The 57671-nt window shown below is 35.7% G+C and carries 40 protein-coding genes, 1 tRNA gene and 3 pseudogenes; 22 read left to right on the top strand and 22 right to left on the bottom strand.

All coding sequences use genetic code 11. The annotated features are described in order from the left end of the window. Positions 1-230: 230 nt before the first annotated feature. The 4 genes from recG to CXF67_RS06215 form a co-directional block, all read right to left on the bottom strand. On the bottom strand, positions 231-2333 hold the full coding sequence (recG, locus tag CXF67_RS06200; protein WP_102087961.1) for an ATP-dependent DNA helicase RecG: 2103 nt from the start codon (positions 2331-2333) through the stop codon (positions 231-233). A 467-nt stretch (positions 2334-2800) separates the two neighbouring features. Beyond that, positions 2801-4093: an amidohydrolase family protein gene (locus tag CXF67_RS06205; protein ID WP_102088002.1), complete on the bottom strand. Its 1293-nt coding sequence runs from the start codon at positions 4091-4093 to the stop codon at positions 2801-2803. Between the two features lies 1 nt (position 4094). Continuing rightward, positions 4095-7100, bottom strand: a complete 3006-nt coding sequence (locus CXF67_RS06210; protein WP_102087962.1) for an amidohydrolase family protein — start codon at positions 7098-7100, stop codon at positions 4095-4097. 18 nt (positions 7101-7118) lie between these two features. Further along, positions 7119-8186: a DUF3810 domain-containing protein gene (locus CXF67_RS06215; RefSeq protein ID WP_102088003.1), complete on the bottom strand. Its 1068-nt coding sequence runs from the start codon at positions 8184-8186 to the stop codon at positions 7119-7121. Positions 8187-8327: 141 nt separating this feature from the next. Between CXF67_RS06215 and purL the strand changes: the two genes are divergently transcribed. The 13 genes and pseudogenes from purL to CXF67_RS06280 all read left to right on the top strand — a co-directional run bounded on the left by purL (position 8328) and on the right by CXF67_RS06280 (position 25139). After that, positions 8328-11981 carry a phosphoribosylformylglycinamidine synthase gene (purL, locus tag CXF67_RS06220; protein WP_102087963.1) on the top strand — a complete coding sequence of 1218 codons (3654 nt, stop codon included), beginning with the start codon at positions 8328-8330 and terminating at the stop codon, positions 11979-11981. A gap of 3 nt (positions 11982-11984) precedes the next feature. Further along, positions 11985-12485 (top strand): cupin domain-containing protein, encoded by a 501-nt coding sequence (locus CXF67_RS06225; protein WP_102087964.1) that lies wholly within the window; start codon positions 11985-11987, stop codon positions 12483-12485. Positions 12486-12980: 495 nt separating this feature from the next. Further along, positions 12981-14114, top strand: a complete 1134-nt coding sequence (locus tag CXF67_RS06230; RefSeq protein WP_102087965.1) for a hypothetical protein — start codon at positions 12981-12983, stop codon at positions 14112-14114. A gap of 120 nt (positions 14115-14234) precedes the next feature. After that, on the top strand, positions 14235-15851 hold the full coding sequence (locus tag CXF67_RS06235) for a BCCT family transporter (RefSeq protein WP_102087966.1): 1617 nt from the start codon (positions 14235-14237) through the stop codon (positions 15849-15851). After that, complete coding sequence (locus CXF67_RS06240; protein WP_102087967.1) at positions 15848-16720, top strand: universal stress protein; 873 nt, start codon at positions 15848-15850, stop codon at positions 16718-16720. Before CXF67_RS06235 ends, CXF67_RS06240 begins: the two co-directional genes overlap by 4 nt. Positions 16721-17326: 606 nt before the next feature. Next, positions 17327-17743, top strand: a complete 417-nt coding sequence (locus tag CXF67_RS06245) for an HYC_CC_PP family protein (protein WP_102087968.1) — start codon at positions 17327-17329, stop codon at positions 17741-17743. A 72-nt stretch (positions 17744-17815) separates the two neighbouring features. Further along, positions 17816-20053 (top strand): TonB-dependent receptor, encoded by a 2238-nt coding sequence (locus tag CXF67_RS06250; RefSeq protein WP_102087969.1) that lies wholly within the window; start codon positions 17816-17818, stop codon positions 20051-20053. Positions 20054-20222: 169 nt separating this feature from the next. Continuing rightward, positions 20223-20591 carry a heavy-metal-associated domain-containing protein gene (locus CXF67_RS06255; RefSeq protein ID WP_102087970.1) on the top strand — a complete coding sequence of 123 codons (369 nt, stop codon included), beginning with the start codon at positions 20223-20225 and terminating at the stop codon, positions 20589-20591. 268 nt (positions 20592-20859) lie between these two features. Then, positions 20860-21318: pseudogene (locus tag CXF67_RS06260) on the top strand (IS66-like element ISPto7 family transposase); the annotation flags it as partial. Continuing rightward, positions 21317-21640, top strand: a pseudogene (locus CXF67_RS18720) (IS3 family transposase); the annotation flags it as partial. The pseudogenes CXF67_RS06260 and CXF67_RS18720, both read left to right, overlap by 2 nt. A 79-nt stretch (positions 21641-21719) precedes the next feature. Beyond that, positions 21720-21917 carry a hypothetical protein gene (locus CXF67_RS06270; protein ID WP_102087971.1) on the top strand — a complete coding sequence of 66 codons (198 nt, stop codon included), beginning with the start codon at positions 21720-21722 and terminating at the stop codon, positions 21915-21917. A 155-nt stretch (positions 21918-22072) separates the two neighbouring features. Beyond that, positions 22073-23848: an AMP-dependent synthetase/ligase gene (locus CXF67_RS06275; protein ID WP_102087972.1), complete on the top strand. Its 1776-nt coding sequence runs from the start codon at positions 22073-22075 to the stop codon at positions 23846-23848. A gap of 100 nt (positions 23849-23948) precedes the next feature. Continuing rightward, positions 23949-25139: an LETM1-related biofilm-associated protein gene (locus tag CXF67_RS06280; RefSeq protein WP_102087973.1), complete on the top strand. Its 1191-nt coding sequence runs from the start codon at positions 23949-23951 to the stop codon at positions 25137-25139. A gap of 80 nt (positions 25140-25219) precedes the next feature. Here the strand turns inward: CXF67_RS06280 and CXF67_RS06285 are convergent, their stop codons facing one another. Genes CXF67_RS06285 through CXF67_RS06295 form a run of 3 tightly spaced genes read right to left on the bottom strand, consistent with a single transcriptional unit; the run spans position 25220 to position 27986 of the window. Further along, positions 25220-26068 (bottom strand): GIN domain-containing protein, encoded by an 849-nt coding sequence (locus tag CXF67_RS06285; protein WP_102087974.1) that lies wholly within the window; start codon positions 26066-26068, stop codon positions 25220-25222. A gap of 6 nt (positions 26069-26074) precedes the next feature. Continuing rightward, the gene (locus CXF67_RS06290) at positions 26075-27649 is read right to left on the bottom strand and encodes a PspC domain-containing protein (protein ID WP_102087975.1); all 1575 of its coding nucleotides are present in this window, start codon (positions 27647-27649) and stop codon (positions 26075-26077) included. After that, positions 27642-27986 carry a PadR family transcriptional regulator gene (locus CXF67_RS06295; protein ID WP_015025562.1) on the bottom strand — a complete coding sequence of 115 codons (345 nt, stop codon included), beginning with the start codon at positions 27984-27986 and terminating at the stop codon, positions 27642-27644. Before CXF67_RS06295 ends, CXF67_RS06290 begins: the two co-directional genes overlap by 8 nt. Before the next feature lie 260 nt (positions 27987-28246). Here CXF67_RS06295 and CXF67_RS06300 point away from each other — a divergent pair, with 260 nt between their 5' ends. The 6 genes from CXF67_RS06300 (at position 28247) to CXF67_RS06325 (ending at position 34304) form a co-directional block, all read left to right on the top strand. Further along, positions 28247-28699: a DUF4442 domain-containing protein gene (locus tag CXF67_RS06300; protein ID WP_102087976.1), complete on the top strand. Its 453-nt coding sequence runs from the start codon at positions 28247-28249 to the stop codon at positions 28697-28699. 120 nt (positions 28700-28819) lie between these two features. Then, the gene (locus tag CXF67_RS06305) at positions 28820-29014 is read left to right on the top strand and encodes a hypothetical protein (protein ID WP_102087977.1); all 195 of its coding nucleotides are present in this window, start codon (positions 28820-28822) and stop codon (positions 29012-29014) included. Positions 29015-29101: 87 nt separating this feature from the next. Next, positions 29102-29638, top strand: a complete 537-nt coding sequence (locus tag CXF67_RS06310; protein ID WP_102087978.1) for an NADPH-dependent FMN reductase — start codon at positions 29102-29104, stop codon at positions 29636-29638. Beyond that, positions 29635-30957, top strand: a complete 1323-nt coding sequence (locus tag CXF67_RS06315; RefSeq protein WP_257984613.1) for an anthranilate synthase component I family protein — start codon at positions 29635-29637, stop codon at positions 30955-30957. The genes CXF67_RS06310 and CXF67_RS06315 overlap by 4 nt, the downstream gene beginning before the upstream one ends. An 18-nt stretch (positions 30958-30975) precedes the next feature. Beyond that, complete coding sequence (tilS, locus tag CXF67_RS06320) at positions 30976-32289, top strand: tRNA lysidine(34) synthetase TilS (protein ID WP_102087979.1); 1314 nt, start codon at positions 30976-30978, stop codon at positions 32287-32289. Then, the gene (locus tag CXF67_RS06325; protein WP_102087980.1) at positions 32286-34304 is read left to right on the top strand and encodes a protein-disulfide reductase DsbD family protein; all 2019 of its coding nucleotides are present in this window, start codon (positions 32286-32288) and stop codon (positions 34302-34304) included. Before tilS ends, CXF67_RS06325 begins: the two co-directional genes overlap by 4 nt. A 48-nt stretch (positions 34305-34352) precedes the next feature. On the opposite strand, the gene lysA is transcribed toward CXF67_RS06325, so the two are convergent. The 3 genes from lysA to pheT all read right to left on the bottom strand — a co-directional run bounded on the left by lysA (position 34353) and on the right by pheT (position 39365). Then, positions 34353-35558, bottom strand: coding sequence for a diaminopimelate decarboxylase (gene lysA, locus CXF67_RS06330; protein WP_102087981.1), 1206 nt, complete (start codon positions 35556-35558; stop codon positions 34353-34355). Between the two features lie 265 nt (positions 35559-35823). After that, positions 35824-36546 carry a hypothetical protein gene (locus tag CXF67_RS06335; protein ID WP_102087982.1) on the bottom strand — a complete coding sequence of 241 codons (723 nt, stop codon included), beginning with the start codon at positions 36544-36546 and terminating at the stop codon, positions 35824-35826. Positions 36547-36938: 392 nt separating this feature from the next. Next, positions 36939-39365 (bottom strand): phenylalanine--tRNA ligase subunit beta, encoded by a 2427-nt coding sequence (pheT, locus tag CXF67_RS06340; protein WP_102087983.1) that lies wholly within the window; start codon positions 39363-39365, stop codon positions 36939-36941. A gap of 99 nt (positions 39366-39464) precedes the next feature. Here pheT and CXF67_RS06345 point away from each other — a divergent pair, with 99 nt between their 5' ends. After that, the gene (locus tag CXF67_RS06345) at positions 39465-40802 is read left to right on the top strand and encodes a M28 family metallopeptidase (RefSeq protein WP_102087984.1); all 1338 of its coding nucleotides are present in this window, start codon (positions 39465-39467) and stop codon (positions 40800-40802) included. A 46-nt stretch (positions 40803-40848) separates the two neighbouring features. Here the strand turns inward: CXF67_RS06345 and CXF67_RS06350 are convergent. The 11 genes and pseudogenes from CXF67_RS06350 to nhaC all read right to left on the bottom strand — a co-directional run bounded on the left by CXF67_RS06350 (position 40849) and on the right by nhaC (position 54440). Beyond that, positions 40849-40924, bottom strand: a tRNA-His gene (locus tag CXF67_RS06350). Positions 40925-41090: 166 nt separating this feature from the next. Then, positions 41091-44951, bottom strand: coding sequence for an acetate--CoA ligase (acs, locus tag CXF67_RS06355; protein ID WP_102087985.1), 3861 nt, complete (start codon positions 44949-44951; stop codon positions 41091-41093). A gap of 11 nt (positions 44952-44962) precedes the next feature. Then, positions 44963-45337, bottom strand: coding sequence for a response regulator transcription factor (locus CXF67_RS06360; RefSeq protein ID WP_102087986.1), 375 nt, complete (start codon positions 45335-45337; stop codon positions 44963-44965). Further along, entirely contained in the window at positions 45334-48030 is a 2697-nt protein-coding gene (locus tag CXF67_RS06365) for a sensor histidine kinase (RefSeq protein ID WP_102087987.1), read from the bottom strand. Before CXF67_RS06365 ends, CXF67_RS06360 begins: the two co-directional genes overlap by 4 nt. A gap of 278 nt (positions 48031-48308) precedes the next feature. Continuing rightward, the gene (locus CXF67_RS06375) at positions 48309-50096 is read right to left on the bottom strand and encodes a sodium:solute symporter family protein (RefSeq protein WP_102087989.1); all 1788 of its coding nucleotides are present in this window, start codon (positions 50094-50096) and stop codon (positions 48309-48311) included. Positions 50097-50103: 7 nt separating this feature from the next. Next, complete coding sequence (locus tag CXF67_RS06380) at positions 50104-50376, bottom strand: DUF4212 domain-containing protein (protein WP_102087990.1); 273 nt, start codon at positions 50374-50376, stop codon at positions 50104-50106. Positions 50377-50378: 2 nt separating this feature from the next. Continuing rightward, positions 50379-51596 (bottom strand): hypothetical protein, encoded by a 1218-nt coding sequence (locus CXF67_RS06385; protein ID WP_102087991.1) that lies wholly within the window; start codon positions 51594-51596, stop codon positions 50379-50381. A gap of 113 nt (positions 51597-51709) precedes the next feature. Next, positions 51710-52012 (bottom strand): terminase gpP N-terminus-related DNA-binding protein, encoded by a 303-nt coding sequence (locus CXF67_RS06390; protein ID WP_180957910.1) that lies wholly within the window; start codon positions 52010-52012, stop codon positions 51710-51712. A 21-nt stretch (positions 52013-52033) separates the two neighbouring features. Continuing rightward, a pseudogene (locus CXF67_RS19295) lies at positions 52034-52123 on the bottom strand (transposase-like zinc-binding domain-containing protein); the annotation flags it as partial. 124 nt (positions 52124-52247) lie between these two features. Then, complete coding sequence (gene bshB1, locus CXF67_RS06395) at positions 52248-52964, bottom strand: bacillithiol biosynthesis deacetylase BshB1 (RefSeq protein ID WP_102087993.1); 717 nt, start codon at positions 52962-52964, stop codon at positions 52248-52250. 3 nt (positions 52965-52967) lie between these two features. Next, entirely contained in the window at positions 52968-54440 is a 1473-nt protein-coding gene (nhaC, locus tag CXF67_RS06400) for a Na+/H+ antiporter NhaC (protein ID WP_102087994.1), read from the bottom strand. A 275-nt stretch (positions 54441-54715) separates the two neighbouring features. Between nhaC and lpdA the strand changes: the two genes are divergently transcribed. Continuing rightward, positions 54716-56122, top strand: a complete 1407-nt coding sequence (lpdA, locus tag CXF67_RS06405) for a dihydrolipoyl dehydrogenase (protein WP_102087995.1) — start codon at positions 54716-54718, stop codon at positions 56120-56122. Between the two features lie 196 nt (positions 56123-56318). Continuing rightward, a complete protein-coding gene (locus CXF67_RS06410) occupies positions 56319-57020 on the top strand; it encodes a DUF429 domain-containing protein (protein ID WP_102087996.1) in 702 nt (233 codons plus the stop codon). Position 57021: 1 nt separating this feature from the next. Here the strand turns inward: CXF67_RS06410 and CXF67_RS06415 are convergent, their stop codons facing one another. Beyond that, positions 57022-57660 (bottom strand): MarC family protein, encoded by a 639-nt coding sequence (locus CXF67_RS06415; protein ID WP_015025538.1) that lies wholly within the window; start codon positions 57658-57660, stop codon positions 57022-57024. Between the last annotated feature and the right edge of the window lie 11 nt (positions 57661-57671).

Here is a 57671-nt window from a genome sequence, read left to right on the forward strand (position 1 = left end):
GGCAGCGTCAGATGTGTTAAGAGACAGGATATATACCGAAAATCATCAATCAAAAGCTTGTTTTAATCACAGTTCATTCTGAAGAAGGCATCTCAGGCTACTCCCTGTCATTCTGAAGAAGCCGATAGGCGACTGGAGAATCTTACCTGTCGAAAGCACATAGATTCCTCGGCGAAGCCAAAAAGTTTCTCTGTCGGAATGACGCAAAGATTACGTGTCGAGAACACACTCTAACTTATATAATTCCAAATCGTCTTATCATTAAATAGGGCTCTGAAGGCTACGTTGATCATATGGTACTCTTCCAATTTAAAATTAGGATCGGCATTGATGACATGGTGAGCATAGCTCCGCGCGATTTTTAAAATCTGATTGTCCTTAACCAAGTCTGCAATTTTTAATTCGAGGACTCCGCTTTGCTGGGTTCCCATCAGATTACCAGGACCTCTCAATTTTAAATCGACCTCAGCGATTTCAAATCCGTCGTTGGTGCCCGTTAGGGTTTCCATCCGGGTTTTCCCATCGGCACTTAATTTTTTCCCTGTGATGAGAACACAATAACTTTGCTCTGCCCCTCGTCCTACTCGACCTCTCAATTGGTGTAACTGTGATAAGCCAAAACGCTCAGCACTTTCTATAATCATCAAACTGGCATTGGGCACGTTAACGCCAACTTCAATAACAGTGGTGGCGACCATGATCTGTGTTTTTCCTTTAACAAAGCGTTCCATTTCGTAAGCCTTATCTTGGGGCTTCATCTTGCCATGAACAATCGAAATTTGATACTTGGGTTTTGGAAACTCTCGCTCTATACTGGCATAGCCATCCATTAGATCTTTATAGTCAAAGTTGGCGGATTCTTCAATCAGTGGATAAACGATATACACTTGGCGACCTTTCTGGATTTCATCTTTTATAAATTTAAAAACCTTTAGGCGATTGCTATCGAAGCGATGTACAGTTTTGATGGGTTTCCTTCCTGGTGGCAATTCATCGATCACAGATATGTCTAAATCACCATACAGACTCATGGCCAAAGTTCTAGGAATAGGTGTCGCTGTCATCACTAGCACGTGAGGAGGCAACGTATTCTTCTTCCATAGTTTAGCACGCTGTGCAACTCCAAACCTGTGCTGCTCATCGATAACGGCTAGACCGATATTTTTGAATTTTACGGTATCTTCAATAAGCGCATGGGTGCCGATTAAAATATGTAATTCACCATTTTGAAGGCGTTCATGTAATACTTTTCTATCCTTTTTCTTGGTGGAACCCGTCAAGATCTCCACTTGAACTCCTATAGGTTCACATAATTCTGAAATGCCCTCATAATGTTGTGAAGCCAGAATTTCTGTCGGCGCCATCAAACAGGCCTGAAATCCGTTATCTATAGCTATCAACATGCTCATAAGAGCCACTATGGTTTTTCCTGAGCCTACATCGCCCTGTAATAGGCGATTCATCTGAGCATTACTTCCTAGGTCTTTGCGTATTTCTTTCAGCACTCGCTTTTGAGCACCAGTAAGTTCAAATGGAAGAACAGTGTTATAAAACGCATTGAAATACTCGCCCACTTGCTTAAACCTAAAGCCTTTGATTTTTGATTTATGAACCGCATTTTTTCTAAGCAGCTGCAATTGGATGTAGAAAAACTCTTCAAACTTGAGTCGAAATTGCGCTTTTGCCAAAAGCTCTGAAGATTGAGGGAAATGGACATTTCTCATGGCTTCTGTCTTCGATATTAACTTTAGATCCGCTATGATGGAAGCGGGTAAGGTTTCGCTAAAATTCCCTGATTGTTCAAGCAACCCAAACATCAAGGTGCTTATCATACGGTTTGAAACCCCTCTCTTGCTTAATTTTTCAGTAGAAGGATATACCGGATACATTTTAACGTTAGACTTTGTTTTGGCTTTTTCCAACTCTTCAATCTCCGGATGTGGCATCGAAAAGCTACCATTGAAATTATTCAATTTACCAAAAATTACATAAGGCGCATTCGTATTCACGTTTTCCAAAATCCATTTGTGACCTCGAAACCAAACCAACTCTATGCTTCCTGTATCATCTTCAAAGTCGGCCACCACACGCTTACCCTTTTTCATGGGAAGGGTCCGCACCTTGGTTATCTTTCCGATAATTTGGACTTCAGCAGAACTATCCTGCAACTCAGATATTTTGTAAAAGCGAGACTTATCGATATATCTAAATGGGAAAAACTCAAGTAAATTTTGAAAACTATGGATATGCAGTTCGGTTTTCAATAAATCTGCTCTATTGGGACCAACACCTTTTAAGTATTCGATAGGTGTTTGAAGGGTTTTTGCGTCCATAGTACGAATGTAATATATTTTGCTAAAATTTGAATTTCATACATAAAAAAAGCCTCTCTCTTGAAAAGATATTTCGAAAGAGTCATTCTGAAGGAGCTTTTTCGACGACTGAAGAATCTTACCTGCCGAAAAGCTGAAAGATTCCTCGGCGAAGCAAAAGAGCTTCTCTGTCGGAATGACAAAACGCCACTGTCATTCTGAAGGAGTTTTTTGCGTCTGAAGAATCTTACCTGTCGGAATGACACTGGGATTCCTCGTCGAAGCAAAAAAGCTTCTCTGTCGGAAAGCTGAAAGATTCCTCGTCGAAGCAAGAAAGCTTCTCTGTCGGAATGACACTGAGATTCCTCGTCGAAGCAAAAGAGCTTCTCTGTCGGAATGACACTGGGATTCTTCGTCGAAGTAAAAAGTTTATCATAAAAAAAAGCTGCCTTCAACAGGCAGCTTTTTGATTGAATTCTTTTAAAAAACTAGTCTTCGTATTTTTTTGAATACCTTTTGTACAATTCCGTTTGATGAGTCTCTAAACTTATAGCCCTTCCTTGTATAAAAGCTTTGGTCAAAATATTTCCTCGCATATCGAGGGCATCGCCTTCACTGATAAAAAGGGTAGCGTCTTTTCCCACTTCAAGAGAACCAATTTGGTCTTCCATGCCAAGAATTTTTGCTGTATTAAGGGTGATCATCTGTAATGCTAATTCCCTATCCACTCCAAATGCAGCAGCAGTTCCTGCATAAAATGGTAGGTTTCGGGAATTCATACGTTCCATACGCCCACTCCCTTCCAAGGCTACTAAGACGCCTGCATCACTTAGTAATTTCGGCAATTTATAGGGTAAATCATAATCATCATCTTCAAAATTTGGATTGAGATGTGTCCGTTGTATCAAGACAGAAATACCATTAGCTTTTAAATCGGCAGCTACTTTATAAGCGTGATATCCACCAACAATAGTCACTCTGTCTAGATCCATTTTTCTTTTAAAGCTAATAGCATCTTTGATTTCCTTTTCGCCATCCACATGGATAAATAAACCTTTTGAACCGTCAAACAGTCCATCCATGGCCTCAAATTCCAAGTCTTTTTCTTTAGAACCAGGAACATAGGCTTCAGCATTTTTAAAGTAAGCCACCAATTCATCTATTTCTTGGGTGTACTCTTTATTTTTCTCCCAAACTCTATCCGTATCATACCAACTTCCACTTCTGCTAAACCCATTAGGCCAATTTAAGTGAATGGCATCATTTTCCTTAATAACCGCATCTTCCCAATTCCAAGCGTCAAATTGAACAATAGAAGAAGTTCCTGAAATACGCCCCCCTTGAGGTGTAATCTGGCCCATCAACACACCGTTGGGACGCATACTTTCAACAACTTGACTTTCTGCGTTGTAGGCGATTAAACTTCTAACGTGAGGTAACATTTTACCCATTTCATCTTTATCGTCCGTAGCGGCAACAGCATCAATCTCTACAAGGCCTAAAGTGGCATTGGGAGCTATAAAGCCAGGATAAACATGTTTTCCATTAGCATCGATGGTTTTCCCTTTTGCCTGTGAGGTATCTGTGCCCACATAAGTTATTTTTCCATCTTCAAAAACCACAACAGAATTTTCAACGACATCCATATTACCAATATGAGCGGTCGCTCCCACTATCGAAATAGCTTTAGTTTGCTGTGGGGCTGGGGTTTGTTGAGCATTTATAAATTGTGTAGAGGCCAGTGCAACGACACAGCTTAATAGAATATGTATATATTTCATCTTATTCGTGTATATGGTTAATATCATCTAAACTATCGCAGTGTAAAAAGGCTTTCTCTTTCTTTTGAATAGGCTGAGTTTTTAAACCTTTGTTTTTAGCCTTCATCATTTTATGGATTAAGAATTGTCTTTCCTTCTGAATTTGATCGCGCATCACTTTATCTTTTTCGATATCAAAATACACAACCCCTTCTATAATCGTTTTTTCAGGTTTCGCGTAAATGGAAAGAGGCTCTGCATTCCAAAGGACAACGTCTGCATCTTTTCCTTCTTTTATACTTCCTACTCTATGGTCTAGATGAAGAAGTTTTGCAGGATTAAGCGTGACAAATTTCCAGGCGTCTTCTGCTGAAACTCCACCATATTTCATGCTTTTAGCCGCCTCTTGATTTAAGCGTCTTATCATTTCGCCATCATCACTATTTATGGCTACAGTAACTCCTTGGTTGTGCATGATAGAGGCATTGAAAGGGATCGCATCTTTCACTTCGTATTTGTAAGCCCACCAATCGCTGAAGGTAGAAGCCCCTGCTCCATGTTCTCTCATGATATCGGCCACCTTATAACCTTCCAAAATATGGGTAAATGTATTGACTTTAAAATCAAATTCTTCGGCGACTTTCATCAGCATATTGATTTCACTTTGAACATAAGAATGGCAACTGATAAATCGCTCTCCATTGATAATTTCAAGTAGAGTTTCCATTTCATCATCGTATCGGTAAGGCTCACCTGTGGCTTTTTTCTCGCCATAAGCTTTAGCTCTAGAGAAGTAATCTCTAAACACTTGCTCTACCCCCATTCTAGATTGTGGAAATCTTGAGTTACCACCCCAGTTGGATTGTTTTACATTTTCCCCAAGGGCAAATTTTATATATTTTGGTGAATTGTCATAAATAAGGTCTTCTGCGTTCTCTCCCCATTTCAATTTTAAAATAGCAGAACGACCACCAATTGGATTTGCAGATCCATGTAGCAATTGTATACTGGTAACTCCACCTGCAATTGCTCTATAAATACTTATATCATCAGGATCTACGGCATCTTCCATAGTGACTTCTGCAGAGGAATTGTGCCCTCCTTCATTTATGGAAGTTCCCGCGATATGAGAGTGTTCATCTATAATTCCTGCCGTTAAAAACTTACCCGTTCCATCAATAACTTTTGCACCTCTGTCGCTTAAGTCTTTACCAATTTTATCGATTTTTCCGTCCTTAAGTAAAACATCTGTATTTTCTAGCGTTCCTTGAGATTCTCCAGTGATCACTGTGGCGTTTTTAATCAGTAAACGCTGTGGTTCCGTAGAGACTTCATCTCTTCCATAAGCCAAATTAGGATAAGACATCGACAGCATTTCCATGCTTTCTTCTTCTTCTTCTTCTTCCTCTTCTTCTTCTTCTTCCTCTTTTTCTTCTTCTGACGATTCCTCTGTTTTTTGCGTTGCTTTAAAGCCGGTTGTATCTCCATTAGCTAAAATAGCTTTACCACTGAAACTAGATTGAAAAGGCTCTATTTTTGAAGATAAAATAGCATACTCTTCTTTCGATTTGTCAGTATCATTTAAAATTAGAGTTATCCAGTCCTCTTCATAATTGAGTTTAGTTCCTAATTTTAAAGTATCCTTTTTAATTTCAACAGAGAATTTTCCAGATTTGTTTGTGATGGCCATATCAAAAGTATTACCATTAAAAACCAGATCATAGTTGCCTGAAATATCCACAACATCCAAGGGCTCGTAACTATGACGGTGACCCTGAACCCAGTTTTCATGAATTTTAAATTCATCTTCAAATAATTCATGAGACGTGATAATAAAGTTGGCAATTTTACCCTTCTCCAAAGTTCCTAAAAGCTCTGAAGCACCGATAACTTTTGCAGGTTGAGTGGTTAAAGCTGCAAAAGCTATGGTTTTATCCAAGCCCAAGTCTACAGACTTTTTAAGATTTTTGAGTAAATCTTCTGGTGATTTTAGACCCTTAGTTGTGAATGATATGTCTATACCATTTTCTGAAAGAATTTTAGCATTTACTGGAGCATACTGCCAGTGTTTCATCTCTCCCAAAGAAAGGTAATCTCTTAGAAAAGGATCTTCAACATTGAAGGCGTCTGGAAATTTTAAAGGCAGCACAAAGTGAGCGTTGGTCGCTTTTATGGTTTCTACTCTTTTATATTCATCACCAGATCCAATAATGGTGTATTGCACTCCAAACTGATCTCCGATCTTATCGGCTCGTAAAGCATCCAGATAATCGTCTACAGAAAATAATTGGGGTAGACTTTTCTTAGCTAAATACGCTTCAATAGCAAGATCTTTCTCTTCTATAATGTTGTTTTGATAAGCTTTGCTGTCATGATAAAATTGTCTCAATAAAGCGGTATATCCCATTATAGAACTTGGGTAAGCTTGTCTAGACTGTTTGCTTTTGCTAAATTCATAATACATACCTGAATTCTCATTCAGCAGATTACTGTTGAAGTTATCACCTTCCACTAGTGCCATTAAAGCACCATTTCCTCTTATGAATCCATCAGTAATATGGGTATTTACAGCTCCAAAGCCAGCTTTACGCATAGTTGCTGCAGTTTTTTCGTCAAATTTAAAATGGGATTTTGCAGATTGTTCAGCTCTTACGTGATCATTCCAATAGTAGCCTTTTCTATTAGGCTCATATTGTGGCTGACTAGAACTTGGCGCTTTTTGGATATCCTTGATTCCAAAATCTGAATAGACTTCAACAAAAGAGGGATAAATATGTTTTCCATTGGCATCAATTTTTACGGTATTCTGAGGTAATTTTACATTTTTACCAGCCTCTACAATTTTTCCATCCTTGATCAAAAGAGTTGCATTTTCAAGAGTCTCTGATGGAGAAATATGAATAATCGCAGATTCCAAGGCGATATAATTGCTTGATCTAGTTTTTACAGCCTTATTGTCGGGAAAATAATCCTGAGCAAAAAGACTCAAACTAAATAAGCAAAATAATAAGAAGACATTCTGTTTCATTGAGATTAAATTTTATGGTTAATGTGATTGTTGTTTATAATAATTAACCAATAACGCAACAACATAGCTATAACTTTCTATGCCTTGGGGCTGGTTATTGACTTTTAAATAATTGCCATATATTTTTTCCATAATTAACTCTACTGGACCTGAATAAGTTTCCCAAAAGTTTTGAACTTCTTGGTAGTTTTTGAGAATACCAGGATGCAAATCAGAAATCAGAACCCCGGATAAGACTGGGTCTTTTTTATACATATCGTTAAGACTGTACTTTAAAGCAAAAGTTAAACCCGAGTAACGTAAAAATTTATTGGTATCTTCCATAGTAATTATTGAGGCTATAAAATTAGCTTCATTTTCCTTAGAAAAGCCCAACTGATGTCCGATCTCGTGAGCCATCGTTGTTGGAAATTTATACGTAGGAATCTTATAATTATACTGAGCTTCGTTTGTAAATGGGTTCACATACCCACTAAACCCTGCGTAGGAAAGTGGGAGCGAAAACAAAGAAGGCTTTAAATTTTCTATGCGATAAGAAATTTTTAGATCGGTATTCCCTGTATTTTGGTAAGCTTGAAATACCAGATCTTGAACTTCCTTTTGTGTAAAATCATAGTCAACCTTTAAACTGTCCTCACTCACCAATTGAGAATGTAGAGTATTGGTTTGCTGAATGAGATCGCAGGTGTATTCCAATAAATCTGCTTTGTTATATTCCGTAGAAATTCCTAAAGAGTCATGAAGCGGAAGCCTATAATAATTAAAGCCCCAAAATACATGAAATAAAAAATAGATTAAGGAGACAAATGCAAAAGCTTCTAGCAGCAGTGTCTTTAGACTTTTAGTTTTTCGCATTATAAGCTTAATAAGCCATCCCAGAATAATTAATACCAAAGCTGAATAAAATAGGTCACCGATAGAAAAAGGAATCCATGACGTTAAAAAATGTTGAAATTGGGAGATATAAACAAAAAAAGACTGGCTGTAATAGGTTTCTACCAAATCGGGGAATCCCTTAAGGATATAGATAAAAAGAAATTGAATTGGAAAAAAAATAGCCAGTAACTTTAGGATGGTGTTTCTCAAGAATTCAATTTTAAAATTAATTTTTAGCGATCTAGAAATCTGTAATTCTACACTTAGGTCAAACTTAATCAAATTCTAAAAATACTCACATATTTATCGTAATTTTGAGGGCGTCAAAACACATCTTTAATTCATCAAGAAATGATAATCTTCTTCAAGGCTGAATCGACGCATCGCTTCGCTGTTTCCATAGATAAACGACCAGATTACGAAACTATCAAAAAACTAAAATGGGTCTTCGGCGATGCTCAGTTTGTTGATAAAAAACATTTGGAGGGTCAATATATAGGGCCTAGACAAGTTATGGTCACTCCATGGAGTACCAATGCCGTAGAAATTACTCAAAACATGGGAATTGAAGGAATTTCAAGGATTGAAGAATTTCATGAAGTAACTTCTGAAGAAACCCGTTTTGATAAAATGCTTTTCCAAAAGTATAATGACCTGGATCAAAATCTGTTTACGATCCATATAGAACCAGAACCCGTTTTAGAAATTGAGGACATCGCAGCTTACAATCAAAAAGAAGGCTTAGCGCTTAATGGCGAGGAGGTCAATTATTTAGAGGACTTATCCAAAAAATTGAATCGGCGTCTTACCGATGCTGAAGTTTTCGGTTTTTCTCAAGTCAACTCAGAACATTGTCGCCATAAAATTTTCAATGGTACTTTTATTATTGATGGAGAAGAGCAAAAAGAATCCCTCTTTAAACTGATTAGAAAAACTTCTGAAACGCATCCCAATACAATCGTTTCTGCCTACAAAGACAATGTCGCTTTTATCGAAGGGCCTCAAGTTGAGCAATTCGCTCCTCAAAGACCAGATATAGCTTCAGAATATAAAAACTCAATTTTCAGTTCTGTCATTTCCTTAAAAGCTGAAACTCATAATTTCCCAACTACTGTTGAACCTTTCAACGGGGCAGCAACGGGAAGCGGTGGTGAAATACGAGACAGGCTAGCTGGAGGAAAAGGGTCTTTGCCTCTATCTGGATCTGCAGTGTATATGACTGCTTATCCAAGATTAAAAGATAATAAACCCTGGGAAAAAGTAAGTGCTGAAAGAGACTGGCTGTATCAAAGTCCGCTTGATATTTTGATTAAAGCCTCTAATGGGGCTTCAGATTTTGGTAATAAGTTTGGACAGCCCCTCATCAATGGTTCTCTTTTCACTTTTGAACATGAAGAACACAACAGACTTTTAGCTTACGATAAAGTCATTATGCTAGCTGGAGGTGTTGGATACGGTAAAGCCGATCAAGCTATAAAAGAACGGCCTCAAGAAAATGATGATATTGTTATTCTTGGTGGAGACAACTATAGAATTGGTATGGGAGGTGCTGCTGTATCTTCTTCGGACACTGGAGAATTTAACAGTGACATTGAATTAAATGCTGTACAACGGTCTAACCCTGAAATGCAAAAAAGAGCAGCCAATGCTATTAGAGCCATGGTGGAATTAGATCATAATCCTATTCGTTCCATTCACGATCATGGCGCTGGCGGACATTTAAACTGCTTAAGCGAATTGGTAGAAGACACAGGAGGCCATATCGATATCAACAAACTTCCTGTTGGAGACCCAACGCTTTCCGCAAAAGAGATTATTGGTAACGAATCCCAAGAACGCATGGGACTTGTCATCAGTGAAGAAGATTCTAAGTTTTTAGAAAAAGTTGCCTTGCGTGAACGGTCGCCAATGTATAGAGTTGGAAAGGTCACTAACGATCATCAATTTGTTTTTAAGAATTCTAAAACTCAAGAAAAACCTCTAGATCTTAAGCTTGAAGATATGTTTGGAAGTTCTCCAAAGACCTTCATGAAAGATCAAAGAGTACATAGAGGGTATAGTGACATAACGTATCATCCAGACCATATTTACAACTACGTAGAAAAACTGCTTCAGCTGGAATCTATAGCTTGCAAAGACTGGCTAGTGAATAAAGTAGATCGCTGTGTGACTGGACGAGTGGCTGTACAGCAAACCCTTGGCCCTCTTCAAGTTCCTCTTAATAACTGTGGAGTAGTAGCTTTGGATTACAACGGCAAAGAAGGCATTGCCAGTTCTATTGGGCATTCCCCTATTTCTGGACTTATTGATCCTGTTGCTGGTGCCAAAAATTCTATTGCTGAAGCTCTTACAAACCTTATTTGGGCTCCCCTAAAAGACAATCTAACTTCAGTGTCATTATCTGCCAATTGGATGTGGCCATGTCATAATCCTGGTGAAGATGCGAGATTGTATGATGCTGTGCAGGCCGTTTCAGAATTTGCCATTAATTTAGGAATCAATGTCCCTACCGGAAAAGATTCCTTATCGATGAAGCAACGTTACAAAGATAAAGAGGTGCTTTCCCCAGGCACCGTTATTATATCTGCCGCAGCAAATTGTAATGACATTACAAATGTTGTAGAACCCATGTTTCAGAAAAATAGTGGATCTATTTACTATTTAGATTTATCTCAGCACAGCTTGCAATTAGGAGGTTCTGCTTTTGCTCAAACCTTAGGTAAATTAGGAAGCAAAGCCCCTGGGATTCATAAGGATGAAGAGTTTAAAAAGAAGTTTAATGCTGTTCAAACCTTAATTAAACATCATAAAATAGCGAGTGGACATGATATTTCTTCTGGTGGTTTGATAACAACGCTGCTTGAATTGTGTTTTGCAGACAATGATCTTGGAGCTGATATCCAGCTTTCAAAGTTTAAAGAACAAGATATTTTTAAAATTCTATTCTCAGAAAATTCTGGTATTGTCTTTCAAGTCAATGACGAAATCACAAATGAGTTTAAAGAACTTGGTATTGAACCTTTATATTTAGGGGAAGTTAATACCTCTGGGGCACTCAATATTTCTCATAAAGATCAAAATTTAGAATTTGATATCAATACGTACAGAACGCATTGGATGAAAACCTCTTATGAATTCGACAAGCACCAAAGTGGTGAGAAAAAAGCTAAAGAACGTCACGATAATTTTAGACACAATGCATTAAAATTTAAGTTTCCTGAGCATTTTGATGGAACACTTAAAGCTGTAAAAGGCCAACGCGTTAAAGCCGCTATCATAAGAGAAAAAGGATCTAACAGTGAACGAGAAATGGCTAGAGCCCTGCACTTAGCTGGATTCGATGTAAAAGACATTCACATGACAGATTTAATGTCCGGTGAAGAAACCCTTGAAGATGTTCAGTTTATAGCTGCGGTAGGCGGTTTTTCCAATTCTGATGTTTTAGGCAGTGCTAAAGGCTGGGCAGGCACTTTTAAATATAATGAAAATGCTAATTTGGCTCTTCGTAATTTCTTCGATAGAGAAGACACTTTATCTATAGGAGTATGTAATGGTTGCCAACTGTTCATAGAACTAGGACTCATTACTCCTCACCATAACGATAAGCCTAAAATGCTTCATAATGACTCCGGAAAATTTGAATGTAGATTTACCGCGGTCGATATTACTGAAAGCAATAGCATCATGCTAAAAAGCCTTGAAGGTTCTACTTTAGGAATCTGGGCAGCACATGGTGAAGGTAAATTTCACTTACCTTTAGAAGAGTTCAAGTATTCCATTCCTGCAAAATACTTCAGAGAAGAATTTCCTTGTAACCCGAATGGTTCAGATTACAATGCTGCTATGTTATGTGACGATTCAGGACGACATCTAGTGATGATGCCTCATCTAGAACGTTCCACCTTTTCATGGAACTGGGCCCATTATCCAAAAGATAGAAAAGATGAAGTTTCACCATGGATAGAAGCTTTTCAAAATGCAAAACACTGGTTAGATAAACACTAAAACATGCTTGGAAAAGAAGAACTGATCGATAAACTACAGCTCGAAAAACATCCTGAAGGAGGCTATTTTAAAGAAACTTATAGAAGTGAAACCCTACTTCCTGAATCTGCTTTACCTTCTGAATTTTCTTCTGATAGAAATGCAAGTACATGCATCTATTTTATGCTCACCTCAGATGAATTCTCAGCTTTTCATAAAGTAAATCAAGATGAAGCTTGGCATTTTTATTTAGGGGAAACCATCACACTGCATATAGTTTCACCTGAAGGTGAATATTCTCAGGTAAGCATTGGAAACGACTTTAGTCAAAAGGAAACTCCTCAGTTTGTAGTTCCCGCTCAGCATTGGTTTGCCGCGGAAATCAAAACTGAAGACAGCTTTGCTTTAGTAGGGTGTACAGTCGCTCCAGGATTCGATTTTGAGGACTTCAACCTAGCAGAACCACAAAAACTTCAACAGCTATTCCCTCAGCACATAGAGATCATACAAAAACTCACCCGATAATTTTAAATTGTTTTGAAAACGAAGACGTGTGCTATTTGTGGTCTCGATTTGGAAGTCTTGTATAGAATTCAGATCAAAAAGGGAAAAGCATGGCTATTCGCTTGCAAAACTTGTGTTGAAAAAAAACAGACTGAAACGCATTATAAATATGGGGGAACTTGGAAAGGCAAGAGACACTAGCGTATTCATATTTTATGATAATTTTTAGAATTATAGAGCCTTTCAGTTTTTAATTCGTAGATTGAATTTTTTACGTCAACACCTTGATAAAATTTGATTTATTCACTTTTTTATCAGTTTGTAAAAACGAGAAGCAATATAGTTATAAGTCTGATTTTCAAAAAAAATCAACTCATATATAAGAACAACTTGTTGTTATCTCTTCGCATGTCAATCCATTCGCGGTTGATGAAATCATTTAAAATGTGAAAAGAAGTTTAATAAAATCCCCTATTACATTTTGGATTTTGTCTTTTCACAACCAGAAACCAAAAGATGAATAAAATATTACTCCTTATTTGGATTCCCTTTCTTACTTATAGCCAAGATAAACCTATTGTAAATATAGGTGGCGCCTTACGTTATAATTATCTGTACAGTTCCTGGAATTCTGACCAAAAAGATATTGGAGGTGATTTTATCTATGATATTTTCCGAGTGAATGCAGAAGCAAGATACAAAGATGTGTATCTCAATGTTGAGTACCGAGAATATTCTGATTCCTTTGGGGGAGGTTTTTTAAAACAAGGTTGGATGGGATATTCGCTAAGCGAACAAGAAGATATTCAAATTGGCTTAACTCAAGTTCCCTTTGGGATTCAAACTTATAACTCCAATAATTGGTTTTTTAATTTGACCTATTATGTAGGTTTAGAAGACGACCATGATATGGGAATAAAATATATGAACATAGGAGATAAATTTGAATATCAGTTAGCTTTTTTCAAAAACTCAGAGTTGTTCGATTTAGGGGGCTCCAATGAAGTAAGCTCTAATCGGTATGCGTATGATATCGTAGGTAAAAATAAAGAAATCAATCAATTTAACGGAAAGTTTATTTACAAGACTGGAGAGGAGTTTAAGCATCGCATCGGTTTTTCTGCTCAGTATGGTGGCTTGTATAATATTGAGACTAAAGAAACTGGAAACCATCATGCTCTAGGGCTCCACCATGAGTTATCTTACAAACGCTGGAATTTAAAGACAGAGTTACTAACAGTGGGTCACAATCCCATCAATGCGGATGGACAAAGCAGAGATATTGTTCGCATGGGAGCTTATGGATTTCCTTATGATATAGCTTCAGATTTTGAGATGTATACCGCTGCCATTTCTTATGATCTCCCCGTTGATATTGGTCCCATAACCAACCTAAAATTTTACAATGACTTTGGGTACATGGATAAGAATGCTCAAGGTTTCAAAAACTCAGCTATGAATGTGACTGGCATGCTAGTGAGCGCAGGAGATGTATTTATTTATATAGATTACGCTGCTGGATATAACCACTCTTGGTTTGGTGGAGATTTCACTAACGAATTGGGGCAAGGCAAACCAAACTTAGGCTGGGAAGCAAGGTTCAATATAAATTTTGGGTATTACTTTTTAACGGATAACAAATCCAGATAATTCATAAAATAAAGAACCTCTAGGGCAAGCCCATGAGGAGTGAATTAAGAAACCAATTATAAAAATTCGAGAAAAGCCCTCGAAAAATAAAACCTTCAGAGAGGGATTAAAATAAAAATTATGTCAGAAAAAGTTACTAGAAGTGATGAAAAGAAATCCATCTTTGGACTTGAGGTCAACGGTCCTGTCTTTTTTTCTTCCATAATTTTGATCACCATAGGAATTGCTCTAACTCTGATTTATAAGGAATCTACTGAAGGGTTTTTTAGCAGTGTTCAAAACCAAGTGGCAGAGTATGGCGGCTGGTTATTTGTATTTAGCGTAAATTTCATCTTAATCTTTGTTATTTACATAGCCTTTAGCAAGTTTGGTAAGATAAGGCTTGGAGGAAAAGACGCTGAACCAGAGTTTAAGACCATGTCCTGGTTCTCAATGCTATTTAGCGCTGGTATGGGAATAGGTCTTTTATTTTGGAGTGTCGCCGAACCGGTAACCCATTTTGGCGCACCTCCTAATGCTGATGCAGATACAATTGCAGCAGCCAGGGAAGCCATGAATTTTAGTTTTCTACACTGGGGATTTCACCCCTGGGCTATTTATGCTTTAGTAGGTTTAGCCTTAGCTTTTTTCACCTATTCTAGAGGTTTACCACTAACGATAAGAAGTGTTTTTTATCCTTTTTTAGGCGATAAAATCTATGGAATTATAGGAGATATTATTGATATTTTCGCAGTCTTAGCCACGTTATTTGGTCTGGCAACATCACTTGGATTTGGGGTACAACAAGTAGCAGCAGGCTTAGAACAGGTCTTCGGATTAAGTAGTGGAACTACTACCCAAGTATTGCTTATTACAGGTATTACCTTAGTCGCAACAATTTCGGTGGTTCTTGGAGTCGACAAAGGAGTTAAGGTGTTAAGTGAGTGGAATATCAGGATAGCCGTTTTACTGTTGGTTTTAGTTTTAATCTTAGGCCCTACCCTTTTTATTTTTGAAAGTTATTTTGAAAATTTAGGAAATTATTTTACTAGTGTAGTAGAAATCTCACTTTGGAATGAAAGTTATACCGGAGGAGATTGGCAAAATAACTGGACAATTTTTTATTGGGGTTGGTGGATATCATGGTCTCCTTTTGTTGGAACCTTTATTGCCAGGATTTCCAAAGGGAGGACGATTAAAGAATTTATCCTTGGAGTATTGATAGTTCCTACCTTAATTACATTTTTTTGGATTACAGCTTTTGGAAGTTCTGCATTAGATATGATTATGAATGGTAACGATGCGATTTCCATAGCGGTAGATAACGATGTATCCACAGCCTTATTCGTCTTTTTTGAGGACTTCCCTTTTACAATGGCTCTTAATGTCGTTGCTATTATTTTGATCATGGGCTTTTTTATAACCTCTTCAGATTCAGGATCTCTAGTTATAGATAACCTTACCTCTGGTGGTAAAATTGACGCCCCTGTGGGACAACGAATCTTTTGGGCGATTACCGAAGGAGTTGTTGCAGCAGTCCTACTCATAGGAGGTGGACTTGGGGCACTTCAAACTGCAGCAATTGCTTCTGGATTGCCTTTTGCCATCATCCTCCTTATCATGTGCTATTCCTTGTACAAAGGATTAAAAGATGAGGTCAAAAAACACGAACGCTACAAAGAGGATGTACAGAAAGAAGATTACGAAGAAATTGTAAGAAAAATTATCAAAAAACGCAATAAAAATGAATCATTATGAGGACATTAAATAAAGTGCTAGTCGGTTTAGACTTATCTGATATTGACCAACAATTAATCGCCTACAGTTCTTTTTTTACTGAATTAACCGATGTTAAAAAAGTTTATTTTGTTCATAATATTAAGCGATATGAAATATCCGAAGTCCTTGAAAAGGAAATCGAAAATGTAGATCTAGAAAGCATTATTACCGATGAACTTAAGGACATGATACAAGCACACTTTACAGCAAAAGTAGAATGGGAAGTGCTTATTTCTGATGATCCTTATACAGAATCCTTAATGAGCTATATCGTGAATAAATACAGTATCGACTTGCTTATTTTAGGAAATAAGAACAATGAAAACGGCTCCGGCACTCTCGGGTTTAAACTACTAAGAACCATAAAATGTCAATTTTTATGGGTTCCTTCCACTATGGAAACAAAATTGAAAAAAGTGTGGATTGGTACAGATTTTTCTAATGCTTCAAAAAAATGCTTTTCATTTGCTGAGTATATTCAATCAAAACAGAATTTTAATTTGGAGGCCGTCCATGTGTATAGTTTGCCTATGCATTTTTCTCCCTACGTCTCAGACTCAAAAATAGAGCCTAAACTGAGTCGCTATGTAGACAAAAGGTTCGATCAATTTCTCAATAAAATGAATTACTCTGGAGAAGTCAAACAATATAAAATATTGGGGCGAGAAGCTAATATTGCTTCTAAATTAAAAAATGAAGCTTATAAAAATGATGTCGATTTGTTGATGGTCGCCGACAAAGGCTCCAATACTTTTTCAAAGCTCACCTTAGGGAGCATTACGGAGGATTTATTCAATAGAGATCTTAAGATTCCTTTACTTATTGTAAAAGATTATGTTGGCAATTAAAAAATAATAAATACATCTCCTTAGCAAAATTATTTAGCTTCTTGGGCTGTTTACAGGTTTAAAGCTTTTCTATAGCTTGCCAAATTTTAAGTTCTCAGGGACCTATGTTTAAAAAACAAACCAAGTAGATTCTGCAATCCTAGTATCTGCTCGAGAGGAAGCTTCCAAAATTGGACTTCAAGTTCTAATACCATTTAAATAGTTAATGTCGCTATTTTTGTTTTTGCTTTATATTGTAAACCTTATGAATTCTAGATAATAGAAAGTGTGTTTGAACTGAAATCACTTCGAAAAAAGCAATGAAGTCATAGGCTTGAGAAACAAATAATCTGGCTAGAATCTATCCTTACCAAGCGTTTTAAAACTAGAGACGAACTTACAGATTATTTAAACATTAGTGCAAGAACCCAACAGCGTTGGACTAAAAAAATGTAGCCTTAGGAATAAAAGGTTTATTTACTGATCAACCTAAAATTAGTTCGTATTATTCTTTTCTCAAAACAACAATTAATCGGTATTGAATTCGGATTTTCTTACCATAATTTGAATCCTTAATAGTTGTATAATATTACTTTCACAAATTAAGAATTTTTGTAATTTTGTATTGTGAAATATACATATACGCATAAGACCATTTCTATTGCATTATCACTTTTGGTGCTGTTTTCGACATTATCATTAACGATAGAGAAGCATTTTTGTGGAGACGTTTTAATTGATGTGTCTATATTTTCTGAGAGTGAAAAATGTGGAGATGCAGAATTTTCTAAACAAAAGCAAGCCGATAACATAAAAATAAATTGTTGCAAAGATGAAATTGATCTGATTGAGGGACTTTCTGAAGTTACCTTAAAGTCATTTGAAGATTTAGAAACAATTCAACAAAATGTTTTATTTGCTTATACCTATTCCTACATCCGTCTTATTGCAGATTTGCCAACTTTGCTTGTTCCGCATAAAGATTATTTCCCACCAGTACTCATCGAAGACATTCAGGTGTTAGATGAAACTTACCTTATTTGATTTAGTAACGACCCTTAGTTAGAAAAGAAGCACACATTTATGTGCTAATAGTCATACCTATAAATCAAATAAATGAAAAAATATTTAATATTAAGTTTTATGTTTTTGTCGCTAATAGTAACCGCGCAAGAACAACTAAAAGGTGTTGTTTTAGAAACAAGTACAGGGAAAGAACTGCCTTTGTCAGGCGCGAGTGTGTATTGGTTAGATTCATCGGTTGGCGTTATTACTGGTGAAGATGGTATATTTTCATTGCCTTACAAATTTTCGTATAGTAAATTAGTTATAAGTTACATTGGCTTTAAAACGGACACTATTTCCGCAACAGAAAACAAGTACATCAAGCATGTTCTGCAAGTTAATAATGATTTAGACGCCGTTATTCTGACATCTAGAAAACAAGCCACTGTAAAATCTTATATTCAGGCTACAAACACCTTTACGGTTACAAGTACGGAATTGCTAAAGGCAGCATGTTGTAATTTGGCAGAGAGTTTCGAAACAAATCCCTCTATTGATGTTAATTTTGCAGATGCTGTTACAGGAACACGACAAATTAAAATGCTAGGTTTAACCACACCCTATATTTTAATTGCTACTGAAAATATACCTGCAATTCGTGGTGCGTCACAAGCTTTTGGATTGAGTTTTATTCCCGGTACGTGGGTGGAAAGCATTCAGATAACAAAAGGAACCGGTAGTGTTGTTAATGGTTTTGAAAGCATTGCAGGCCAAATTAATGTGGAGATGGTTAAACCCACTACGGATGATAGGATTTTTGTAAATCTGTACGCCGCCACAAATGAACGGGTAGAATTAAATACACATTTTAATACCGAGGTATCTGATAAATGGAGTACTGGGCTGTATTTACATGGCAATACACAACAACAAAAACACGATGTTAATGATGATGGCTTTTTAGATATGCCACTTTACAATCAAATTAATGTGATGAACCGCTGGCAATACACCAACTTAGAAAAAGGTGTTATAAGTTTTATAAATTTAAGATATCTTAATGATGAAAAACAAGCTGGACAAGTCGCCTTTAATACTGATACAGATAAACTAACCACAAACAATTGGGGAAGCCAAATTAATACCGAACGTTTTGAAGTCAGTACCAAGCTAGGTTACGTAAATCCTGAAATTCCGTATCAAAGTATCGGATTTCAAACAGCGTTTAGCCACCATAAACAAGACTCTTATTTTGGGTTAAATATGTATGACATTCAGCACACTAGTTTTTACTCTAATGTGATGTACAATACTATTATTTCAGACTCGCGTCACAAAATAAAAACAGGTTTAAGTTTTACGTATGATCAGTTTGAAGAGCTTGTAAAAACTCAGAATTTTGAACGTATAGAGAATTCTTTTGGTGGTTTTTTTGAATATGCTTATGACGATTTAGATAAACTCACAATGACCGCTGGTGTTCGTGTTGATCAAAACAATAAACTAGGCCTTTTTGTAACCCCTAGGTTACATGCACGATACACGCCTTGGGGAAAATCTGCCTTTAGAGCATCCATAGGTCGCGGTAAACGAAGTGCTAATATTTTTGCTGAAAATCTGAATTTGTTTGCAAGTTCAAGACAGATTAATATTCTAAACGACGGAGGAAAGATTTACGGATTAGACCCAGAAATAGCCTGGAATTATGGTGTGAGTTATCTTGAAGGTTTTAATTTATTTGAAAGAAATGCTGACGTCACGTTTGATTTTTACCGAACCGATTTCCAAAATCAAGTGGTTGTAGATTGGGAAAATCCTTTTGAAATTAATTTTTATAATCTTGAAGGGCAAAGTTTTGCGAATAGTTTTCAGTTTGAATTTAATCACAATACTTTTGAAGGTTTCGATTTACGATTGGCTTACAAATACTACGATATCCAAACTGATTTCAATAGTGGTCGTTTAGAAAAACCCTTAATACCAAAACACCGGTTGTTCGCAAATGCGGGTTATGAAACGCATCGGACGGATAAAGGAACACAGTGGAAGTTTGATGCGACATACAACTGGATAAGTGCACAGCGCTTTCCGAGTACAGATTTAAGCGCGCCACAATTTCAGTTAGACGATTTTTCGCCAACCATAGGAACGTTAAATTTACAAGTCACTAAGGTGTTTTCACCAAAATTTGAAGCCTATTTAGGTGGAGAAAATGTAACCAATGTGCGTCAGCCAAACCCAATAATTAGTGCAGACAATCCTTTTGATTCAAATTTTGATAGTAATTTTGTGTATGGTCCAATTTTTGGAAGTTTGTATTATGCAGGGTTGCGTTATAAAATAAAGTGACCAAGTCCTGCGAAGGCAAAAATCTTATAATTAATAATTAAAATATCTGCTTGTTTGAGCGTAGTCTAGAACTATTTTAGGTATCGATTTCGCTTGAAAAAACAGAGAAGTAAAATAACCATAAAATAGAATTTCACTAAATGAGATCCTAAAATAAATTCAGAATAAAATGAAAAAAATAATTGTATTAGTACTATTAAGTTTCGGAATGTTTGCATTCTCACAAAACAAAAATGCACGCGTTTCTATGGAAGTAGATGGGATTTGCGGCATGTGTAAAGAGCGTATTGAAAAAGCAGCTATTAGAACCAAAGGCGTTAAATCTGCCGTTTGGAATGTGGATACACATGAGTTAAAACTCATTTTTGACGAGCGTAAAACCAATATAACAACAATTTCTAAATGTCTAGCTGCAGTTGGTCACGACACGAAAGAAATTAAAGCAACAGAGGAACAATACAATTCTGTACACCCATGTTGTAAGTATCGCGATGAAGAAGTTGTGAAAGACCATGAAGGTGAGAATAAAAAACAATAAATAATTTTATAACCCTTTTTGTAACTGATAAGTACCAAGTTTCAGGTGGTTATTTTAGGAATTCCTTAAGTTACTACTATTTTAATTGCCTTATTTATAAGATTTTGCTCCTGTTCTTTTTCAAATTTGAAAAACATTGATTTTATCCATATCAGTTAACAACTTTTTTTGTGTTCTTGATAACTCCTGGTTTTTCACACTGCTATTTCAGCTGTATTGTAGGTACTTTGAATACTACTATTTTCGTCAATAAAGCCAATATCAAGAGTTGTATGCGACGTTTACTTCTCTCGCTAGACCAGTAAATGAAGTTGAAGGCTTGGCAAAATAGGACCAAGAATTGATCCAAGAAAATCAAGGATTAATTAAAGAGAACCGGGGTATCATAAAGCAAAATCAGCTACTTTAAAAAGAAAATAGGTAGTTGAAGGATAAATTATATACCTACAAAAATCCAAAAAACAATCGCAACAGCTCTATGCTCACTTCAAAGGATGAAAACCATCCTAAACAAAATCAAAGTTTGCGCAAATCATCTGATCGAAAAATAGGCGGTCAAAAAAAACGAAAAGGTAAAATTTTAGAGATGACAACTCATCCAAATGAGATTATAGAATTAGTACCCGATTAGTGTACTTCTTGTGGAAACGCATTAGGGGACTTTTCTACACAGAAAGAACAATCCCGTCAAATAGTTGATATTCCCCCTATCAAGGCTGTTTTAAAGAGGTGTCCAGTATGTTTCTAACAAAATGACAAACCTCTACACCTTTAATCTTAAATTAACACAAAGCATAGTTGTAAAGGGTGATTTTTGAGACACTAGGGTAGCTGAAAGCTTTTTTAAAACACTTAAATACGAATAGCTATATCGATTCAGGTTTACTCCACATAATCAATTACAAGAGTCTATTGAAGACTATATTCAATGGTATAATACCGAAAAATTATTTTCTAGTTTAGGATATATCTCATCTATAGAAGTGAAAATAAAATTGAAAGAAATTAAAAAAGTAGATAAATTAATAATTTACAAATTTTCTAGGTAGTCCACAAACCATCTTAAATGTTCAATAATTTGACATCACTATCCAAGAGGCGGTTAATGCGCCCCGATGTCATATTTAATTGTTACCAGACGAGTTAGTCTCTGAGACCAGAGGATTTGAATCTAAATTATCAGACTCTTCGCCGCTAAAAGACAACACACCTATTCTGCAGAAGTTGAAGATTCTAGGGAAAGGAGATACCATCTCATGGCTTCCAACTAGTCGTTTGGAAGGTGGTGCTGATTATAGAGGTGATGATACAGTTTTAGGCTTTTAATATCAGAATAACTAAAACGAAAATATTAAACTTACTCATTATCAATACATTATATAATTTATTAGAGAATTCTAAATTTTAGTTGGTTTAAATGAAGAAATTAATAGAATTTGATTTAAAAAATTTCTATTTTGCATTGTTTTAAATATAAAAATATGTCATCACTTAAACGTTTATTTGATTTCCCATACTATCAGTTAGAAAAATTTGATCTAGAAAATGCTCTTGTTACAAAATACAATGGCGAATGGAAATCTACTTCTTCAAAAGAGTATGTTGCTCAACTCAATAAAATAAGCCGAGGTTTACTGAGACTTGGTGTGCAACCCAATGATAAAATAGCCCTTATTTCTACCAACAACAGAACAGAGTGGAATATCATGGATATTGGAATAATGCAACTTGGTGCTCAAGATGTGCCTATATATCCCACTATTTGTCAAGAAGACTATGCTTATGTTTTAAATCATAGTGAATCTAAATTTTGCTTTGTCTCCGATAAAGAGGTGTATGACAAAGTCATGGCCATAAAAGGACAAGTAAAATCCTTAAAAGAAGTTTATACTTTTGATGACGTTGATGGCGCTAAAAATTGGTCTGAGGTTTTGGAACTTGGAACCGATGAAAGTAATCAATCCGAGGTTCAATCTCTTATGGACAAGGTTACCGAAAACGATTTAGCAACTTTAATATATACGTCGGGAACCACAGGCCGTCCAAAAGGGGTCATGCTTTCTCACAAAAATATTGCTAGCAATGCCCTCCATAGCTCAACCCGACTACCTTTAGAATTGGGAAGTGCAAAAGCCTTAAGTTTTTTACCAGTTTGCCATATTTACGAGAGAATGCTTCAGTATATGTATCAATTTAGTGGTGTGAGTGTTTACTTTGCCGAATCTATTGAAACTATAAGTGATAATCTAAAAGAAATTAAACCAGATGTAATGTCTGCTGTGCCAAGACTTTTGGAGAAAGTGTACGATAAGATTATCGCTAAAGGAACTGATCTTACGGGAATAAAGAAAAACCTTTTTTTCTGGGCCGTTGAACTAGGCTTACAATATCAACCCTATGGTGCTAATGGCTGGTGGTACGAAACGCGCCTCAAACTAGCCAAGAAATTAATTTTTGTCAAATGGCAAGAAGCCTTAGGTGGAAACCTAAAAGTCATCGCTTCTGGGAGTGCAGCTTTACAACCGCGTCTGGCCAGAGTCTTCAATGCCGCTGGAATAAGTGTTATGGAAGGATATGGATTGACTGAAACTTCACCTGTTGTTGCTGTTAACGATATGAGAAATGGTGGTTTCAAAATTGGTACGGTAGGTCTTCCCCTTCCAGAAACCGTAGTTAAAATTGCAAAAGATGGTGAAATTCTAGTTAAAGGTCCTCAAGTCATGATGGGCTACTATAAAGACAAAGAAAAAACAGACGAAGTCATAAATAATAGTTTTTTCCATACTGGAGATATAGGAGAAATCGATAAACAAGGATTCTTAAAAATCACCGATCGCAAGAAGGAGATGTTTAAGACCTCTGGTGGTAAATATGTTGCACCACAAATTATCGAAAATGTGATGAAACAATCTCGATTTATAGAACAAATTATGGTCGTTGGTGAAGGTCAAAAAATGCCTGCTGCTCTTATACAATTGAATGAAGAATTTGCTAAAGAATGGGGAGAACGCAAAAACCTTCATCTTGGTAGTACATTGTCTGAAATGGTAACACACCAAGAATTAATTGACAGAGTTCAGGAAGAAATTGACTTTTACAATCAGAAATTTGGAAACTGGGAGAAGATCAAAAGATTTGAACTTACGCCTGATGTTTGGAGCATCGAAAAAGAACACCTGACTCCTACTATGAAATTGAAAAGAAGAGTTATAAAAGAAAGATATATGGATCTTTACAATAAGATTTACTCCAATTAAAATATTACACTAAAATATTAATTAATCTAAAAGAGTCCAATTGGACTCTTTTTTACTTAAAGTCTAACGATTAAATATCAATTTATAGTTCCTTTGTCACATGAATCCTTCTGCATCAGGTTGGCTTACTAAATGCTTACATAGCATTGCGGAAAGCGATTTACTTTCGCTAGATCCAGATTTTTTTTATGAAGCTTTGAGACGATCTGGATTTATTTATGGTTCTAGTCAGACTGCTTTAATTCCTTTAAATAGTAAGCTCAAGTATACTCAGCAAGAACTTGCAAAAATTAATCTTTTTGTGGCGCTGGTTTATATTGACCATAAGGCTTTTGGTGATGAACCCTCAAATGAAATTATCACCAGAATAACGGGGTTTTATGAAGCCATCTATTCGCAAAGAAATTATTTAAGATCTATCTTCAAGTTAAAATCTAAACCTGAACAAAAACTGGAACAACTCATTCACAAAAGAGTTCAAACCAACGAGGGATTAATTCAGAAAAATTTCAGTCATATTATCACTAACGCATTGATATTTACTGATGTATTGACGTATAACAAAACCTTGATTAGTTCAATACCCCCAAGTGAGTATGCAAAATCTCTAGAGTATCTCATTATGTCTACGGTTTATCTTGCCTTAGGTCAAAAAGTCTCTCAGACCTCTTACGATACTCTTATCTTGAAATTATTAAAAAGTTCCTTAAGGTATAGTTTCCAAACTGAAAAAGACGCCCAGCAGATTGAAGACATCCGCTACAGTCAAACATTGGATCATACTGGAAGTTTGTATTTACTTGATCTAACGTGTATGGCTATCTATAGCGATGAAAAAGTTGAAATTCATGAATTGAGTTTTTTATCTAAACTTGGGTCTCAGTTAGATTTAAAAGATCATCATATACAGACTGCGGTAGAGTTTCTCTTTGAATTTGTATTTTTCCACAAAAAAAATATTGCTTATTTCCATTTCAGTAATCCTTTAAATCATTTCTACAAGAACAATCAAAAGGCAGTCAAATTGTTGCTTTCTCGCAACAAGAATCGATTATCCAAGGAAATCATGCAAAGTAAAGAGCTGGTTTATTTAATCTCACAATCTACCAAGAGAGAACTCAGTTCAGAAGAAAAAGTAAAAGTTAAGGCTCAGCTTTATGATATCTTCAAAAGCATCCCGTCTTTAGCAATTTTTGCTCTTCCAGGTGGTGGTGTTCTATTACCGATTATCATTAAATTTATCCCTCAATTGCTACCTTCAGCCTTCAATGAAAACTATGAGAAGGATTAAATACAATCTAGATAATTAAGAACTAGAATTATAATAAGTTTTAAAATGGTTACCATAGTATGTTGTTTTTAAATGACTATTTATCGCTTTAATTTTATACTTCCTCCTGAATTCGATTCGTTTACAATAAGATTTTCAGATGGTGTGTTGTAATAAGAAATAGACCCTCCACTGCTGCTATTTGCCTCCAATCGTTCTAGAGGATAAATAGAAATGCTAGAGCCTGAACTTGCCTTAGCTACAACATTATTCGCTTCAAAATTTTTGGAATTTATGCCAGATCCACTGGATGAATTTACATCCAATTGGTTAGTTTCTCCTCTTAAGGTTATCGAAGAACCAGAAGAAGCACTCGCTGTTGTAGTAATGGAATTAGCCTCTATGGAGACCATAGAACCACTAGAACTTTGTACTGATAAGTCGTCTGAGTTTAAGCTAAGGGATGCTACAGACCCACTTGATGTTTGCAAGTTTAGACTCTTCAATTCTAGAGATAGTTCGACATTGGATCCGCTGGATAATTCCATTATTAAATTCTTAAATATTAAGTCATCTAAAGATGTCAACTTAACTCCACTAGAGACTTCCAATCGTTCTAGATTTTCAGAAAAATAAAGTGTAATGAGTTTAGCCTCTGCTTTTCCAATAGACTTGGAAGCTCCTATCTTAAGTGTTCCGGAATCGATCTCAAATTCGAGAGCCTCAAAAAGGTTTTCATTAGCTTCAACTAGCATATAATTAGTTGAAGAAGGAATGATGATGACTTCCCAACCACGCTCTAATTCTAGATTTTTAAAGCTTTTCAGATCAAAGCGTTCTGAGATCACATCCCCTTCGCCTTCAATTCCGCCTGGGTAATTAATGTTGAATTTACAGCTTGTGATGCATAAGCAAGAAACAGCCAAGAATAAAATGGAAATAGTTTTCATAGTGATTTAGTTTTGAGTTGAAAGAGTATCTGGTGTAGTGATACAATCTAGACATTCCCAATCATCATTTTTATAGTTTAAATAATGATTGTACTTGGATCGATTGAGGTTTCTACGGTTATTAAAATTATTTAAATTTTCATCTAGGTAGATGACATGATTTTCTGGAATATAGATAGTTACTTCTACTTTTGCGCTCCGCTCCGTTGGTTCAGGATTGGAAAGTAAATAACTATCAAGTTTTAGAACATTATCCTCCAGATTGTATTTATAATCTATGAAAGAGGCTCCTTCTTTAGCTTTAGCTTTGCTTGAAGCATAACTTTTTTTGGTTAACCTTAATTTTAATTCATCATTGGAAGTCGATTTAAAATTTACGTGAATATTTGAATTATATAAGCGTTCATTATCAAATTCATCTTTGACAATCTTGGATTTTTTGCTTTGATTTAAAATTTCAGAAAACATAAGATTAGGATTCATTCTTATTTGCAAGGTATCACCAGAGGGGATGTCTAAATCAATAACTTCGATAACTTCAGCATCATAACTTACATCTAGTTGCTTTTTCACACTTAATGTTGTGATGACTATTACGGATAAGACCCAAATACCAATTAAGGTGATGTGAGCTGCTTTACCAATTGATTTTAGATTAGAAAAAATCAATTTCAAACTAAGAATAAGCAAATAGAAAAAGGGAATAGCAGCGACTAAAAAGAACAAAACAATTTGAATCCAATTGGGAATGCCAAGAACAAAAAATTCTATTTGTGAAAAATCTCCTAATTCAAATACGGATATGGTTCCAAAACTGAATAAAAAAATCAACAAACCAATAAGAACAGGCCCTGAGATGAGCAGAAGAATGATTCCCAAAAATTTAGATAAGAAAACCCCTAAAGCTCTCAAAACTTCGCCTAAGCCATCTAGAAATTTAGTCAGTCCGGATTTGGTTTGTTGTCCATATTTCTCGTAATCGATATCTCCCACCTTATCAGCAAATTTGGAATATCCTTCTTTCACTTTACGCTCTATATTGGACAAATTCACAGGTTCTCCTTGCATATCCAGCTTTTGAGCCGTAGTCCTGGCGGCTGGAATCAATATCCAAATAATCACATAAATAGCGACTGTACCTCCAACTGAAAAGAAAGCAGAAATCACCCAAAAAAGTCTAATTAAAAGTGTGTTGATTCCTAAATAATGGTTGAGACCTGCGGAAACTCCACCAACATATTTCCGTTCTAGATCTCTATAAAGTTTTCTAGGTGCTTTAAATTTTGGTGACGTAGGTGAAGAAGGTTCTTCATCATCTTCCATCATATAAGCTTCTGGTTCTCCCATTATACCAATCATGGCATTTACTTGAGACATTGTAATCACCTGATTGACTTGAGCCGTTGACTCTGTGAATAACTCTGCAATACGAGCTTCTATATCTTGCAAAATTTCATCCTTACTTTGTTCTTTAGATAAATAGCGCTCAATTGCTTTAAGATAGCTATCGAGTTTTTTAAAAGCGTCTTCATCAATATGAAAAAACACATTTGCTAAGTTGATGTTTATTGTTTTATTCATTGTCTGTGTTTTTTTTAGAAGTAATTGTTATTACTGCGTAGTTAAGTTCATTCCATGTGGTTGAGAGTTCGTCTAAGAATTCCTTTCCATCTTCTGTCAATCCATAATATTTTCTCGGTGGTCCTCCTGTGGATTCTTCCCACCTATAAGATAATAAATTGGCATTTTTTAATCGAGTTAGTAGTGGATAAATCGTTCCCTCAACTACTAACAGTTTTGCGGACTTCAAAGTGTCTAGAATTTCTGCAACATAAGCATCGTTATGACTTAACACCGATAAGATGCAATATTCCAAAACTCCCTTTCGCATTTGAGCTTTTGTGTTTTCTATCTTCATTTGATCCTAAAATATAAAAGTATAGGACGAAGATATATCTTTTAAACACTACTATGCTATACAGAGTATTATACATTAACTTTATTTTAACTTTTATAAAAAATTAAAAGTGAAATTAACTGTAAAATATTTTATTCAATACCTTCATTTTTAGCACATTGAAATGTTAAAGAAAAATACAACGAAGTCAGAAATAAAAAGATGATAAATCATGATAAGGAAATTAATTTAAGTAAATTGTAGAATGGAAAATTTATAAAATGAAACTTACCCCCTCCAAAATCAATTTATTCTTACTCACTAAATTACCATCTGCATGGCTATGTGGTGTGCGATTAAAACATATTGATGATACTTCTTGTACAACAACTGCCACTCACAAATGGATGAATCAAAATCCCTTTAGAAGCATGTATTTTGCAGTACAAGCCATGGCAGCAGAATTAAGTACAGGAGCAATTGTGATGAAAGAGATTAATGAAAGCAACCTTAAAATTTCTATGTTAGTTGCTGAAAACACATCAGCTTTTCATAAAAAAGCAACTGGAAGAATAGAATTTACCTGTTTAGATGGTGATTTGGTAAGGAGTAGTGTAAAGAAATGTGCCACTGAACCTGAGGGACAAAAATTCTGGATGACTTCTATCGCTAAAAATGAAAATGGGGATATTGTTTCTGAATTCAAATTCCTATGGACGCTGCGAAAAAAATGAAATTTATATATTAAATAACGTTTTTAGCTTAAAATTTTAAGACATGCTATTTCAAAAAATATTATATTTAAGTAATAAAATTATATGATATAAATCTACTTAACTATTAAACATATTACCATGCCAAGAGCCATGTTTGAATACACTAAAGAGGTTTTAAAAAAAGTGAGTTTTGATACAAATTTATTTTGTAGAGAACTTAAAAAGGCAACTGAGCGTTTACTGCCTTATGAACTTATAGAACTTAAAGATTTTATTTTAAATTTGATGCAAAAGAATCCCTCTTTGAAACGATGCTTGATTTATCTTAATTAACTTTTAAACAAAACTTATAGAATCTACTATTTTTAAAAATGAAATAGTGGATTTTTCTTTTATACGTACTTTTACAAAAAAAATATTATGAGTAAAATTATAGCTTTTACAGGCTCGAATTCGTCCACCTCTATCAACGATCAATTACTTCAATACACACTAAACTCTTTGGTAAAAGAGAGTGTCGATTATATCGATTTAAAAACGCTGTCTATTCCCATTTTTTCAGAAGACATCGAGAAAACTTCTGGTATCCCAGATGATATTAAATCTTTAAAAGTTGAAATTGATGCCGCCTCTGCTCTTATTGTGTCTGTTAACGAACACAATGGAACAATGTCTTCTTTTTTTAAAAACATAACAGATTGGCTGTCGAGAACAGATCCTAAGTATCTCAAAGACAAAAAAATATTGTTAATAGGGACATCCCCTGGACAAGGAGGTGCTAAATTTTCTTTGGACTATACAAAAACTAACTTTGAAAAATTCGGTGGAATTATTGTAGATCATTTTAGCTTACCGTCCTTTCAAAATAATTTTAGTGAATCTGGTTTAAGTGCAGATTTTGCTAAGGCCTTAAAAGATTCTGTATCCAATTTTGAAAACGATTTGAACCCAGCTTGAGAACACTAAAGACCTTTCATATATCCATTCCACAAGATTTTAAAAACAAATTGATGCTTTGGGGAAATCAGTTTGAAGAAGCCATCTATTTGGACTCTAATCAAAATCGACAAGAGCATCAAAATTTTGAGGCTTTAATGGCAGTTGAAGCCTTCACTGCCATTAAATCTGATGACAATGAAGCCTTCTTAAGGCTAAACGAATACCAACACACTACTCAAGATTGGTTATTTGGTTATATGAGTTATGACTTGAAGAATGATACTGAACATCTGACTTCTCAGAATCAAGACCAACTCAACTTTCCAGAATTGTATTTCATTCAACCTAAGAAAATCTGGATTTTAAAAGGAGAAACTATAGAAGCTCATTATCTCAAACTTGTCGATGATGAGATAGAGGCAGATCTACAATCTATTTTAAATTTTGACTCCGTTGAAGAGAAGTATTTAGACCCTGTTGTGTTTACACCGAGATGGAACAAAGTGGACTATATCGAGAAGGCTCAATCCATTTTAAAACACATTCAAAGAGGAGATATTTATGAGGTGAATTTTTGTCAAGAGTTCTATGCTGAAAACTCAAATATTGATCCTGTAAAGACTTTTCAAAGTTTAAATTCTATTTCTAAAGCTCCGTTTTCAAGTTATCTTAAATTGGAAAATTACTATGCGATGGGAGCCAGTCCTGAGCGTTTTTTGATGAAAAAAAATCAACAATTGATTTCACAACCTATCAAAGGAACCGCTCGAAGAGGAAACACACGTGAAGAAGATGAAGAGTTGAAAGCTCAACTTAAAATCGATCCCAAAGAGATTTCAGAAAACGTGATGATTGTTGACTTAGTCAGAAATGACTTGTCCAAAACAGCTCAAAAAGCTTCAGTTAATGTTGAAGAATTGTGTAAAGTCTATTCTTATGAGCAAGTCCACCAAATGATATCTACACTAAGTTCCCAAGTAAAGCCAGAATTTTCTACAGCGGAAATCCTGAAATCTTTATTTCCAATGGGAAGTATGACAGGAGCCCCTAAACTATCTGCTATGGAAATAGCAGAGCATAATGAATCTACCAAACGAGGACTCTATAGTGGTGCCATTGGCTATATCACTCCCAAGGGTGACTTCGATTTTAATGTCGTTATAAGAACTTTGCTGTATAATTCTGAAAAGAAATACCTTTCTTATATGGTAGGTAGTGCCATCACAAGCTTGGCCAATCCAGAACAGGAATACGAAGAGTGTTTATTGAAAGGGAAAGCATTACAATATGCTGTTAATACCTCCGCTGTTTCTGAAAAGAAGACTAATAAAGCTTAATTTTGAAGTTTTTATGTCATGCAAGATCGATTTAAATCCCATATTCAATCTGAATTTCCAGAACTTCTCACTACTCCTTTTCTCATTGCGATAAGCGGGGGTTTAGACAGTGTGGTTCTTGCTCATTTGTGCAACTCTTTACATTTAGATTTTGGTTTATCACACTGTAATTTTCAGCTTAGAGGATTAGATAGCACTAGGGATGCAGAATTTGTAAAGAACCTATCGATTAGGTTAAAATGTGAATTTTTTATTAAGACTTTTCAGACAGAAAGCATTGCCCAAGAAACTAAATCCTCTATTCAAGTTACCGCTAGAAAATTGCGATACGATTGGTTTCAAGAATTGATTGAAACTACTTCCCATCACTATCTACTTACCGCACACCATTTAAATGATGATCTAGAAACGTTCATCATCAATCTAAGTAGAAGTACAGGTTTAAAAGGGCTAACAGGTATTCCACACCGAAATGGCCACATCCTAAGACCGCTTTTAAAATTCTCTAAGGCTGAGCTAAAAGAGTATGCCATAAAGCATAACATATACTGGAGAGAGGACCAGAGTAATGCGTCTACAAAATACCTGAGAAATGAAATTAGACATAAAATTGTTCCCTCATTACTGGAATTAAACTCTCAATTCCTTGAGAGTTTTGAATCTACTCTCATAAAATTGAAACAAACCGAACACTTAATTAAAGACTATACGGCTTTACTTCACCAAGACTTGGTAAGCGAAGAAGCTAACCGCTTTAATATTGATATAGAAAAACTAAAAACGCATCCCAATCCACGTGGAATTTTATATCAGTTGCTAGAGGGTTTTGGATTTACACAATGGGAGGATGTCTATCATTTATTAGATGCACAAACTGGAAAAATTGTAAAATCTCCTACACATCAACTTGTAAAAGACAGAAATAAATTAACTGTAGCAGCATTATATACAGAGGAAATTAAACCGATTACTATTGAAGAAAGCGACAAAGTTGTGCGTATGATCAACTCCAAACTCGAGTTTCAAGACCACAAAAAATTGGAAGAAAAAGGGAAACAATTTGCTTATTTTGATAAATCAAAACTTAAGTTTCCCTTAAGTCTAAGACCAGTTCAAAATGGAGACTATTTTTATCCGTTTGGAATGAAAGGGAAGAAAAAACTGAGTGATTTTCTTAAAGATGAAAAAATAAGTCCTGTAGATAAATCTTCTCAACTTGTCCTTTGCAATTATAATGGTGATATTATTTGGGTACTAAATTTGCGAACAGATCACAGATATAAAGTAGAAAAGAACACTCAAAACATCCTTAAAATCGAACTTAAAGAATGATTAAAAAGATTTCGTATTTTTCCTTGGCTTTGCTCATCAGCTCAACCACATGGGCTCAATTTGGTTTATCATTAGAAGTGGCTACCGAAAACCCTTCAAAATGGAAGGCTTCTGTTAAAAAAACTTCAGATAGTGTTTATACCGTTTCAGTAGTAGCGACTATGGACCCAACTTGGCATTTACCGTCTCAAAAAGAACTCGGAGAAGATGAAAATGGCCCGATCCCTACTGAATTTAATTTTGGATATGATTCCGACAAACTTGAAAAGTTAGGACCCACACAAGGACCTCAAGGCATTACAAAATTTGACGAAATCTTTGAAACCAATCTTACCTACTTTAAAGATAGGGCTGTTTTTGAACAAGATTTCAGGATTAAAGCTGAAACTACAACTCTAGATCTGGAAATCCTTTTTATGATCTGTAATGATGTAATGTGTCTGCCGCAAGATCAGCAACGTTTTAATTTTAAGGTGCAAAACTCTATTTTACAACTCGCTGAGACCAAATCCATAGAGATAAGAAACAAGGATAAAACTAATGCTAATGCCTTAAAATTAAATCTTTTAGGCAAAGGCGACTATAAATTGAATTCAGATGAACCCAATGACTCCAATCTTACTTTATTTCTTCTAGGCTTTGTTGGTGGACTTATAGCTTTGCTCACTCCTTGTGTATTTCCTATGATTCCGCTCACTGTTTCCTTTTTTACCAAAGGAGCAAAAACCAAAAAGTTAGGATTGATCAATGCTATATTATATGGAGCATTTATCTTTTTGATATATCTACTATTGAGTATTCCTTTTCATCTTCTCGATTCTGTAAATCCTGAAATTTTAAATAATATTTCAACCAATCCCTACTTGAATGTGACATTTTTTGTCATTTTTATGATTTTTGCCTTTTCCTTTTTTGGTTATTATGAGATTACACTTCCCAATTCTTGGAGTAGTCGCCTAGACCAGAAAGCAACAAGTGTTGGAGGTGTTGTCGGGATATTCTTTATGGCACTCACTTTAGCTTTGGTTTCCTTTTCGTGTACGGGCCCTATTTTAGGATCCTTGTTAGGAGGTTCTCTATCTTCAGATGGTGGAGCTACTATGCTCACGTTTGGCATGGGAGGTTTTGGCTTGGCGCTTGCCCTTCCTTTTGCTCTGTTCGCCTTATTTCCCAATTGGCTTAATGCGTTACCAAAAAGCGGTGGCTGGCTGAATACTGTGAAAGTTGTCCTTGGTTTTTTGGAATTGGGACTTGCTTTTAAGTTTTTATCCAATGCAGACCTCGTGCAACATTGGGGAATTTTAAGAAGAGAAGTTTTTATAGGGATTTGGATTCTTATAGGTATTGGCTTGGTGTTGTATTTGTTTGGAAAACTAAGGTTTCCACACGATGGCCCTCTACAAAGATTGGGCAAAGGCAGATTATTTGCAGGTATCATAACATTAGCTTTTGTCGTTTATCTAATTCCGGGGTTAACCAATTCACCTTCTGCCAATCTGAAATTAATCAGTGGGTTCCCTCCTCCTCTTTTTTATAGCGTCTATGAAAAAGATACTGATGGACCACTAGGGCTAAAAGCCTATAAAAGTTTTGATGAAGGCTTAAAAGTTGCTCAGGAAGAGAATAAGCCTATTTTACTGGACTTTACAGGCTGGGCCTGTGTGAATTGTAGGAAAATGGAAGAACAAGTCTGGAGTGTTCCCGAAGTTTACGAAACTATCAAAAACGACTATATTCTGATTTCTCTTTACGTAGACGACAAAGCTAAACTCAGCGATGATAACCAATTCAATTTTGAAAGAAAAAATGGCACTGTTAAAAAAATAAGAACTATTGGAGATAAATGGGCCACCTTTCAAACGCTAAATTTTAAGAACAACTCACAACCTTATTATGTTTTATTATCTCCAAAACTAGAGGTTTTAAATAAAACGATTGCTTATGAATCTTCGTCTAAGGCCTATCTTAGCTGGTTGATACAAGGCTTAGAGAATTTCGAAAACAAGAAAAGATAGAGTTTAAATCTCTATCTTTTTCTCATGTGTTAATAAAATAAAATTTCTTTAAAGTGCTACTTCCAATTGGTTTCTGACGATATCATCAAAAGTTTCTCGCTGTCTAATCAGGTGAGCTTTACCTTTATGCCATAAAACCTCTGGGGGTCTAAATCTAGAATTATAGTTACTCGCCATCGAATAACAATAGGCACCAGCATTTTTAAAAGCTAGTATATCACCTTCGCTTATTTCAGTAATCATTTTATTATTGGCAAAAGTGTCAGTTTCGCAGATGTAACCGACAACTGAGTAAAATCTTTTGTTGCGCTTTGGGTGGGATATATTTATAATGTCATGGTTAGAACCATAAAACATTGGCCGAACTAAATGATTGAAACCAGAATCAATTTGAGCAAACACTGTTGAAGTTGTTTGCTTGACAACATTAACTTTGGCCAAAAAGAAACCTGCTTCACTTACCAAAAATTTACCTGGCTCAAAGGCTAAGGTTAACTCTTTACCGTAGGATTTACAAAATTCGTTGAAACGCTTTGTCAATTTTGTACCTAATTCTTCTACGTCTGTTTCGATATCTCCCTCATGGTAAGGAACTTTAAATCCACTTCCAAAATCTAAAAATTCAAGATTCTGAAATTTAGCAGCAACATCAAATAAAATTTCAGCTGCATAAAGAAAAACCCCAATATCCAAAATATCACTACCAGTATGCATGTGAATTCCGTTGATAGTCATTCCTGTATTTTCAACAATACGCAATACATGAGGCATTTGATGTATGGAGATACCAAATTTAGAATCGATATGACCTACAGAAATATTGGTGTTTCCGCCAGCCATGACGTGTGGATTTATTCTAATACAAACAGGAATTTTTGGATGTTTCGTTCCAAATTGCTCTAGAATAAGCAAATTATCTATGTTAATTTGAACTCCCAAATCTACAGCTTCTTCCAACTCCCCCATGGAGACGCCATTGGGAGTAAATATAATTTTTTCAGGATTCACCCCAGCAGCTATACCAAGTCTTACTTCTTGTATAGAGACTGTATCTAGACCACTTCCCAACTGATTAAACAAGCGGAGAATACTTAAATTTGAAAGGGCTTTAACTGCATAATGCAAACGCAAATGTTTTACTTTTTTGAATGCTTCTGTCAGGCGTTTATATTGATTTATTATCGTTTCTGAATCATAAACATAAACAGGACTCCCAAACTGTTGGGTGACTTCTAAAAGATTTGCATGTGTCATTTGTAAAAAAATTTAAATATATAAGGGTTTTGCGGTTAAAATTAATTTAATCGGATCTAAATAGTAGATATAAGTTGAAAAGAAATTACACTGCTATCTTAGACTTCAAAGTGCGTTTCTTTGAAATCTTACAGTGTTTACGTTGTGGTTTTCTGGAAAACAGGATTGTTTTAAGTCTCTTTTTGTAGGACTTAAGAAGAAACCCGCAAAACATTGCGGGTGATAATTGATATTTTATGAATTGTAAAATAATCATATTGCAATTTTAAGCATTATAATATTTACTTCTCCAAATTGCAGTGTTAAAATTTTTGCCTTTTGAAAAACCGTAAAAAATAGAGACCCCACCTATCCATTTAAACATAAATAAATAAAGCAATATAAATTCTGTTGTAAGGTTATCTTCGTCCATAAAAAAACCACTAGGAACTAAAAATGTACAGATCAGAGCTGAAAACAAGGCGAAAAATATAAAGTTTTCGAAAGTTTTAAAAGGCCACATCATTATGCGACGAAATGGACTTAGATCGTTTCCCCATTTGTGAATTAAATAATAATAATCATTTCCGATAGGCGCAAATAACAAAGGATCATCTGCATTTTCAAGTTTAAACAATTTAGAGGGTGCCATAATTTTAAAACCCTTTAAGTCTGTCTCATGCTGTTCTTCTAAAGTTTTAATCTTGGAGATAGCTTCGTATGGTAATTTACCTTTGAAATATTTAGAATCCAAAAACCTCAATCTATAATTGATACAAATTTGTTCAATCTGGTTGATATGGTAAATTTTACTTGACTCTAACTTGTCGGTATTAAAATTATTGAAATTTATATCGTCGCCGGAGGCTATTTTATTCAAAATAATGGTGTTTTCAGCATCAACGTTGCTGAAAATAGATTCAACTTCCTTTAGAATATTTTCATTGGAAGTCTTTTTAAATTTTACTCTATCGAGTTGATCTTTAAGGTTTGTTCTTGGAAACATCATATATCATTTACATCTTTGGATATAAAAGTAATACCTTAGTTATGTTCAAACAATTGCATCTCTGAATTTTAACATGTAATAAGTATATATTCAATCAAGGATCAGCTTTTTTGTAAACGTATGAAATTATAGACTCCCCTTCCTTCTGCTAAAACCTCTTTATTAGGGTTTTTCTCTAGCCAACATTTCAGGTTTGCAACAAAAAATTCTGGATCTTAACCTTAAAGTCTTTCCTTCTTTAATTATGACTTTGCCATGTACAGGATATAAAAAAACCTACTCATATATCTATGCTGGTCATCTTATAAATCTATTTCAATATAATTTATATTGAAAACAAAAAACGTCTCAGCGAAAAACAAATAGGGATTTAAATATCGTCTAAAGTCAACTTATCTTAAACTAGCACCGAATTCAGTTTCAAATCGATTTTGGAGTTTAGTCATGACTTTATCCACCTGCTTATCGGTAAGTGTTTTCTCTTCATCTATAAATTTAAACCTAAGCGCATAGCTCTTTTTTTCTTCAGGCAATTTGTCTCCTTCATAAACGTCGAATAAATCTACCTCCTTAAGAATAGTCTTATCTGTTTTGAAGGCCACTGTTTTAAGATCATCAAATTTTACAGATTTATCTAAAAGTAATGCAAAATCCCTTTGAGTAGACGGATACTTAGGTATGTCTTTTATTTTTAAGTGATGATTTTGAATGACCTCTAAGACGGCATCCCAGTGAACATCTGCATATAAAACTTCTTGTTCAATATCAAAAGACTTTAAAATATGAGGGGTTACTCTTCCAAATTCAACAATAGTTTGAGCTTCTATTTTACCCATAAGACCTTCTGAAAACAATGAAGATTCTACAGTCTGAAAGGAAAGGTCTGTTATACCAAGTTTTTCAAAAATACTCGCTAAAATTCCTTTGAGTTCAAAAAAGCTAGTCGTTTCTTGAGGTCTGGTCCAAGACTTAGAAGATTTAAAACCAGTCAGAAATAAAGACAAGTGCTTAAGCTCCTTATAATCTGGGTTGAATTTGTGGTAGGTTTTACCAAATTCAAAGAATTTTAAATCGGTACTTTTTCTATTGATATTATAGCTCAAAGATTCCAAACCAGAACATAACATAGATTGTCTCATAACGCCAAGATCGGAACTTAAAGCATTAAGAATACTTACATTATGTTCTTCCTTAAGGTCGTCGATTAAATCTACATAGGATTTGGTCGTCAAAGAATTAGCCATCGTTTCATAAAAACCCTGAGACACAAGTTGATCTGCTATTTTATTTTGGACTTTATAGTCGTCGTAAGGAGATGAGTTGGCAACAGAAACATTAAACTTGCTATCAGATTCAATATTATTATACCCATATACTCTCAAAATCTCCTCAATAACATCCACTTCCCTTCGCACATCTACTCTATAAGCTGGAATAGTAAGTCCCAATCCACTTTCCGAAACATTGTTTACCTTGATGTCCAAAGAGGTGAGAATTGTTTTAATGACCCCAGAATCAATTTCCTGTCCTATCAAATGATTTATTTTATCAAAAGTTAGAAACACCTGAAAATCTTCAATCTTCTTAGGATAAAAATCATCTACATCACTAGTGACATGACCTCCTGAAATTTCTTGAATTAACAAAACCGCTCTTTTAAGAGCGAATTCTGTAATATTAGGATCTATACCTCTTTCGTATCTAAAAGAAGCATCTGTATTGAGACCGTGCCTTTTAGCGGTTTTACGAATACTCACAGCATTAAAATACGCACTTTCTAGAAATATGCTAGACGTGTTTTTTGTAACCCCAGATTCTAGACCCCCGAAAACCCCAGCTATACAAAGTGGTTTTTGTGAGTCACAAATCATTAAATCGTCCTCATGAAGTTCTCTTTCTATGCCGTCTAAAGTGGTAAACTTAGTCCCACTCTTTAAAGTTTTGACTTGAATTTTTCGATCTTTAATTTTATCTAAATCAAAAGCATGCATGGGTTGTCCTAACTCATGCATCACATAATTTGTGGCATCTACAATAGTATTTTTAGGATTTATTCCTATAGCTTTTAATTTATTTTTTAACCAGTCTGGTGATTCCTTTACCTCAATACCCGAAACAGTAACTCCACAATATCTTGGGGCCAATTTGGATTTTTTCACTTCAATAGACACCCTATTACTTCTATTTTCAACATGAAAATTACTCACAGAAGGAGTATCAATAGGTAAGTTTATTTCATTTTGAATTAATCCAGCTCTTAAATCTCTTGCTACTCCCCAATGAGACATGGCGTCTGCTCTGTTGGGTGTTAAACCGATTTCAAAAACTTCATCAATTTCAACCAAAAACACTTCATTTAAAGGTGTTCCAGGTATTAATGAATCTTCCAATACCATTATTCCATCGTGACTTCCACCAAGCCCTATTTCATCTTCGGCACAAATCATACCTTCACTTACTTCTCCTCTTATCTTGCCTTTCTTAATAGTCCAGGGTTCGCCTTTGTCATCATATAAAATTGTACCGATGGTTGCAACAGGAACTAATTGACCTTCAGCAACATTTGGAGCTCCGCAAACAATAGTTAGCGATGTATCTGTGCCAATATTGACTTTAGTTAACTTCAGTCGATCAGCATTTGGATGGGATTCACAAGATTCTACACGACCTACAAGGAGACCTTCTAGCCTACCTTTTATAGATTCGAATGCTTCAATACCTTCTACTTCAAGACCTAAATCTGTAAGTAAAACTTCAGTCTCTTCTGCAGACCATTTTGTATTGATGAATTGTTTTAACCAATTGAAAGAAATCTTCATACTTTATAGTTATAAAGGCGCAAAGATAACAAACCGCCTTGGCTCTTAAAATTTTTATTCCTCTAAAATTATGGTAAATTGAATTTTAAAATAAATACAATGATAAAAGTTATTACGATTGCCTTTTTAGGATTTACAAGTCTGTTTTACGGCCAAGTAGACACTAGAATTTATGATATTGTGGATGAAGTATCAGCTGAAAAACTTGAATACAACGTTCAAAACCTAGTTGATTTCGGAACCCGAAACACCTTTAGTGAAACGGAAAGCGATACTCGTGGTATTGGTGCCGCTAGACGATGGATCAAAGGAGAGTTCGAACGTATTTCAAAAAACTGTGATGAGTGCCTTACTGTTTTCTATCAAAGTGAAACCGTTACGCCAGAAATGGGAAATCGAATACCTAAAACTGCAGAAGTGGTTAATGTCGTAGCAGTTCAAAAAGGAAAGAAATATCCAAATTCATACATTATGATGAGCGGTGATATCGATTCTAGGGCGTCAGACACTCAAGATTTTAAAACAGACGCTCCAGGAGCCAATGACAATGCTACGGGAATTGCTGGGGCTATGGAAGCTGCCCGAGTTTTAAGTCAATATGAATTTGACCATAGTATTGTTTACGTCGGCCTGAGTGGAGAAGAACAAGGTTTGTATGGCGGACAGTTTTTAGCTAACTATGCTAAGGAAAATAAATGGAATATCATTGGAGTCCTCAATAACGATATGATAGGAAATATTGAAGGTTTAGATGGAGTTATCGACAACCGCACGTTTAGGATCTTTAGTGAAGCTTATAATCCAACTGAAACTGACAGGGAGAGACAAATGAAGCGTTTTTATGGTGGAGAAGTAGATGGAAGTTCTAGACAACTTGCTAGATATGTTCATAAAACAACTCAAACCTATATGCCAGAAATGAATCCTATGATGGTATACAGGCTAGACCGCTTTGGTCGTGGAGGTCATCATAAACCTTTTAATGATTTAGGCTTCCCAGGGATACGTATTATGGAAGCTCATGAAAATTATAATCGTCAGCATCAAGATATCAGAACAGAAGATGGTATTGAATACGGCGATGTAATTGACTATGTCAATTTTGACTATCATAAAAAATTAACGGCAGTAAATGCTATATCTATGGCTAGTTTAGCATGGGCTCCTCCTGCCCCAACAGAGGTAAGGATCGGTGGTATTGTAGAACCCTCTGTAAAACTTGCATGGAAACAGAGAGATGCTAAAGATATTAAAGGCTATAAAATTTACTGGAGAATGACAACTTCTCCTACGTGGGATCATTTTAGATATATTGAAAATGTGAATGAAGTCACTCTAGAAGGAATTATTATCGATAATTTTTACTTTGGAGTAGCAGCGATTGGAAAAAACGGTCATGAAAGCCCAGTCGTCTTTCCTTCAAAAATTATGAGATAAATACACCTAAATAAAAAAGTCCTATCGAAAACGATAGGACTTTTTTGGGTGGAAGATGGGGCTCGAACCCACGACCCCTGATACCACAAACCAGTGCTCTAACCAACTGAGCTACATCCACCAGTTGTCTTTTAAGACATTGCAAATTTAATATAATATTGCATTCTACAAAAGGATTTCAATAAATAACAAAAAAAATAAAAAAATGAAACTCATCTCCGAATCAATTCCCTTTAAGTGAACAGGTTATGAGTTTCATTAAATCAGCTTAAATCGAATTTCAACCCATTATTCGTTTAAAAAAGGGGCTACTTTTTCTTTTATCTCATCAACAATTGTAGGATCAAGCAACGTTGAGACATCACCTATTTGATCTGCTTCGTTGCAAGATACCTTTCTCATAATTCTTCTCATGATCTTTCCACTTCGAGTTTTAGGTAAACCAGAAACAAAATGAACACGATCCAACTTGGCTATAGGACCGATTTTACTTGAAATTAATTGATTGATTTCTTTGCTTAAATTTTCCCTATTTCTGGATTCTCCATCGTTTTTCAAAATGATAAACCCAGCTAAAGCATTTCCCTTCACTTGGTGAGGAAATCCTACAATAGCAGACTCTGCCACTGCTGGATGCTCATTGATAGCATCTTCTATTGGTGCAGTTCCTAAATTATGACCAGACACAATGATGACATCGTCTACTCTACCTGTTATACGGTAGTAACCCACCTCATCTCTTAGGGCCCCATCTCCAGTGAAATAAATATTTTCATAAGCTGAAAAATAAGTGTCGATATACCGTTGATGATTTCCATAAACAGTTCTTGCCATACTTGGCCAAGGATGCTTAATGCAAAGTCTTCCAGAACTGCCATTACCTTTAATTTCATTTCCTTTTTCATCCATTAAAGATGGCTGAATACCTGGTAGAGGAAGTGTGGCATAAGTAGGCTTAGTTGGAGTTACGAAAGGAATTGGAGAAATCATAATACCTCCTGTTTCAGTTTGCCACCACGTATCTACAATGGGGCACTTTTTTTTGCCAATATTTTCATTGTACCAATTCCAAGCTTCTTCATTAATGGGCTCTCCTACACTTCCTAAAACTTTCAGGGATGATAAATCGTATTGATTAACAAACTTAATGTCCTGCTTAGCCAATGCTCTAATAGCTGTTGGAGCCGTGTAAAATTGATTCACCTTATATTTATCTATGATATCCCAGAATCTTCCAAAATCTGGATAAGACGGAACACCTTCAAACATCAAGGTTGTTGCTCCATTAAGAAGGGGACCATAAACAATATAAGAATGGCCAGTAATCCACCCTATATCTGCCGTACACCAGTACACATCATTTTCTTTGTATTGGAAAACATTTTTAAATGAAAACGCAGTATATACCATATATCCAGCTGTCGTATGCACCATCCCTTTTGGAGTTCCTGTAGAACCTGAGGTATAGAGTATGAAAAGCATATCTTCAGCATCCATGATTTCTACTTCACATTTATCATCTACTTTTTTCAATTCTTCATGAAGCCAGACATCTCGATTTTCTGTCATCTCAATTTTAGAAAACGTTCGCTTAGCCACCAAAACGCATTCTACTGTGGGCGTGCTTTCCAAAGCTTCGTCTACAATACCTTTTAGATCAATAGTTTTAGAACCGCGGTATGACCCATCGGAAGTGATGACCATCTTACAATCTGAATCGTTAATTCTTGAAGAGAGTGCAGACGCTGAAAACCCTGCAAATACAACAGAGTGAACTGCTCCAATCCTAGCACAGGCCAATGTTGAAATAGCCAACTCCGGAATCATAGGTAGATAAATGCATACGCGATCTCCTTTTAGAACACCATTTCTTTTCAACACATTCGCCATTTTATTGACGCGCTTAGACAACTCATTATAAGTGATATGAAGTGCTTCTTCATCTGGATTGTTGGGTTCCCAAATAATCGCCGTTTTATTTCCTCTAGTCTTTAAATGCCTATCGATAGCATTTTCAGTAATATTGAGTTGAGCTCCTTCAAACCAACTTACCTCTGCTTTTTCGCGATTCCATTTTAAAACGGAATCCCATTTTTTTCTCCAAACAAAGTTTCTTTCTGCAATGGTATTCCAGAAATTCTCTGGATCATTTTGAGAAATCCTGTAGACATCGATATATTTTGCTAACGAATCAATGTTATAATAACTAGTGGTAAGCGCTTTTAGAGATTGTGTGACTTGATTTTTATTAGAACTAAATGCACCGATTTTTTGTTGATCAAAAATCTCTATAATCTCACTTATTACCATCGGATCTTCGATAGTAGATGGAAGCTTGTAGGGTTCTCCAGCCACCAATTTTTTAAGCGTTCTTCTTAAGGTTTTACCACTTCTTGTTTTCGGAAGTCGTTTAACGATGACTACATTTTTTAATGCCGCAATAGGTCCAATTTTATCCCTTACCAGTTGCACGATTTCAGTTTGCATTTTATAAGATTCATAATCTTCATCGCCCAATATTGGAACGACAATAGCTAAGGGGACTTCACCTTTAAGGGCGTCTTGTAGGGCAACTACTGCACATTCAGCAACAGAAGGGTGTTGAGACACCACTTCCTCGAGAGACGCAGTAGAAAGACGATGACCAGAAACATTGATTACATCATCAATTCTTCCAGTTATAAATACATAACCCTCTTCGTCTATAAAACCGCCGTCCCCAGAAAAATAATACCCAGGAAACTTATTCAAATAGCCATTTTTATAACGCTCGTGATTATCCCAAAGCGTTTGCATAAACCCAGGAGGAAGTGGTAGTTTAGAACAGATGTAACCTTCTGTATTAGCTGGTAAAACCTCGCCTTCTTCAGAAAGTATGACAAGATCATATCCTGGAACAGGCTTACCTGAAGAACCCAGCTTAATTGGTAAAGCATCCATTCCCATAAAATTTGCAACATTAGGCCATCCGGATTCAGTTTGCCACCAATGGTCAATTACAGGAATCTTTAGGTGATTCTGCGCCCATTTCAAGGTGGTTTCATCACATCGCTCTCCTGCCAAAAATTGATATTTCAAAGAAGAGATATCATATTTTTTTATAAATTCACCATGTGGATCTTCCTTTTTAATAGCTCTAAACGCAGTGGGCGCCGTAAACATAACATTCACTTTATGATCTTCTATCACTCTCCAAAAAGCGCCAGCATCTGGTGTTTTTACGGGTTTACCTTCATAAATGATAGTCGTATTTCTATGAATCATCGGGGCATAGACTATATAACTATGTCCTACGACCCACCCTACATCCGAAGCGGCCCAAAAGGTATCACCTGGTTTGGTGCCATAGATATTTTCCATTGAAAATTTAAGGCCAACAGCATAACCACCGATGTCTCTTACCACTCCTTTTGGTGAACCCGTAGTTCCAGACGTATATAGAATATAGGAGGGGTCTTGAGATTTTAAGGCAATTGCATTCACTGGTTTAGCCTTTTCCATCAATTCTAAGTAATCTATATCATAAGGTTTTTCCTCAAATTCAACTCCTAATTTTCTATTGAAGACGATTACTTTTTCAACTTTATGCTTTGCCTTTTCAATCGCCTCATCTAGCATAGGTTTATAGGCAATAAGTCTATCGACTTCTATACCCGAAGTGGCTGTAATAATAACTTTTGGTTTCGCATCATCTATTCTTATCGCCAATTCATCTGGAGCAAAACCTCCAAAAACTACAGAGTGTATAGCTCCTATCCTAGCACAGGCCAGCATACTGAATAAAGAGTGAGAAATCATAGGCATATAAATGATGACCCGGTCTCCCTTTTCAACACCCAATTCTTTTAGTCCACCGGCCAGTTTAGATACTTTTTCTAAAACTTCGCTGTAAGTATACTTGACTTGCTTCTGCCTTACAGCAGAATCATATATAAGAGCTATCTCATCACCATATCCATCTTCAATATGCTGGTCTAGACATAAATAACTCAGGTTGGTCTCTCCATCTGGAAACCAATTGTAAATCCCTTCTGAAGTCTGCTCAAAAGCTTTGGTTGGAGCTTTAAACCACTTTATTTTTTTTGACTCTTCCAGCCAGAATTCCTCTGGATGTTCAATGCTTTTTAGATATACTTCTTTATAATCCATAATGCTATATTTTAATGGTTTGGTGTTAATAAATCAGTGACTGTATTCAAAAGCTTTTTCATTGAAAACGGCTTTTTGATATATTCTTTTGCTCCAAGACTTAAAGCCTTCTGGACATCGGTTTCTTTTTGTTTAGCACTTATAATAATAGTTTGAGTTGTATATTTTAAGGTTTCGTGTTGTCTCAAATACTCTAAAACTTCATAACCATCCACCTTTGGCATCATGATATCCAGAATAACGAGATCGGGTTGTAGCTTCTCTGAAAGCAAAATAGCTTCTTCTCCATCTCTTGCAATAAAGATATCATAGTTATTCTTTCTCAAAGTATACTCCAACGCCATAATGATGTTGGGTTCATCATCTACTAGTAGTATCTTTTTCATGACTTGGATTTTGGTAATTTGATTATAATTTCTGCACCGATCTTTAGATTTGGATTTGCATAAATTTCTCCTCCATGCATCTCCACAATTTGTTGGCATATGGCTAGTCCAAAACCACTTCCTGTTGGCTTTTTAAAAGTTTGATTTTTAGACTGGTAAAACTTCTTGAAAATTAAGTGTTTATCCCCTTCTGGAATTCCTTTCCCATTATCTTTTATTGTAAATAATATTTCTTCTGAATTGTGCTCTAGAAAAACTTCAATAACTCCCTTCTTATCAGGGACAAATTTTAAAGCATTAGAAAGCAAATTAGTAAAAACCTGCAAGATTTTGCTGTAGTCAAATTCCAATACTACATTTGAATCAGGTTGAAATCTGACATCGATATTCTGCCTTTGAGCAATACTGCTTATTCCATGTATAGCCTCTTGAACGCATTCGTCAAGACGATGGAATTTTAAGGTTAACATATCTCTCCCTGAGGCCATTTTTTCTAAATCTAAAATATCATTTATCAGCACATTCAAACGCTCCGTATCTTGAATGATATTAGCCAAAAATCTTTGCTGAAGCTCCATCGCCATGTCCTCGTTATCTGATAGAACTTCTGAGCTGGCTTTTATAGAAGTAATTGGTGTTTTAAGCTCATGAGCAACCGTCTCTAAAAAGTCATCCTTCAATTGATCTTGAATTTTAAGTTCTTCATTAGCCATTTTTAAATCTGAAGTTAACTTTATCAATTTTTGAGATTGTTTTTCCAAAGATTTATTTACAGAAATGGTTTCTCTATTTTCTTCGAGTATATTAAGCACTTCAACCAATGAGACTGGCTTTTCCTTTGCCACATTAGAAATCAATATTTTGGCTGAAGCACTTCCTACTGCTCCGGTGAGAAGACGTTCTGAAAAATTTATAAATCTTGCGTCTGCCAAAATTTCTTGTGGATTTACTTGGTATCTCTTTCTAAAGACTCTTAAGGCTTTGTCGGCTTTTTCCTGTCCAATAAAGCGTATTAATATGTTCTGAATATCCTCCACATAAGCTTCTCCTTTCCAAACAAAAGCATCTTCTTTAAGTTCAATGACTCTTTCACTATTCACGAACATCTCACCGTAATTACGTTCTCTATAATTCCCTTTTCTAAGAACAGACAACATTAGGTAAACTCCTGTATTCAATAGTAAACTCCAGTATAAGGCATGATTTACAGGGTTCAATAGTTCGATTCCGAAAAGAGCGTAAGGCTTTAAAGCTCCTACACCAAAGAATCCCTGCTCTACAAATTCATTATTATTCAAAATATTTTCAGTAAAAAAAGGCAGCAAATAGGTAAAAACAACGACACTCATTCCAAGTAAGATTCCAACTTTGGATCCTAATGCAGAGCCCCTATTCCAAAACATTCCTATAAAAAAACTTGGAGCTAGCTGGGCTATAGTTAAGAATGAAATGAGCCCAATCGAAAATAGAGAAATCTGTGGATTGAACATCGAATAAAGTAAATAAGCAAGAATTATTGAGCTAAAAACGCAAAGCCGCCTTATGTTTTTTATGGTTTTCTCATTGTTCAAGGACTTATTATTGGTTAGCTTTTTTAAAAAACCATAGGGTATAATGAGGTTGTTACTCAACATGGTAGACAACGCAACTGTGGAAACCACAACCATAGATATAACGGCTGAAAGTCCCCCTAAGAAGACTAAAACGGCAAGCCATTTATCGCCAAAATGCAAGGGAATAAGAAGCGTAAAATAATCTGCATTAGCTTCATTTCCAAGAATCAACAGACCACCCCAAGCTATAAAAATTACAAAAACATTGAAAAGCAATAAGTATAAAGGAAACAACCAAATGGCTATTTTAAGTTGCTTGCGGTTGTTGAATTCTACCACTGAAGTCTGAAACTGTCGAGGCAATAGAAAAACTGCTAAAAAGGAAAGTGCAATACTAAAGTACCAATTTATACCACCATTTAAACCATTTATGGTGCTAAGCTTATTCAAATTTAAGTCCAAATCAGCTTGTTTATATAGGTCTACAGTCCCATCAAATACATAGAAGGTGACATAAATACCAACGACTAAGAAAAATGTAAGTTTCAAAATAGATTCAGCAGCGACAGAAAACATAACCCCTGTTCGATTTTTGGAAGCATCTAGAGATAAGGTTCCAAAGAATGAAGCAAAAACTGCTAAAATGAGAGCGATATAAAAAGTAGAATCTGTGATAACGGATGTCCCTTCAATCCCTATTGTCGATGTAGAAACAATTTCAAAAGTTTCAGAAATCGCTTTGAGCTGTAAAGAAATATAAGGAATTATGCTCGCAAGACAAACTAAGGTAACCAGAGCACCCAATGACCGGCTATTTCCATACCGTAGAGATATAAAATCCGCAATACTAGAAATCTTATAAGCTTTGGATAGTTGTATAATTTTCTTGAGTACTACAATCCATAATGGGGCGGCTATGACCGGACCAAGGTATATAGTAAGAAATTCTATTCCAGATGTTGCAGCCATCCCAACACTACCATAATAAGTCCAAGCAGAACAATAAACCGCAAGTGAAAGTCCGTAAATAGCTGGATGTGAAACTAACTTTGACCCTTTATTTTTTTCAGCGAAAAAAGCAATGAGAAACAAAATTCCTAAATAAGTAAATATGAGAGCTATGAGTCCAGTTTTACTCATTAATCTGAATATTTTTTAAGGATTGAAAAGGAGATGACCACACTTATCAACCAAATCATAAAAATGAAAAAGTAAAATAAAGGAAATCCAAAAACCGAAACATCAGAATTATAAGCGAGGACAAACGGTATATTAATGAGCAAGATTAAAGTCAAGCTTAAAAAAATAAGTTTCTGTTGATGTCTCTTTTTCATTGACTCTAAATTGGGACATAATTTAAATAAAATTCTCAAGAGAACGAGCTTCTATTCACTTTCTCTTGAGAATTTATCTAAAACCTAATGATCTGAAGCTTCTCCTACTCCAGCTGGTATTCTTACACTTTCAACCATTTCTTGAACTTCAAGTGGAGGTTCTGGTGTAAACTTACTTATCACTATCGAAACAAAGAAGTTAACGAACATAGCAACAGATCCAAAGCCCTCCGGAGAAATACCAAACCACCAATCTTCTGAGGTACCTCCTCCAAAAAAGTCAAATTTGAATTTCAACATATAAAATAACATCAGACATATTCCTACTACCATACCTGCTATTGCACCCTCTTTATTCATTCGCTTATAAAATATACCCAAAATTATAGCTGGAAAAAAAGAGGCTGCGGCTAAACCAAATGCTAGAGCAACAACTGCTGCCACAAAACCTGGTGGATTTATACCAAAATAACCTGCTACAACTACAGCTGCTACAGCTGCTAAACGCGCAGCGACTAATTCTGCTTTATCAGAAATATCTGGTTTGATCATTTTCTTGATAAGATCATGAGAAACGGAAGAGGAAATCACCAATAAAAGTCCAGCAGCAGTGGATAATGCAGCAGCTAAACAGCCTGCCGCCACAAGAGCGATAACCCAGTTAGGTAAATCTGCTATTTCTGGATTAGCTAGAACCATTATATCGCGATCTACATAAAGCTCATTTTTGTTGCTTGAAGGGTTTTCAACTAAACGTTCTCCGCTTTTGCCTCTTTCATTTTCTGAAAATATCGGAATTCCTGTTAAGGCATCACCGCCTTCTTTAGCAGCCCCTAAATATTGAATTTTACCATCGGAATCCTTATCTATCCAAGCGAGTAAACCCAAGTTTTCCCAAGTCGTAAACCATTTTGGCATTTCGGAATACTTTTTCTCGCTTACTGTTTCTATTAAATTAAGTTTTCCAAAAGAAGCAACAGCGGGAGCTGTAATGTATAAAATTCCAATAAACAGCAATGCATATCCTGCAGATTTTCTTGCATCTTTAACCCGTTTAACGGTAAAGAATCTTACGATAACATGAGGTAAACCAGCAGTACCTACCATTAAGGCAAGAGTAATTGCAATAACATCTATTAAATCTTTAGACCCTTCAGTATAAGCACTAAAACCAAGTTCCTGACTTAAACCATCTAGCTTGTCTAGCATGAAAGTGTCTGGTTGACTCGTCAGCGTATCTCCCATCCCAAACATTGGAATAGGATTTCCTGTCGCTTGAAAGGAGATGAAAATTGCAGGAACCAAAAAAGCAAAAATCAAAACACAATATTGAGCGACTTGGGTGTAAGTAATCCCTTTCATCCCCCCTAAAACGGCATAAAAAAGGACTATAATCATCCCAATGATGACTCCTGTTTCAATTTCTACTTCCAAAAATCTTGAAAAGACAACACCTACTCCACGCATTTGGCCAGCGATATAGGTAAAAGAAACAATCAATGCACAAATAACAGCAACAGATCGAGCTGTTTTTGAATAGTAACGGTCTCCTATAAAATCAGGGACTGTAAATTTTCCAAATTTTCTCAAATAAGGAGCTAGCAATAGGGCTAATAAAACAAAGCCACCTGTCCAGCCCATCAAGAAAACAGAACCATCGTACCCCATGAATGAGATAATACCAGCCATCGATATGAAAGATGCCGCAGACATCCAATCTGCAGCAGTAGCCATGCCATTTGCTAAAGGCGAAACCCCTCCGCCAGCAACATAAAACTCTTTAGTTGAACCCGCTCTGCTCCAAATCGCTATTCCGATGTACAGAGCAAATGAAACGCCAACAAAAATATAAGTAAGTAATTGAGAATCCATAGTTTATTTATTTATCGTATCCGTATTTTTTATCTAATTTGTTCATTAACCTTACGTACACAAATATCAATATGATGAATACGTAGATAGACCCTTGTTGTGCGAACCAAAAGCCAACATTGAAGCCTCCTATCTGAAATTGGTCTAGCCAGTCTTTAAAAATTATACCTGCTCCATAGGATACTAAAAACCAAATGGGGAGTAGTATAGCAAGATATTTGAGGTTTTCTCTCCAATAAGCGGAGGCGTGTTTCTGTTTGTTGTCAGTTTGTTTATCCATAGTTATAAGTATATCATAGCCTGAAGGCTAAGGGTGTTCTGGTTTATAGTTCCGAATGATTCTGATTTGTACTCTAAAGTTAATTTTGAATTATGACCATTCAGATAGGCGTTAATCCCCAATCCAAAAATAGTTCTATCCTGATCTGAAGCATCTATAAAAGTATAGTTATAGGAAACGTAGGGTTGAAAACGAGTTGTAGATTTTGCACTTGGCAAAAGATAGCCAAAGTGTCCGTAAAGCATTTCGCCAGAAGAATAGGGTCCTAAAAAATAATTGGTCCCATAGTCATTGGATTGGAAAACGGCATAACTTGTCAAAGAAGCTCCATTTTCTCCTATGGGAGCGTCATAAAATAAATCTGCAGCAAAAAGGTTCACATTCTCACCAACAGATTGATTTTCTTTAACGATAATGGCACCATTTGGATGATGGAAAAACCCTGCACCTACATTAAAAATACGCTCAGTACCTAAGTAAGTCCCTACTTTATAGGGGAGGAAGTTGGATTCCAGATTGTGGAAATTATATGCAAAATAACCTGTGTACGTTTTTCCAGCTTCAGCAGTCCCCAAAATATTAGCACCTTGGTAAACTGCATTTGTATCAGATAAAGGATTGGTGTCTAGACCATTCACAATTGCTTCATTGATTGCAACGTTATATTGAAGCTTTCCAAAATTACCTTTAGCAAATACACCAACATGCCTGGCAAACTGGTCTGTAAGTCCTAAAGTAGCCCAAGACGATCTATTGTTATCTAATGTCATCAAATTCAAAGTGCTTTGAGAGTTCAATCTCGACAAACCGTTCCAATAATGAAGTCCTCCTCCAACAGTGATCTGATCTGAAATATCGTATTGTGCCCAAGCTTCATGCATAAAAACTTGAGGAGCACCATCGGCTCCTAGAGGATCCATATTCTGAGCATTCAAGCTATTAATACCAATGTGAGTTAGAATTAGGAAGTCTTTTGCTAGTTGACCATAAACGAGTAATCGTGCACGTCTTAATTGAAATGAAACATCGGCTTGGTCGTCTGGACGAGAGTCTGAAAAATTAGCTTGCGTTTGAACCCAAGTTAAAATTCTAACATACTTGTTATCGTTGTCGTCAAACTTAATTTTAAATCCTCCCTTATAATTAGGTGAGCCTTGAGAAAATGCACTGTTGCTAAAAAATAAAGCTAATAATGCGAAGAGTGTAATATAATGTCTCATTATGTGTCAAGTTTTTAATTTTTTAAACTTTTTATTGCTAATAACTTGGCACGAACTTCAAATAATAAATCTGTTAATTAAAATTAAATATATATTTTTGGTAACTGGTATAGCTAATCTTTAAATCGCTCCCATTTTATGATCATGAATTTGTCTCCAAGTTCAGTGACAATAACACCAGATCCCTTTGTATTCTCTGGTAGAGAAAAGTAATTTCCGAGTTCGCTTTGACTCAAAATTTTGTAGGTAGGATGAAAATCTAAATTCTGAACTTTTTGAATGTTATACTTCTTAACCCAGTTCATCACGCTCACATGAGAAATTCCTAAAATGCGTTCAATTTCACGATAAGTGAGCCCTTCCAAATAAAGCTGAAGCGCTTTAGTCACATAATACTGATCAATTTTTTTTCCCAATTTATTAACAGTAAAAAAGTAATTGCATGATTTACATTTATAGCGTTGACGCTTATTGACAATGCCACTTTTCACTATTTTATCAGATTGACATTGAGGACAAAAATCCATATATATTAATTTTGCATAAATATATCAATTTAGCAAAATATTATTACGAAATTATCTATAAATAAAAAACCCAAAAGTCGATAGATCGGCTTTTGGGTGATGCGTTTTTGATTTAATTTTTTTTTTAGATAAGATCTAAAATTGAGTCAACTGCTGGATAGCGTTCAACAGTGAATCCTTCTCCATGTTCAGTGCCTATGATTCGACCTAAATTTCTAGCTCTGTAAGTCACACTGTCAATGAAATTAGAGCTTGAAATTGGAGTGTTTGGTTCGTTGCTACCTTGATCAAAAAATTGAGTTTTGTAAGCTTTTACACTCTCTAGCTTCTTCTCCATAAAACCAGAAATATCTACAACGAAATCTGGCTCTATATCGTACCACTGTATATAATGATAAATATGTTTTGGCCTCCATTCCTTTTGAAAGTTGCCTTCATAAATCGTTTCAATCTTTTTTAAGCCACTTAAAAAACAGGCATCACTCACAAGTCTGCTTCCTTTCCCATGATCTATATGTCTATCATGTATAGCATTACACAGGATAACTTCAGGTCTATACTTGCGCAAAATTTTGATAATTTCTAATTGGTGAGCCGTATTATTTGAAAAAAAACCATCACTGAATTCCAGGTTTTTCCTCATCCTCACTCCAAGAATTTCAGCAGCATCTTTGGCTTCTTGGTCGCGCGTTTCTGCAGTTCCACGAGTTCCAAGCTCACCACGGGTAAGGTCTAATATCCCAACTTTTTTTCCTTTTTCAACTTCTTTAGCTAAGGTGCCAGAGCAACTCAACTCTATATCGTCTGGATGTGCTCCTATTGCTAATATATCTAATTTCATAATTTACTTTTTCGTCAATTGTTTAATCTTAATGTTGAAAGCTGCAAAAATTAGAGTGACAAATGGGCTCAAATAGTTAAAAATCGCATAAAAGAAATAATCCGCTACAGGAACTCCAAGTACTCCACTGTGATACGCTCCACAAGTGTTCCAAGGAATTAAAACAGAAGTCACAGTTCCAGAATCTTCTAAAGTTCGGCTTAAGTTTTCAGGGGCTAACCCTTTTTTCTCATAAGCTTTGGCAAACATTTTCCCAGGGACAACAATGGCCAAATACTGATCAGAGGCGGTTAAATTCAAAACTAAACAACTAGTAACCGTACTAAAAAACAAACCAAAAATAGATGTAAATAAATTCAAGAGGGCTTCACTTATTCTTTCCAAAGCTCCAATCGCATCCATAATTCCACCAAATACCATGGCACAGATAATCAACCAAATAGTCCCTAGCATGCCAGCCATTCCACCAGCAGAAAATAAGTCTTGTAAAGATTTGTTTTCTGAAGGGATGGTAATTTCCACAGTAATTGCATTTATAATTCCTCTATAAGCGGTTTCAAAGTTTAAGGCTTCCCCTCCTCCAATCATTTGAACGAGATCTGGCTGAAAAATAAGTGCAGATCCAGCAGCTAATAATGTTCCTAAAAGCAATGCAATAAGTGGAGGTGTCTTTTTTATAATTAAAGCAATCACTATAACGGGAACTACAAATAGCCATGGAGTGATGTTAAAAGAGGCGTCAATAGAATCCAGGATTTCTTCAGGATTGGTTTGTCCAGAGGTGTCTAAATTAAGACCTATAATAATGAAAGCAATAAGGGTAACTATTATTGTAGGAACTGTAGTTAAAGTCATATACCTAATGTGAGTAAACAAATCTGTACCCGCCATGGCAGGAGCCAAATTTGTCGTATCACTCATAGGAGATAGTTTATCGCCAAAATATCCGCCAGAGAGGACAGCCCCAGCAGTCATGGCGACCGATACTCCAAGCGCTTCAGCTATACCAATTAAGGCAATCCCAACGGTCGCCGAAGTCGTCCAACTACTCCCTGTTGCGATCGAGATCACTGAGCAAATTACCACGGTAGCTGCCAAAAATATAGTAGGGTTTAAAATTTGCAATCCATAGTATATCATTGTTGGAATAATACCACTCAGCAGCCAGGTTCCAGCGAGTGCTCCAACCATCAGTAAAATAAGAATAGGCTCGACGGTCGCCTTAATATTCTTAGCCACATCCTCTATCATCACTTCAAACTTAACCCCTTTCACAACACCAACAATAGCGGCAACGGCTCCACCCATCAATAAAATGAACTGATTAGAACCTCCTAAGGAATCATCTCCATATATAAATACATTGTAGGCAAGCATACCTATTAAAGCTATAATTGGGACAAGGGCTTGCCAAATACTTAATCTTATCTTGGAATTGGACTGAATTTCTTCAGTATTGTTTGAAGCTTCACTCATGTTTAGAATTTAAAATGAACGTAATGTTACAATTTTGTGACTTATTTCACAATAAAAAAGTAGAGTTTTATCAACATTAGATAATCAATAGCCTTGTTTTCAACGGGTTGTTTATTTTTCTAGTCTCGTTTTCTTAATGTATTTCTAATTTGCGTCAAGCTATCAAAAACAAAATCACTATCAATAATTTAACAAGGTTTTCTAGCCTAGTAATTGTCCTTTAATGAAGAAGGTGTAAATTTGTAATACTTTATTTTGAAACTAAAATTCGTAATATGAATACATACGATGTAGCCGTAATCGGCTCTGGACCTGGAGGCTATGTAGCAGCCATTCGCTGTGCACAATTAGGCATGAAAACCGTCATTATTGAAAAATATGCAACCAAAGGTGGAACTTGCCTTAATGTAGGCTGTATACCCTCTAAAGCTTTGCTAGATTCTTCACATCACTACGAGGACGCCATAAAAAACTTTGAAGAACACGGGATAGATATTTCTGGAGAAGTCAAGGTCAATTTGGGAAATATGATGAAACGTAAGTCTGGTGTTGTGGATCAAACCACCAAAGGAATTGATTTTCTAATGGAAAAAAATAACATAGAGTCTTACCAAGGTATTGGATCTTTCAAAGACAAAACACACATCATCATTACTGATGGTGCGGGTAAGGAGACTGAAATTGAAGCTAAAAACACCATTATCGCTACAGGAAGTAAGCCTTCTAGCTTACCTTTTATCGATATTGACAAAGAACGAATTATCACCTCTACCGAAGCTCTTTCCTTAAAAGAAATTCCAAAACACCTCATTATGATTGGTGGTGGAGTGATTGGTCTTGAGCTAGGACAAGTCTATAAAAGACTAGGGGCAGAAGTTACTGTCTTGGAGTATATGGATCGCATCATACCTGGCATGGACAAAGACCAAAGCAAGGAATTGATGAAAGCCATGAAAAAACAAAAAGCTAAATTCATGCTTTCTCATAAGGTGAAATCCGTCGAGCGCAACGGAGATGAAATCACGGTGAAGGCTGATGATAAAAATGGTAAAGAAGTTGAATTTAAAGGAGATTACTGCCTAGTTTCTGTTGGAAGACGACCTTTTACTGACGGTTTAAATGCCGATAAAGCTGGCATTGAAATCAATGAAAATGGGAAGGTAAAAGTGAATGAGAAATTACAAACGACGGCAGATAATATTTATGCCATAGGAGATGTCATTGAAGGCCTAATGCTTGCTCATAAAGCTGAGGAAGAAGGCACATTCGTCGCTGAAGTCATCTCAGGTCAAAAACCACACATCAACTATAACCTTATTCCAAATGTGGTTTACACTTGGCCAGAAGTAGCTTCTGTCGGTAAAAACGAAGAACAACTCATTGAAGATAACATCAAGTATAACACTGGTAAATTCCCGATGCGTGCGCTAGGAAGATCTAGAGCTAGTGGAGATGTAGACGGGTTTGTAAAGATTTTTTCAGATAAAGAGACAGACGAAGTTCTCGGAGTACATATGGTTGGCGCCAGAGTAGCCGATCTTATCGCAGAAGCAGTGACAGCTATGGAATTCCGAGCGAGTGCAGAAGATATAGCCAGGATGAGTCACGCTCACCCAACCTATGCAGAAGCTGTAAAAGAAGCAGCGCTTGCCGCGACAGGCAATAGAGCTTTACATATTTAAACCTTCCACAAGGATCAAACTAACCGGTATAGAAATATATCGGTTTTTTTTATTCTGATTTTGTTAGCGTCAACCTCAAGTTTGAAGACAGGAAGCTTCTAGCTGTTCTTGATTTAAAGCCCCGTCCTGAGTAAACGTTAATTTCAATAGCTGTAACTTTGGTTTATATATTAATCATCTGAAGCCTTTTTAAAAAATGAAAATAGCTGGTATAGATTCCTGTCCATTGGGCTGGATTGTGATTTTACAAGACCAAAACAAATTTTCTAGTTTGGCCGTCACTCAATTTTCAGAATTGATCGCTTTACACTCCGATCTAAAACGTGTATTTATAGATATTCCCATCGGTTTATCTTCTGAAAATTTCTGTAGAACGGTGGAAAGCTCTATGCGAAAGCAATTGGAAAAAAGAGCATCTACGATTTTTACACCAGCCTGCCGAGAGGCTGTTTATGCCAAAAATTATGACGAGGCTCGTGAAATCAACAAAAGGGTTTTAGGAAAGAGCATCTCTATTCAAAGCCATAATATTTCTAAAAAAATAAAAGAAATCGATCAGTTTTTTCAGAAAAAATCAAACGCCTTAGAAATTTATGAAAGCCATCCTGAAATTGATTTCAAATACTTAAACGGATCTAAGGTAATCAGCTCCAAAAAGTCTACTAAAGAGGGATTCCAAGAGCGTTTTCAACTTCTCATAAGCTTGGCTCCTGAACTCGAAGACCTCTATCACTCTATCACATCTACGTACCCAAAATCGAAAGTAAAACCAGACGATATACTCGATGCAATGGTTCTTTGCCTCTCAAATTCAAAAAGTGAAACAAACAAACTAAGGTTTATTGAAGATGAAAACCATACAGATGCAAATGGTATTTTAGTAAAAATCGCTTATTAGCTTATTGTCCAGAAATAATTTCCTGAAAGATAGGTTTAAACCCGCTCAAAAAGAATTCTATAGCGATCACCATAACGATAAGGCCCATTAAACGCATCAGTACATTATTTCCTGTTTGCCCTAATAGTTTTATAATTTTGCCCGCACTCAAGAGGATAGCTAGCGTAATACCAAGAACTACAATAATAGCTCCAATTAGCACGGCTTGCATTTCTACCGTTTTAGCATCCTCCATCATCACAATGGCATTGGTAATAGCTCCAGGACCACATATCATAGGGATAGCCAAGGGAGTAATAGAAATGTCGTTAACATAGGTTTTAATCTCCGACTCTTGAACTTTCACTTTACCAAGTCTAGCCTGCAACATATCCATCCCCATCAAGAGAAAAATAATCCCTCCTACTACTCTAAAACTGTTCACCGATATTCCAAAAAATTTAAATAGGATCTGACCAGTAAATGCAAATATAATAACGGTCACAAAAGAGGCTAATATTGCTTTTTTGGCTGTAGCTTTTCGACTTTCTTTATCCAATTCAGAAGTCATCGTCATAAATATGGGCATCACACCTAAAGGGTTTATGATGGTAAAAAAAGTAGTGAACGAGAGAATCCCAAAGGCTATCAATTCTGTCATTAGTAACGAAT

It is taken from the genome of Psychroflexus sp. MES1-P1E, from assembly GCF_002836055.1.
In the GTDB taxonomy this organism is placed as follows: Bacteria; Bacteroidota; Bacteroidia; order Flavobacteriales; family Flavobacteriaceae; genus Psychroflexus.

Bases quoted from the DNA above. Each gene is read 5' to 3' on its own strand.
- recG (WP_102087961.1), bottom strand. From the start codon at position 2,333: ATGGACGCAAAAACCCTTCAAACACCTATCGAATACTTAAAAGGTGTT.
- CXF67_RS06205 (WP_102088002.1), bottom strand. From the start codon at position 4,093: ATGAAATATATACATATTCTATTAAGCTGTGTCGTTGCACTGGCCTCT.
- CXF67_RS06210 (WP_102087962.1), bottom strand. From the start codon at position 7,100: ATGAAACAGAATGTCTTCTTATTATTTTGCTTATTTAGTTTGAGTCTT.
- purL (WP_102087963.1), top strand. From the start codon at position 8,328: ATGATAATCTTCTTCAAGGCTGAATCGACGCATCGCTTCGCTGTTTCC.
- CXF67_RS06225 (WP_102087964.1), top strand. From the start codon at position 11,985: ATGCTTGGAAAAGAAGAACTGATCGATAAACTACAGCTCGAAAAACAT.
- CXF67_RS06230 (WP_102087965.1), top strand. From the start codon at position 12,981: ATGAATAAAATATTACTCCTTATTTGGATTCCCTTTCTTACTTATAGC.
- CXF67_RS06235 (WP_102087966.1), top strand. From the start codon at position 14,235: ATGTCAGAAAAAGTTACTAGAAGTGATGAAAAGAAATCCATCTTTGGA.
- CXF67_RS06240 (WP_102087967.1), top strand. From the start codon at position 15,848: ATGAGGACATTAAATAAAGTGCTAGTCGGTTTAGACTTATCTGATATT.
- CXF67_RS06250 (WP_102087969.1), top strand. From the start codon at position 17,816: ATGAAAAAATATTTAATATTAAGTTTTATGTTTTTGTCGCTAATAGTA.
- CXF67_RS06255 (WP_102087970.1), top strand. From the start codon at position 20,223: ATGAAAAAAATAATTGTATTAGTACTATTAAGTTTCGGAATGTTTGCA.
- CXF67_RS06275 (WP_102087972.1), top strand. From the start codon at position 22,073: ATGTCATCACTTAAACGTTTATTTGATTTCCCATACTATCAGTTAGAA.
- CXF67_RS06280 (WP_102087973.1), top strand. From the start codon at position 23,949: ATGAATCCTTCTGCATCAGGTTGGCTTACTAAATGCTTACATAGCATT.
- CXF67_RS06285 (WP_102087974.1), bottom strand. From the start codon at position 26,068: ATGAAAACTATTTCCATTTTATTCTTGGCTGTTTCTTGCTTATGCATC.
- CXF67_RS06290 (WP_102087975.1), bottom strand. From the start codon at position 27,649: ATGAATAAAACAATAAACATCAACTTAGCAAATGTGTTTTTTCATATT.
- CXF67_RS06295 (WP_015025562.1), bottom strand. From the start codon at position 27,986: ATGAAGATAGAAAACACAAAAGCTCAAATGCGAAAGGGAGTTTTGGAA.
- CXF67_RS06300 (WP_102087976.1), top strand. From the start codon at position 28,247: ATGAAACTTACCCCCTCCAAAATCAATTTATTCTTACTCACTAAATTA.
- CXF67_RS06305 (WP_102087977.1), top strand. From the start codon at position 28,820: ATGCCAAGAGCCATGTTTGAATACACTAAAGAGGTTTTAAAAAAAGTG.
- CXF67_RS06310 (WP_102087978.1), top strand. From the start codon at position 29,102: ATGAGTAAAATTATAGCTTTTACAGGCTCGAATTCGTCCACCTCTATC.
- tilS (WP_102087979.1), top strand. From the start codon at position 30,976: ATGCAAGATCGATTTAAATCCCATATTCAATCTGAATTTCCAGAACTT.
- CXF67_RS06325 (WP_102087980.1), top strand. From the start codon at position 32,286: ATGATTAAAAAGATTTCGTATTTTTCCTTGGCTTTGCTCATCAGCTCA.
- lysA (WP_102087981.1), bottom strand. From the start codon at position 35,558: ATGACACATGCAAATCTTTTAGAAGTCACCCAACAGTTTGGGAGTCCT.
- CXF67_RS06335 (WP_102087982.1), bottom strand. From the start codon at position 36,546: ATGATGTTTCCAAGAACAAACCTTAAAGATCAACTCGATAGAGTAAAA.
- pheT (WP_102087983.1), bottom strand. From the start codon at position 39,365: ATGAAGATTTCTTTCAATTGGTTAAAACAATTCATCAATACAAAATGG.
- CXF67_RS06345 (WP_102087984.1), top strand. From the start codon at position 39,465: ATGATAAAAGTTATTACGATTGCCTTTTTAGGATTTACAAGTCTGTTT.
- acs (WP_102087985.1), bottom strand. From the start codon at position 44,951: ATGGATTATAAAGAAGTATATCTAAAAAGCATTGAACATCCAGAGGAA.
- CXF67_RS06360 (WP_102087986.1), bottom strand. From the start codon at position 45,337: ATGAAAAAGATACTACTAGTAGATGATGAACCCAACATCATTATGGCG.
- CXF67_RS06365 (WP_102087987.1), bottom strand. From the start codon at position 48,030: ATGAGTAAAACTGGACTCATAGCTCTCATATTTACTTATTTAGGAATT.
- CXF67_RS06375 (WP_102087989.1), bottom strand. From the start codon at position 50,096: ATGGATTCTCAATTACTTACTTATATTTTTGTTGGCGTTTCATTTGCT.
- CXF67_RS06380 (WP_102087990.1), bottom strand. From the start codon at position 50,376: ATGGATAAACAAACTGACAACAAACAGAAACACGCCTCCGCTTATTGG.
- CXF67_RS06385 (WP_102087991.1), bottom strand. From the start codon at position 51,596: ATGAGACATTATATTACACTCTTCGCATTATTAGCTTTATTTTTTAGC.
- bshB1 (WP_102087993.1), bottom strand. From the start codon at position 52,964: ATGAAATTAGATATATTAGCAATAGGAGCACATCCAGACGATATAGAG.
- nhaC (WP_102087994.1), bottom strand. From the start codon at position 54,440: ATGAGTGAAGCTTCAAACAATACTGAAGAAATTCAGTCCAATTCCAAG.
- lpdA (WP_102087995.1), top strand. From the start codon at position 54,716: ATGAATACATACGATGTAGCCGTAATCGGCTCTGGACCTGGAGGCTAT.
- CXF67_RS06410 (WP_102087996.1), top strand. From the start codon at position 56,319: ATGAAAATAGCTGGTATAGATTCCTGTCCATTGGGCTGGATTGTGATT.
- CXF67_RS06415 (WP_015025538.1), bottom strand. From the start codon at position 57,660: ATGACAGAATTGATAGCCTTTGGGATTCTCTCGTTCACTACTTTTTTT.